Origin of the sequence: Methylobacterium indicum, assembly GCF_017347565.1 — a bacterium.
In the GTDB taxonomy this organism is placed as follows: domain Bacteria; phylum Pseudomonadota; class Alphaproteobacteria; order Rhizobiales; family Beijerinckiaceae; genus Methylobacterium; species Methylobacterium indicum.
The window spans coordinates 3,616,479-3,665,000 of record NZ_AP024145.1 but is presented as its reverse complement, the minus strand read 5'-3'; the positions used below and the strand labels follow the sequence as shown (position 1 = coordinate 3,665,000).

Sequence of the window (48,522 nt, the reverse complement as noted above, 5' to 3'; positions counted from 1 at the left end):
AAGTCGACGAGAGCCGCTCCCGCCTCAAGGTGGCGGTTTCCATCTTCGGCCGGGCGACCCCGGTCGAGCTCGAATACGGTCAGGTCGAGAAGCTCTGATCGTACCCGGCGGTTTTTTTGCGAGTCGCACGGGGCGCGCCAGCGTGCCTCGTCGTCGGTGCTCCCGAAAAAAGCCGCCTCTCACCCGCGGAAGGCCCGCCCGGAAACGCCTCCGGGAGCCCGGGCCGCACCGCGACCTGCAACCGCCCTCAAGCAGTAGGGCTATTCTGGGAGCAGTCCCATGGCGAAGAAGATCACGGGCTACGTGAAGCTTCAGGTCCCGGCCGGCGCCGCCAATCCGTCGCCGCCGATCGGTCCCGCGCTCGGTCAGCGCGGCCTCAACATCATGGAATTCTGCAAGGCCTTCAACGCGAAGACCGCGCAGATCGAGAAGGGCACCCCGATCCCGGTGATCATCACCGCGTATCAGGACCGCTCCTTCACCTTCGAGATGAAGCAGCCCCCGGTCTCCTTCTTCCTGAAGAAGGCCGCCGGCCTGAAGATCGGCAAGAAGCCGGCCTCCGGCTCGAAGACCCCCGGCAAGGGCGCGCCCGCCGGCAAGGTCTCCGAGGCGCAGATCCGCGAGATCGCCGAGAAGAAGATGCCCGACCTGAACTGCGATTCGGTCGATTCCGCCGTCGCCATGATCCGCGGCTCCGCCCGCGCGATGGGCCTCGAGATCACCGCGTAAGGGGAGGGCGACATGGCACAGACAGGCAAGCGCATCCGCGCCGCCCGCGAGGGCATCGCGGTCACCAAGCTCTACCCGCTCGACGAGGCGGTGAAGCTGATCAAGGAGCGGGCCAAGGCCAAGTTCGACGAGACCTTCGAGGTCTCGATGAATCTCGGCGTCGATCCCCGCCACGCCGACCAGATGGTCCGCGGCGTCTGCAACCTGCCGAACGGCTCCGGCCGGACCGTGCGGGTGGCGGTGTTCGCCCGCGGCCCGAAGGCCGACGAGGCGCGGGCCGCCGGTGCCGACATCGTCGGCGCCGAGGACCTGCTCGAGACGATCCAGGGCGGCACGATCGACTTCGATCGCTGCATCGCCACCCCGGACATGATGCCGCTGGTCGGCCGCCTCGGTAAGGTGCTGGGCCCGCGCGGCCTGATGCCGAACCCGAAGGTCGGCACCGTCACCATGGACGTCAAGGGCGCCGTCGCCGGCGCCAAGGGCGGCTCGGTCGAGTTCCGCGTCGAGAAGGCGGGCATCGTCCATGCCGGCATCGGCAAGGTCTCGTTCGACGAGCAGAAGATCGTCGAGAACATCCGCGCCTTCGCCGATGCGGTCGCCAAGGCGAAGCCCGCCGGCGCCAAGGGCACCTACATCCAGCGCATCGCCGTCTCCTCGACGATGGGCCCGGGCGTGAAGGTCGATCCCTCGAGCGTGCTGGTCTCCGCCGGCGCCTGACGCCGACGCGACTGTCGCAAACACGATCTGAAACGCCCGGTCCGGCAACGGACCGGGCGTTTCGCGTTCGCGGGGGCGGCGTCTTGCCGACGACGAATGACGCTGCGGCATTGCGACTCGCGGCTAAGGCGAAGCGGCGCGGCGAAAAGCTGATGCGGCGGGGCAGCCTTCCGGCGGGGCTGTGCTAGATACGCTGCCATGCGCAGCACCGTCCCGGTCTCCTCCTCGCGACGCATCCTCTGCGTCTTCCCCGCCTACACGCCCTCGTTCGGCACCTTCTCGCACGCCTATCCGCTGATGGGCGGCGTGAAGGCGTTCATGCCGCCGCAAGGGTTGCTCGTGATCGCCGCCTACATGCCGGAGGCATGGGAGGTGCGGTTCGTCGACGAGAACATCGCTCGGGCCGGCCCCGAGGATTTCGCCTGGGCCGACGCGGTGTTCGTGTCGGGCATGCACATCCAGGAGGGCCAGATCCACGAGATCGGCCGCCGGGCGCATGCCGCCGGCAAGGTCGCAGTGCTGGGCGGCCCTTCCGTCTCCGGTGCCCCGGAAAAGTACCCGGATTTCGACTACCTCCATCTCGGCGAGATCGGCGACGCCACCGACAGGCTGATCCGGCGCCTCGACGAGACCGTGGCGGTGCCGACCGAGCCCGAGCGCTTCGAGACCGCCGACCGCCTGGCGCTCGCCGACTTCCCGGCGCCGGCCTACGAGCGCGTGCCGCTCAAGCGCTACCTGATCGGCTCGCTGCAATTCTCGTCGGGCTGCCCGTATCGCTGCGAGTTCTGCGACATCCCGCAGCTCTACGGCCGCCAGCCGCGGCTCAAGACCCCCGAGCAGCTCTGCGCCGAACTCGACGCCATCGTGGCCCAGCCCGCTCACCCGGCGGTGGTGTACTTCGTCGACGACAACTTCATCGGCAACCGCAAGGCGACCCGCGAGATGCTGCCCCACCTGGTGGAGTGGCAGAAGCGGAACAACTATCCGCTCCAGTTCGCCTGCGAGGCGACGCTCAACATGGCCAAGCAGCCCGAGATCCTCGAGCTGATGCGCCAGGCGAACTTCATGACGGTCTTCGTCGGCATCGAGACGCCGGAGGCCGACGCGCTCAAGGGCATCGACAAGACCCACAACGCCGCCGTGCCGATGTACGAGGCGATCGAGACCCTGAACTCCTACGGGCTCGAGGTGACGTCGGGCATCATCCTGGGTCTCGACACCGATTCCGACAAGTCCGAGCAGAACCTGATCGACTTCATCGACCGCTCGGCGATTCCCGTCCTGACCATCAACCTGCTGCAGGCCCTGCCCAAGACTCCGCTCTGGGACCGGCTGGAGCGGGAGGGGCGGCTCGTCCACGACGCGAGCCTCGAATCGAACGTGCTGTTCAAGCGCCCGCACGACGAGGTGGTGGGCTCCTGGCGCCGGGCCATCGCGCATGCCTACTCGCCCGAGCACCTGTTCGAGCGCTTCAAGCGCCAGTGCGACGTCACCTATCCGAACCGGATCACCACACCGACCGCCGGCAAGCTGACCTTCACCAACCTGCGCCGCGGGCTGATCCTCGGCTTCAACATCGTCACCCAGGTCGGGCTACATTCCGATTATCGCCGGGCCTTCTGGCGGGCGGCCGGCTACGCGTTGAAGCGCGGGCAGATCGAGGCGGTGTTCAACATGGGCTTCGTCGCCCATCACCTGATCCGCTTCACCCGCGAGGCCCTGCGGGGCGAGCACAACGCCTCGTTCTACGCGGCGCAGGACAAGGCGAAGGCGGAAGCCGCGGCCGGGGCCCGGCAGGCGGCCTGATCGACCCGCGCCCGTCATCGGGCGGGCATCCCGGGGCTCGACGCGGCCGAGGCCCCGGGATGCCGAGCGGGGAGGGTGGCGATCCGCCTACCGTTGCTTTGCCGCGCGGAACAGCTGCCACTCCTCGACCACCCGCCCGTCGGGCAGGTGGCAATAGCCGGCCTCGCCGGTGGCGTCCTTGCGGATCTCGACGCGCCCGCCGAGCGAGGCGCAATGGGCCGAGGCCGGGTTCGCCATGGCCCAGGCCTGACCGGTCCCGACGGTGGTGGCGAGCAGCGCAGCTGCGATCATGACCCGTGTCACGGCATCTCTCCTGGTCTCAAGCCGGACGGCAGGATGGGGGAGAGGCGATGAACCGGCGGTGACGCCAGGGCGCCCCGCCGGTCCAGTGCAGTCACACGAAATCCGATCGGTCGCGTCGCAATGCGGATGTCGGCGTCGCTCAGTGCCCGCCGCCGAGATAGGCCGCGCGCACCTGCGGATCGTCGCGCAGCTGCGCCGCCGGGCCCTGGAATCGGATGCGGCCGTTCTCCAGCACGTAGGCGTGGTCGGCGACGCCGAGTGCCGCCATGGCGAATTGCTCGACGAGCAGCATCGTCACCTGCTCCTCCTTCAGCCGGCGGATGATGCGAAACACCTCCTCCACCAGCTTGGGCGCGAGACCCATCGACGGCTCGTCGAGGAGCAGGATTTCCGGGCGCAGCATCAGCGCCCGCCCCATGGCGAGCATCTGTTGCTCGCCGCCCGACAGGGTACCGGCGAGCTGGGTGCGGCGCTCGCGCAGGCGCGGGAAGAGGGTGTAGGCCCGCTCCCGGTCGGCATTGACGTCGCCCTTCGGCCGCGAGCCGGTGAGGCGCGGGAAGGCGCCGAGCGTCAGGTTGTCCTCGACCGAGAGGGTCGGAAACACCCGCCGCCCCTCGGGCGAGTGGGCGAGGCCGGTGCGGGCGACATCGTGGCTGTCGAGGCCGCCGATCTCGCGGCCGTTGAGCTTGATCGAGCCGGCGCGCGGGCGGATCATGCCCGAGAGCGCCCGCATGGTCGTGGTCTTGCCGGCCCCGTTGGAGCCGATCAGGGTGACGACCTGGCCCTTGGGCACCGTGAAGGTGAGGCCGTGCAGGACCTCGATCTGGCCGTAGCCGGCCGACAATCCGCTGACGTCGAGCATCTCTCTACTCCGCGGCGTCGGCAACGGGGCTGCCGAGATAGGCTTCGATGACCTTGGGGTCGGACTGGACCTCGCGGGCGCCGCCCTCGGCGATCTTGTGGCCGAAATCGAGCACGCTCACGCGGTCGCACAGGCCCATCACCACGTCCATGTGGTGCTCGATCAGGATCACCGTGATGCCGGCATCGCGGATCTTGCGGATGATGAGGGTGAGCTCGGCGATGTCCGGGGCGGTGAGGCCAGCCGCTGGCTCGTCGAGGAGGAGGAGCACCGGGTCGAGCGCCAGCGCCCGGCCGATCTCGAGGAGCCGCTGCTTGCCGTAGGGCAGGTTGCGGGCCTCGATCTGGGCGAGCGCGCCGAGGCCCACGAAGTCGAGAATCGCCATGGCGCGGGCCCGCGCCTCCCGCTCCTCGCGGCGGCGCCGCGGCGTGCCGAGGATCGCGTCGAACAGCGTGCCCTGGAAGCTGTGATGCAGGCCGACGAGCACGTTCTCCAGAGCGGTCATCTCGCGGAAGAGCTGGACGTTCTGGAAGGTGCGGGCGACGCCCGAAAGCGCGATCTCGGAGGGCGTGCGGCCGTCGAGGCGCTTGGCGGCATCGGTGCCGGCGGCCAAAGTCACGCTGCCGGCGGTCGGCTTGTAGATGCCGGTGAGCACGTTCATCATCGTGCTCTTGCCCGAGCCGTTCGGGCCGATCAGCCCGTGGATCGTCCCCGGACGGATCGCGAGGTCGACCTCGTTGAGGGCCTTGAGGCCGCCGAACTGCATCAGGGCCCGCTCGACCGTGAGCAGCGGGTCGGCGCCGGAGCGGCCGCCCTGGCGGATCAGCGCATCGCCGGAGGCGGCGAGGTTCTGGGTCGCCCCGGTATGGGCCGGGCGCAGGAAGGGCAGCTTCTCGCGCAAGAAACCGACGATCCCCTCGGGCAGGTAGTAGACCACGAACAGGATCATCAGGCCGAAGACGGTGAGGCGGAAATCCGTCACCGAGTCCATGGCGAGCGTCGCCGGGAGGAAGGCGAGGCAGAGCGCGCCCGGAATGAGCAGGGTCATCCGGTCGTCGCGGCGGCGCAGGAAGGCGAGGCCGACCACGATCACGGCCACCGCCGCTATGATGCCCGCCATGATCCGCACGAGGCCGATATCGGCGAGGATGTTCGGCATCATCACGATGATGGCCGCGCCGATCAGCGGCCCGGAGCGCGACTTGCGCCCGCCCATGGTGACGGCGAGCAGGAACAGCACCGTCAGCTCGAACCCGTAGGAGTTCGGCGCGACGTAGCGCTCCGACCAGGCGAAGAGCGCGCCGGCAAGGCCCGCCAGCGCGGCCGAGATCACGAAGGCGTAGACCTTGTAGCGGTAGACGCTGACGCCCATGCAGTCGCAGGCGATCGGCGAATCGCGCAGGGCCTCGAAGGCCCGGCCGAAGGGCGAGCGCACCACCCGGTTCACCACCAGGATCGTGAGCAGGAGGCAGGCGCAGACGAGGTAGTAGAATTCGAGCTTGCGGCCGGCGGCACCCCAGGGCGCCTGCATGCCGATGAGCGAGAAGTCGAGGACCCGGGCCGGCGGCAGGGTGATGCCCAGCGGCCCGTTGGTCAGGTCCGTCATCTCGTTGATGAAGATCTGGATGATGGTGCCGAAGGCCAGCGTCACCATGGCGAGGTAGGGGCCGCTCACCCGGAGCGCCGGGATCGCCAGCAGCAAGCCGAATCCCGCCGTGACGCCGATGCCGGCAAGGAGCCCGAACCACAGCCCGAGCTTGAGCTTGAGAAACAGCACGGCGGCCGCGTAGGCGCCGATGCCGAACAGGCCGGCATGCCCGAGCGAGACCTGGCCGGTATAGCCGACCACGATATCGAGCCCGAGGATCAGGATCGCGTAGATGGCGATCACGATCAGCAGGTGGATGTAGTACTGGCTGGTGACGACGTGCGGGAAGGCCGCCAGGAAGACGACGAGGAAGACGGCGCCGAGGAGGCCGACGAAGCGGCCGAGCCCGGCTTGGGAGGCCTGCGGCGCTTGGGGCACCGGCGGGGCGGTTTGCCGGGAGAGCGCCGGCGCGGAGGCGGACTGCGCCATGGTGGTGAGGAACCCTGGATGGAACGGGGAGCGAGGGCCGCTCCCGCATCCGGGGAGCGGCGCGGGATGAAAGCTCAGACCTTCTTGATCACGGCCTTGCCGAACAGGCCGACCGGGCGCACCGCCAGCACGGCGAGCAGCAGGATCAGGCCGGGCACGTCCTTGTAGCCGGTCGAGATGTAGAAGCCGGTGAGCGTCTCGGCGACGCCGAGGATCAGCCCGCCGACGATGACGCCGAGGCCGGATTCGAGGCCGCCGATGATCGCCACCGCGAAGGCCTTGAGCGCCAGCACCGAGCCCATCGTGGCGCCGGTCAGCGTCACGGGGGCGACGAGCACGCCCGCGAAGGCGGCAGTCATCGCGCTGATCGAGTAGGACAGGGTGATGACCTTGCGGGTGTTGATGCCCATCAGGCCGGCGGCGTCGATGTCGTTCGAGGTCGCCACCACCGCCTTGCCCCAGATCGAGCGGCGGTTGAACAATTCGACCGCGAGCATCATCAGCAGCGCGCCGGCGACGATCATCAGCTCCATCGGCAGCACCCGGACGCCGCCGAAGGTCAGCGCGGTCTCGGGCAGCGGCGAGGGGAACTTGAGGTCGTCGCGGCCCCAGATGTTCTCGGCGACGTTCTTGAAGATGATGCCGAGCGCGATGGTGGCCATGATCCACCCGTACTCGGACTTGATCTTGACCGCCGGGCGAACGCCGAGGCGCTCGACGACGGCGCCGAGCGCGAAGCCGAAGACCAGCACCAGCGGCAGCATCAGCCAGTAGCCGGTGAACGGCACCAGCGTCAGGCCGAACAGGGCGCCGAGCATCAGGGCTTCGCCCTGGCCGAAATTCAGGGTCTTCGAGGTGGCGAAGGTGAGCTGATAGCCGAAGGCGATCGCGGCGTAGATCATGCCGACGGCGATGCCGCTCGCCACGAGCTGAAGAAAGATCTGCATGGGGAAAAGCTCGATGGGGGACAGGCTCGTCACGTCGGGCGGGCCCCGCGCGTCGGCCCGCCGGGACGGGGCCCGCGCTCGACGCGCAGGTGCGGGGTCCCGCGCCGCGAGCGCGGGACCCCGGGACGGCACTCAGTTCGAGGCCTTTTCCTTGACGCGGACGACGCCGGCGTTCTTGGCATCCTCGTCCTTGGCGTAGACGATCTTGCCGTCCTGGACCTTCCCGAACACCACCATGTTGCGGCTGATGGCGTTGTGGTCCTTGGCCGTGAACGGCTTGTCGTAGGTCGTGACCACGCCCTCGACCTTGGTGTTCAGGTTCTCAAGCGCGGCGCGGACCTTCGCGCCGTCGGTCGAGCCGGCCTGCTTGATCGCCGCGGCGAGCAGATAGACCGAATCGTAGCCTTGCGCGCCCGCCACCGGGGTCGGGATCTTGTTGACCTTGAAGGCGGCGTAGTAGCCGTCGAGGAAGGACTTGCGCTTGGGCAGCGTCTTATCCTCGATGAAGGTCTGGGGCATGATCACGCCGTTGCCGTTCGTGCCGGCGATATCGATGAAGCTCTGCATCGAGGCCGGCCACGAGGTGATCATCGGCACCTTCCAGCCGAGCTTGGCCATGCCGTTGGCGATCTGGGCCAGCTCCGGGCCGATGCCGTAGGCCAGGATCACGTCGGCGCCCGCCTGCTGCGACTTCAGCAGCTGGGGCGTCATGTCGACGTCCTTGATGTTGAACTTCTCGACTGCGACCGGCTTGATGCCCTTGTCCTTGAAGTACTTCTCGAGGTCCTCGCGGCCGAGCTGGCCGTAATTGGTCGAATCGGCCAGGATCGCGATCTTCTTGTAGCCCTGCGCGATCGCCTCGTCGGCCATCATGCCGGCCTGCAGCACGTCGTAGGCCGAGGTGCGGAAGACGTAGTTGTTGTCGTAGTCCGGCGGGTTGAACTGGTTGGTGATGATCGTGCCGGTGGCGACGTTGTTGATCACCGGGATCTCGGCTTCCTGGTAGAAGCGCTGGGCGGCCAGAGCCACGCCGGTGTTGATGAAGCCGAGGGTGGCGACAACCTTCTCCTTGTTGATCAGCTCCTGGGCGACCTGGGCGCCGACCTCGTTCTTGGCCTCGTCGTCGCGCTCGACGAGCTGGAGCTGGCGTCCGAGCACGCCGCCGTTCTTGTTGATCTCCTCGGCGGCGAGGCGCACGCCGTCGCGCATCGACACGCCCATCGAGGAGGAGCCGCCCGTATAGGGGCCGGTCACGCCGATCTTGATCGGGTCGGCGGCCAGGGCCGGGACCGCGAAGGCGGTCGCGCAGGCGAGCGCCGCCGCGAGAGCGGTCAGGGATGAGCGCATCTGGGGTTCCTCCGGGGACCGTTTCTTGCCGTCCCGGCCTGCTGCGGACGGGGATCGGGGTGCCGGATAGAACCGAAAGTGGCAGCGCTTGTCGAGCGCGTCTTTCGATCTAGAAACACATCGAAGAACGGGCGCGGACGACCGGGTTCCCGCGCCTTCGACCCGACGAGTCGAGGCGGCGGATCCCGGCTCGCGGAAGAGGCACCGCCCGCGGTCTCAATCCTTCGCCGGTTCGTCCTTGCCGGGCACCTGCGTGATGCCGCCGATCACCCGGACCGGGCGGTTGCCCTCGGGCGGGGTCTTCCAGCCGCCATCCGCCGGCTTCGTGTCGGCGGGCTTGGCCTCGGCCGCCTTGGCGGGAGCGGGCTCCTTGGCGGCCGGCCCGGTCTTCGGGGCCAGGGGCGGCACCAGGGCGGCCGGGGTCTCGATCCGCTCGGGCGGCTTCTCGGCCGGCTTGGCGCGCGCCGCCGTCCTGCGGGGCGCGTCGGATTTTGCTCCCTCGGACTTTGCCCCCTCGGACTTGGCCCCTTCGGTCTTCACCGCCTCGGACGGGGCCTCGCGGCGTGGCGCGACCCCGGTTCGGGCGGCCGAGCTGTCGGGATTGAGGCCGAGCGGGTTCGACCCGGCATTGCTCGGGGTCCGGGGAGCCGGCGCGGCACGGGTCGCCGGGGAGGTCGGCTCGAATTGCGGCGCGCCCTGCGGCAGCGGGCGGGCGGCGACGCGGCGCTCCTCCGGACGATCGCCGGGGGGCAGCGGCTCGGCGCGGGGCAGCGGCACGGGGGCGTAGGCGCCTTCCTCGCGCCAGCCATTGCCGCGTGGCGCGCGATCGCGAAAGGCCTCGTCGCGCGGCCAGGGCGGGCGGCTGTCGGCCTCGGTCCAGCCGTAGCCGGGGCGGCGCCCGCCGGGCACGGTGCCGGGGGGAATCAGCGGCGCCTCCAGGCGCTCGCGGTCGAGGATGCGGCCGGTGCGGGCGTCGACGACGAGCTGCACCCGGTTGCCCCACGGGCTGTCGGCCTCGACCCGGTAGGTCTCGCCGTCGAAGCGCGGATGGGTCATGCCGGTGAAGCCGGCCCGGCCGAGGCGGAAGATCACCGCGCGGGGCGGCAGGATCGCGTCGTCCTCGTCCTCGATGGCGACCGGATAGCCTGGGCGATAGCCCTGCGCCTGTGCCGGCAGGATCGCACCCGCCATCAGCGTGGCGGCGAGCGCAGCGAGAAGTGCCGCGCCCGTCACGGACCGCGAACCCGTCTTGGACGGCAGTGCAGTCATCGTCCCGCATTCCCTTGTTTCCGGGGTCGTGCCGGGCGGGTGAGGCCCCGCATTCCCCTCGTGCTCGGACAATAACCTGTTAACCGCGGGAATGAGGCGGGATTGCGGGAGCGTGGCCGGCATGGGACCGGCCTTTCGGGTAAGGGACGACACCCACGCCCCAAAATGTCTCCGGAGGACCACGCCATGCCGCGCCTGCTGCCCGCGCTTCTTCTCGCGCTCCTGCCCGCCGCCTGGGCCGGTGCGGCCCTCGCCGAGGACCGGCTGCCGACGATCCCGCCCGCCCAGTACACCCCGGAGCAGAAGCAGGCCGCCGAGGCGTTCGAGGCCGCCCGCAAGGTGCCGGTCTTCGGCCCGTTCGAGCCGCTGATGCACTCGCCCGAGGTGATGACCCTGGCACGCTCGATGGGCGACTACCTGCGCTACAAGCCGAAGATCGGCACCACGCTGTCCGAGCTCGTGATCCTGGTGAATGCCCGCCACTGGACGCAGGACTACGAGTGGTACGTCCACGCGCCGATCGCCGGGAAGGTCGGCATCGCCCCCGAGGCCATCGCGGCGATCCGCGACGGGCGCCGCCCGACCGGCCTGCCGGAGGACCAGGAGACCGCCTACGACTTCACCGCCGAGCTGTTGCAGAACAAGCGCGTCTCCGACGCGACCTTCGCCCGGGCGGAGAAGCTCTTCGGCAAGCCGGGCGTCGTCGATCTCACGGCGGTCAGCGGCTACTACACCTTCCTGGCGATGGAGCTGAACGTCGCCCGCTATCCGCTGCCGAAGGACGGCACGCCGCTGCCGCGCCTGCCGGAGTAGCGCTCAGGCCGAGCGCCGCGCCAGCGCGAGGAACGCCTCCACCTCCGCCTCGGTGGTGGAGAAGGCGGTGATCAGGCGGATCATCCGCTCGTCCTCGCGCACCGCCTCGCCCGCGGGCAGGCTGCGGCTCGCCCAGTCGTAGTAGAGCGCGCCGCCGTCCCGCAGGGCCGAGTCCAGGCGGGCGGGCAGGATCGGGAAGAGCTCGTTGCCCTGGACCGGCCAGGCGAGGCGCACGCCGCGCATCTCGGACAGGCCGGCGGCGAGGCGGGCCGCCATCCGGTTGGCGTGGCGGGCATTGGCGAGCCAGTGGTCGTCGGCGAGATAGGCGTCGAGCTGGGCGGCGAGGAAGCGGCCCTTCGACAGGATGTGGCCGGCGCGCTTGCGGCGGAAGTCCAGCGTCTCGGCGAGATCGGGTCGGAAGACGAGGATCGCCTCTGCCGCGAGCGCGCCGTTCTTGCTCGCCCCGAAGGACAGGATGTCGATGCCGGCCCGCCAGGTCATCTCGGCCGGCGTGCAGGTCAGGCCCGCGAGCGCGTTGGCGAAGCGCGCCCCGTCCATGTGCACGGCGAGGCCGTGCGCATGCGCGATGCGCGACAGCGCCGCGATCTCCTCGACCGAGTAGACCTGCCCGCTCTCGGTGAGCTGCGACAGGGTGAGGGCGCGCGGCGGCATCTGCTTCACGTGACGGGTCAGGCCGCCGAGGAACCCGTCGAGGGTCTCGGGCGCGATCTTGCCGCCGGCGCCGGGAAGGCCGTGCAGCTTGGCGCCGTGGGTGTAGAATTCCGGCGCGCCGCACTCGTCCTCCATGACGTGCGCCTCCTCGTGGCAGAGGCACAGGCCGAAGGGCGGCACCATCACGGAGAGCGCGAGCGCGTTCGCCGCCGTCCCGGTGGCGACCGGGAAGACCGCGAGGTCGGCGTGCTCGAACAGGGTGCGGAAGCGCGGGGTGAGGCCGAGCGTCAGCGGGTCGGCGCCGTAGGCCGGCATCGCGCCGCCGTTGTGGCGCACGATCGCCTCCAGGATCGGCGCGCTCGCACCCACCACGTTGTCGCTGGCAAAATTCATCGGCCCCGGGGCTCCTCGGTCTCGCGCCCCGCGGGGCGGCGCGCCATCATGGCGGGCGCGGCCGGTCGGGACGAGCCGTCCCGGCCTCATGCCCGTCATGCCTTGCAGGCCATGCCCTGCCTATCGCCGGAAGGGGAAAGATGCGCGGCTCCGGGCGATTTCGGCGTTTCGTTGCGATGGGACGTCGCGAAACGCAAGAAAAGCACAAGCCTGGACGGAATGGCCTCTTGCTGGACCGATTGAAATCTGGCAGGTTCCCCGAGTTAGGACAGTACCGCTGTCCCATTTTCCCGGCTGGGCTCGTGCCCCCGGGTCGCAAGGGCGCTGGCTTGTGGCTTGCACGACGGCCAAACGAGATACCAAACGCGCCGCCATTCGGGCGGTGCGGGCGCATGCGGGCTGACACCAGCCTGCCGGGCGCTCGCGAGGTGCGGGCGCTCCCTTCGCGAGACGCGACCGACCCTCCCGCGGACTGAAACAAGACGAGGCGGCGGCCGTGCCCTCGGCCTGCACGCCCACGCGGCGACCCTGCGTCAGCCGCGCCACTTTGCCCGCCCTCGGCGCGGGTATAACTCGCCCCCGACCGGGCTTGCCTCATCGGCAGGCGCGTCGGTTCGTGCGGCGGGCAGTCCCTTCACGGCCGGAGCGCGAGACCGCGCACCTGCCGCCTTCATGAACGAGCGCGCTCGCCCGCGAGCCTAATGGGAGACCAGACCATGAGCGGCACGGACCAGTCGCGGTCCCGGATCGGGACCCAGCACCCCTCCCGCGGGCAGACCGTTCCCGCCCTCGTCGTGCGCGATCCGGCCCTGCCGGCGCGCCAGGGCCTCTACAACCCGGGCAACGAGAAGGATGCCTGCGGCGTCGGCTTCATCGCCGACATGCACAACCGCCAGACCCACGCCATCGTCCAGCAGGGTCTCCAGATCCTGGAGAACCTCGACCATCGCGGCGCGGTCGGCGCCGACCCGAAGATGGGCGACGGCTGCGGCATCCTGGTGCAGGTCCCGCACGGCTTTTTCGCGGCGGAGGCCGAGCGCCTCGGCATCGCCCTGCCGGAGGCCGGCCATTACGGCGTCGGCCAGCTCTACATGCCGCAGGACGAGGAGGGCTTTCAGCTCGTCGAGAAGATCGTCGAGAAGGCGATCGCCGACGAGGGTCTGGCGCTGCTCGGCTGGCGCGACGTGCCGGTCGATCCCTCCGACCTCGGCGAGAGCGTGAAGGCCAGCGAGCCGCGCCACCGCCAGGTGTTCATCGGGCGCCCGGCGTCGAGCGCCGACCAGGACGCCTTCGAGCGCCGGCTGTTCCTCGTCCGCAAGGTGATCTCGAACGCCGTCTACACCCTCAAGGACGCGCGGCTGAAGGAGTTCTACCCGGTCTCCCTGTCGTCCCGCACCATCGTCTACAAGGGCATGGTGCTGGTGAACCAGCTCGGCCACTACTACCTCGACCTGAAGGACGAGCGCTTCGTCTCGGCGCTCGCGCTCGTGCACCAGCGCTTCGCCACCAACACCTTCCCGACCTGGCGCCTGTCGCACCCCTACCGGATGGTCGCCCATAACGGCGAGATCAACACGCTGCGCGGCAACGTGAACTGGATGGCGGCGCGCCAGGCCAGCGTCGATTCGGACCTGTTCGGCAACGACATCTCGAAGCTCTGGCCGATCTCCTACGAGGGCCAGTCCGACACCGCCTGCTTCGACAACGCGCTCGAATTCCTCGTCCAGGGCGGCTACCCGCTCGCCCACGCGATGATGATGCTCGTGCCCGAGGCCTGGGCCGGCAACCCGCTGATGAGCGAGGAGCAGCGCGCCTTCTACGAGTACCACGCCGCCCTGATGGAGCCGTGGGACGGCCCGGCCGCGCTCTGCTTCACCGACGGCCGCCAGATCGGCGCCACCCTCGACCGCAACGGCCTGCGCCCCGCCCGCTACCTCGTCACCGATGACGGGCTCGTCGTGCTCGCCTCCGAGATGGGCGTGCTGCCGATCCCGGACGAGAAGATCGTCTCGTCCTGGCGCCTCCAGCCCGGCCGGATGCTGCTCATCGACCTCGAGAAGGGCCGCATCGTCTCCAACGAGGAGATCAAGGACGAGCTCGCCGCCGCCCACCCTTACAAGGAGTGGCTGAAGCGCACCCAGATCGTGCTCGAGGACCTGCGCCCGGTGCAGCCGCGCGAGTCGCGCACCGACGTGTCGCTGCTCGATCGCCAGCAGGCCTTCGGCTACACCCAGGAAGACCTGAAGCTCCTGATGCAGCCGATGGCCGTGACCGGCCAGGAGGCGGTCGGCTCGATGGGCACCGACACGCCGCTCTCGGCGTTGTCCGACAAGCCGAAGCTCCTCTACACCTACTTCAAGCAGAACTTCGCGCAGGTGACGAACCCGCCGATCGACCCGATCCGCGAGGAGGCCGTGATGAGCCTCGTCTCGTTCATCGGGCCGCGGCCGAACATCCTCGACCTCGAGGGCACCTCGCGCAAGAAGCGCCTCGAGGTGCGCCAGCCGATCCTGACCAATGCGGACCTGGAGAAGATCCGCTGCATCGGCCATTTCGAGGACCGCTTCGACACCAAGACCCTGGACATCACCTACGCGGCCGAGACCGGCGCGCAGGCGATGGAGGGGGCGCTGGACCGTCTCTGCGACCGCGCCGAGGCCGCGGTGCGCGGCGGCTACAACATCATCGTGCTCTCCGACCGCGCCGTCGGCCCGGACCGGATCCCGATTCCCGCGTTGCTGGCCACCGCGGCGGTCCACAACTACCTGATCCGCAAGGGCTTACGCACCTCGGTCGGGCTCGTGATCGAGTCGGGTGAGCCGCGCGAGGTGCATCACTTCGCGTGTCTCGCCGGCTACGGCGCCGAGGCGATCAACCCCTATCTCGCCTTCGAGACGCTGATCGCGATGAAGGACGAGCTGCCGCCGGAGCTGACCGACGACGAGATCGTCTATCGCTACATCAAGTCGATCGACAAGGGTCTGCTCAAGGTGATGTCCAAGATGGGCATCTCGACGTACCAGTCCTATTGTGGCGCGCAGATCTTCGACGCGATCGGGTTGAACTCGGCCTTCGTCGAGCGCGACTTCTTCGGCACCGCGACGACGATCGAAGGCGTCGGCATGGCCGAGGTCGCCGAGGAGACGGTGCGCCGCCACCGCGACGCCTTCGGCGACGCGCCGGTCTACCGCACCGCCCTCGATGTCGGCGGCGAATACGCCTACCGCCTGCGCGGCGAGGCCCATACCTGGACGCCCGACACCGTCGCGACGCTCCAGCACGCGGTCCGGCTCAACCTGCCCGACCGCTACCGGGCCTTCGCCAAGATGGTGAACGAGCAGGAGAACCACCTCAAGACGATCCGCGGCCTCTTTCGGATCAAGAGCGCGGCGGAACTCGGCCGGGCCGCGGTCGAGATCGACGCGGTCGAGCCGGCGGTCGAGATCGTCAAGCGCTTCGCCACCGGCGCGATGTCCTACGGCTCGATCTCCAAGGAGGCGCACGAGACCCTGGCGATCGCCGTCAACTCCTTCGGCGGCCGCTCGAACTCGGGCGAGGGCGGCGAGGAGCGCGAGCGCTTCCGGCCGCTGCCGGACGGCCGCTCGCGGCGCTCGGCGATCAAGCAGGTGGCGTCGGGCCGCTTCGGCGTCACGACGGACTACCTCGTCAACGCCGACATGATGCAGATCAAGGTGGCGCAGGGTGCCAAGCCCGGCGAGGGCGGCCAGCTGCCCGGCCACAAGGTCGACGCCAAGATCGCCAAGGTCCGCCACTCGACCCCGGGCGTCGGCCTAATCTCGCCGCCGCCGCACCACGACATCTACTCGATCGAGGATCTGGCCCAGCTGGTCTTCGACCTCAAGAACGTCAACCCGGCGGCCGATGTCTCGGTCAAGCTGGTGGCGGAGGTCGGCGTCGGCACGGTGGCGGCCGGCGTCGCCAAGGCGCGCGCCGACCACATCACCATCTCGGGCTTCGACGGCGGTACGGGTGCGGCCCCCCTCACCTCGATCAAGCATGCCGGCGGCCCCTGGGAGATCGGTCTCGCCGAGACCCAGCAGACGCTCGTGCTCAACCACCTGCGCGGCCGGGTGGCGCTCCAGGCCGATGGCGGCATCCGCACCGGCCGGGACGTGCTGATCGCGGCCTTGCTCGGCGCCGACCAGTTCGGCTTCTCGACCGCGCCGCTCATCGCGGCGGGCTGCATCATGATGCGCAAGTGCCACCTCAACACCTGCCCGGTCGGCGTCGCGACCCAGGATCCGGTGCTGCGCAAGCGCTTCAAGGGCACCCCTGAGCACGTCATCAACTACTTCTTCTTCGTCGCCGAGGAAGTGCGCGAGCTGATGGCGTCCCTCGGTGTGACGAAGCTCGACGACTTGATCGGCCGCTCGGAATACCTCGACAAGCTCGCGGCGATCTCGCACTGGAAGGCCAAGGGCCTCGACTTCACCCGGCTGTTTCACAAGCCGGACGTGCCGGAGAGCGTCGCGCTCCGCCACGTCGAGACCCAGAAGCACCCGATCGACCAGGTCCTCGACCGTCGCCTCATCGCGGCCGTCGGCGACGCGATCGAGACCGGTGTCGCGGTGACCGTCGAGGACACGATCCGCAACTCCGACCGGGCCGCGGGCGCGATGCTCTCGGGCGCCGTCGCCAAGGCGCACGGCCACGAAGGCCTGCCGGACGACACCCTGACGGTGAAGCTCACCGGCACTGCCGGCCAGAGCTTCGGCGCCTGGCTCGCTGCCGGCGTGACGCTCAGCCTGACCGGCCATGCCAACGACTATGTCGGCAAGGGCCTGTCGGGCGGCAAGCTGATCATCCGGCCCTCGGATGCGCTGGGCTCGCCGTCGGACCGCACCATCATGGTCGGCAACACGGTGCTGTACGGGGCCATCGCGGGCGAGGCCTATATCCGGGGTGCCGCCGGCGAGCGCTTCGCGGTCCGCAACTCGGGCGCCATCGCGGTGGTCGAGGGCATGGGCGACCATGGCTGCGAGTACATGACCGGCGGCGTCGTCGTGTCGATCGGCGAGACCGGGCGCAACTTCGCGGCCGGCATGTCGGGCGGCATCGCCTACGTGCTCGACGAGGACGGGTCGTTCGCCAAGCGCTGCAACCTGTCGATGGTCGATCTCGAGCCGGTCGAGGAGGAGGACGAGTTCATGCGCCGCTTCCACCAGGACGGCGACCTGGAGACCAAGGGGCGCATCGACATTCTCGAAAACATGTCGGGCCACGACGAGGAGCGCCTCGTCGGCCTCATCAACAACCACCTGAAGTATACCGGCTCGGTGCGCGCCAAGGCGATCATCGACAACTGGGAGACCTACCGCACCAAGTTCGTGAAGGTGATGCCGGTCGAGTACCGGCGGGCGCTGCGCGAGATGGAGCGGGCCCGGATGCCGGTGGCGGCGGAGTAACGCCGACCTAAACCCTCCCCCCTCTGCGGGGGAGGGTGGCGAGCGGAGCGAGCCGGGAGAGGGGAACCACGCTTCCGGAAACGACTGAACCGTTCTGAGAGGCGCCATCTGGATCAGCGTCGCGCTGCCCCTCTCCCGCCCCACTCCGTGGGGCACCCTCCCCCGCAGAGGGGGGAGGGTGGGGGTGGCGCCTCGTCGACGATCGGGGAATCAAGGAGATCCCACGGTGAAGGTCTACGGCGACAGGATGTCGGGCAACTGCCTGAAGGTGCGGTACGTCGCCGATCACCTCGGGCTCGCCTATGACTGGATCCCGATCGACATCATGGAGGGCGAGAGCCGCACGCCCGAGTATCTGGCCCGTTTTCCCGCCGGCCAGGTGCCCGGGGTCGAGTTCCCGGATGGGCGCTGCCTCGCCCAGTCGAACGCCATCATCCGGTACCTCGCCCGCGGCTCCGCCCTGCTGCCGGACGACGCCTGGATACAGGCCAAGATCGACGAGTGGCTGTTCTGGGAGCAGTACAGCCACGAGCCGACGATCGCGGTCTGCCGTTTCCACATGCGCTACCGGGGCGAGCCGGCCGAGACCCGCGACCCGAAGAAGGTCGCCGGGGGCGAGGCCGCCCTCGACCGGATGGAGCGACACTTGACCGCCGCCGCGTGGTTCGTCGGCGAGGCCGTCAGCATCGCGGATGTCGCCCTCTTCACCTATACGCAATTCGCCGACGAGGGCGGATTCGACCTCTCGGGCCGGCCCGCGATCCGGGCCTGGCTCACCCGCTGCGGGGACGCGCTCCCCACATCCGCCACCGTCGCCGGGGTCGCCTAAGACCCGCCGCCGGCCCGACCACTTCACGAACTGAGCACTCACCCGATGGGCAAGGTCACAGGCTTCCTCGAATTCGACCGGCAGGAGCAGAAGTATCAGCTCGCGGCCGACCGCGTGCGTCACTTCCTCGAATTCACCCTGCCGCTCGACGAGCACGACCTGAAGAAGCAGGCGGCGCGCTGCATGGATTGCGGCATTCCGTTCTGCCACGGCCCGACGGGCTGCCCGGTCCACAACCAGATTCCGGACTGGAACGACCTCGTCTTCAACGCGGATTGGGAGGAGGCGGCACGCAACCTGCACTCCACCAACAACTTCCCGGAATTTACCGGCCGCATCTGCCCCGCGCCCTGCGAGGAGGCCTGCACCCTCAACCTCGAGAACCAGCCGGTCGCGATCAAGACCATCGAGCAGGCGATCGCCGACAAGGCCTGGAGCATGGGCTGGGTCGTGCCCGAGCCCGCCGCGGTGAAGACCGGCAAGAAGGTCGCGGTGATCGGCTCGGGCCCGGCTGGCCTCGCGGCGGCCCAGCAGCTCGCCCGCGTCGGTCACGACGTCCACGTCTTCGAGCGCGAGCCGAAGGCCGGGGGGCTCCTTCGCTACGGCATCCCCGACTTCAAGATGGAGAAGCGTCACATCGACCGCCGCGTGCGGCAGATGGAGGCCGAGGGCGTGCAGTTCCATTACGGCGTCAATGTCGGCGTCACCCGCTCCTTCGCCAGCCTGCACAACGAGTTCGACGCCGTGCTGTTCGCCGGCGGCGCCGAGGCTCCGCGCGATCCGGGCCTGCCGGGTCAGGAGCTCGAGGGCGTGCATTTCGCCATGCCCTACCTCGTCCAGTCGAACCGCCGCGTCGGCCAGGAGGCCGCGACGCCCGAGGAGCCGATCCTCGCCGCCGGCAAGAACGTGGTGGTGATCGGCGGCGGCGACACCGCGTCGGACTGCGTCGGCACCGCCTTCCGCCAGGGCGCCCTCTCGGTCACCCAGCTCGACATCCGCCCGCGTCCGCCGGAGCGCGAGGACAAGCTGACCGTGTGGCCCTACTGGGCGACCAAGATGCGCACCTCGTCGAGCCAGGCCGAGGGCGCCGAGCGCGAGTTCCAGGCCGCGACGCTGCGCATCGAGGGCAACAAGAAGGGCAAGGTGAAGGGCGTCGTCTGCGCCCGCGTCGACGAGGCCCGCAAGCCCATCGCCGGCTCCGAGTTCCTGCTGCCCGCCGATCTCGTCTTCATGGCGATCGGCTTTGCCGGCCCGGTGGCCACCGGCCTGATCGAGGAATCGGGTGTCGCCCGCGACAAGCGCGGCAACGTGCTCGCCGACGACACCCAGTACCGCACCTCGACCGACAAGGTCTGGGTCGCCGGCGACATGCGCCGCGGCCAGTCCCTGGTGGTCTGGGCGATCCGTGAGGGCCGGCAGGCCGCCCGCTCCATTGACGAGGCGCTGATGGGCGCGACGACCCTGCCGCTCTGAGGCGGGTCCGTCCGCCGGGGGCGCCCAGCCCCCGCCGGTGATGAATTCGAGCATCGACACGCGGGATCCGCTCCATCCGGGGCGGGTCCCGTCGTCGTTTCCGGGACCCTCGCATTCGAGGTTTCCCATCGAAGGCTTTGCATGGGCGCACGGCAGGGCAGGGGCCATCCGAAACCGGACTCCGTCGGGAGCGCGCGGCCTCACCCGTCATCGACCGATCTGATTGTATCTATTCTAATTCGTGCAATGAAAGGTGCGTGGCACGTTGCCTCGAACACTGGGAAAGATGCGTCGATGCAACACCAACGACGATAGCGGCCAGGGCTGGAATCATTCTAGAACCTGTTGGGACGAAATGATTGATTGCCGAGAACCAGCCGCCTACGCGGCGAGAGGTCGTTTTTTTCGTCACTCGAGGTTCCCGTGCGCCCACGTCCATGCCCCGCCCGCCGGCATCGGTCGCCGCTGCTCGTCGCTCTGCTCGCGGGCGCGGCGCCGGTCCTCGGCGCCGGCGGCGCATGGGCGCAGGAGGCCGTCGAGGCGATCGCCCTCGATACGATCACCGTCGCGGGCGCACCGCAGTTCCGGGAAACCGCCACCGGTCCGGTCCAGGGCTATCGCGCCACCCGCAGCGCCACCGCGACGAAGACCGACACGCCCCTGCGCGACGTCCCCCAGACCGTCAACGTCGTGCCGCGCGAGGTGATCGTCGACCGGGCCGAAACCCGGCTCGCCGATGCCCTGTTCAACGTCAGCAACGTGCAGCCGGGCGGCACCATCCAGGGCCGCAGCGACACCTTCATCATCCGCGGCTTCCGGACCCAGACCTACGCCATCGACGGCGTGTTCATGAACCAGGCCAACACGTTCTACCCGGTCCAGCGCGACCTCGCCGATGTCGAGCGCATCGAGGTGCTCAAAGGTCCGGCCTCGGTGCTCTACGGGCGGGGCGATCCGGGCGGCGTCATCAACATCGTCACCCGCCAGCCGAGCCTGGTGCCGACGGCGGATGCCAGCATCCAGGGCGGCAGCTTCGGCTTCCGGCGGGTCCAGGGCTCGGCTTCCGGGGCCGTGCCGGGGGTCGAGGGGCTCGCCGCCCGCCTCAGCTTCGGGACGCAGGTCGACCCGACGTTTCGCGACCTCGCCGGGCGCGACAATTCCCGGTTCTTCATCGCGCCGGCCTTCAGCTGGAACCCGAGCCCCGACACCCGGGTCTCGTTCATCGGCGAGTTCACCCGGCAGGACACGGTCTACGACGAGGGGCTGGTCGCCCGGAACGGCCGCGTGCCCCTCGACAACATCGCGCGCTACTACGGCGAGCCGTTCTCGCGCTACAATGCCAACGCGAATTTCGGGACGCTCAAGGTCGAGCACGACGTCAACGAGCACCTGATGCTGCGCCAGGTGATCAACGCGCAGGGCGGCAGCTTCGACGCGATCGCGGCCCGGGCCAACGGCGTCTCGGCCAACGGGCTCACGCTCACCCGCCGCACCACGGCCACCACCTCGACCTACGCCGCCGTCGACAGCCAGACCGAGCTGGTCGCGAAGTTCGACTGGCTGGGCCTGCGCCACACGGCGCTCCTCGGGGTCGAGTACGTCAACGGCTACCGGCGGGCGATCACCACGCAAGGTCCGCTCGCCTCGGTGAGCTTCCTCAACCCCGTTCCCGGCCTCGCCCTGCCGGGCGCGCTGTCGCTGCAGAGCGACCTCAAGCAGAAGACCGAGCTGACCGGGCTCTACGCCCAGGACCAGATCGACCTCGGCTCCGGCCTGCAATTGCTGCTGGGCGTGCGCTACGACACCGGCTCGCAGTTCTACTTCAGCCGCACCCCGACCTCGCGTACGATCCCGCCGGACCAGGAGCTGTCCGGCGTGTCGCCGCGGGTCGGGCTGATCTACCGGGTCGCCGAGCCCCTGGCGCTCTACGCGAGCTACACCACCTCGTTCAAGCCGCAGACCGCCAACGTCTTCGGTGCCGCCAACCCGGCGCCGGAGACCGGCGAGCAGGTCGAGGTCGGCACCCGGTTCGAGTTCTCGCCGGACCTGAGCCTGACCGCCTCGGTGTTCGACATCACCCGCAACAACGTCGCGGCGAACGATCCGGTCAATACCGGCTTCTCGATCATCACCGGCCAGCAGCGCTCGAAGGGCGTCGAGGCCGATCTCGCCGGCACCATCCTGCCGGGCTGGAAGGTCATCGGCGGCGTCGGCTTCACCGATGCCCGGGTGACGCGCGATCGATTCATCCCGGTTGGCAACCGGCTCGACGGCGCGCCGCAATTCAGCGGCAGCGTCTGGACCACCTACCAGTTCGACGAGGGATTCTGGCGCGGCCTCGGTCTGGGCGCCGGCGTGACCCATGTCGGTTCGCGCTTCGGCGACATCACCAACACCTACAAGGTCGGCGCCTATACCCGCGTCGATGCGGCGGTCTTCTACGACCTCAACGAGCACGCCCGGTTCGCCCTGAACCTGAAGAACCTGACCAACGCGCGCTACATCGAGGCGCCGTTCAACCAGTTCAACAACATCCCGGGCGCACCGTTCTCGGTGCTGGCGACGCTCACGGCGCGGCTGTAGCCCTCACCCTCGCGGCCAGCGGAAATCGTCCGCCCGGCCCGGCTGGGGCGGGGGGGCGACGCCGCGGGTCAGGCTGCGCTCCAGGGTATAGCCGGTGTCGCGGTCGATCCGGGGCCGGCCGGTGACGAGCTGGCCGTTGGGCGCGACCTCGGTGCGGGTCAGCGGCACCACCGGGCCGGCGGCCGGCTTGACCGGGAGCGCCGGGATGCCGGGGGGCTCGGGCAGGCTCGGCAGCATCGCGGTGATGAGCCGGTCGATCGCCGCGTCGTCGTCGAGCTTGACCGGGCCGGCGGCGGGCGGCGGCGCCTCGGGGCTGACCGCCGCCACCGCGTCGGGCGGGGTCGGGCTGCCGCCCTTGGCCTCGATCAGCCGCTTGATCTCGACATCGGCGAAATGCGCCGCCTTGCGGGCGCCCGCTTGCGTGAAGTGCACGCCGTCGGCGGTGCGCAGCTTCGCCTGCTGGCCCTCGAGGTCCGGCCCGGTCGCGGCGTAGCGGTTGTTCTCGTCGACGAAGGCCGGCCAGATGTCGACGTAGACGCCGCCCGCCCGCTGCACCCGGTCGCGAAAGATCTCGTTGAGCGAGGTGATGTCGGCCGAGAGGGTGTCGCTCTTCATCGGCGGCTCGCCGACCCAGACGACCGGGACCTTGCGGTCGGAAAAGACCTTGAGGAGCGCGTCGACCCGGTCGCGGTAGAGGGTGCGCCAGCGCTCGCTCAGGGGATCGACGGTCTGGTCGCCGTCGCGCAGGGGCTGGCGGTCGTTGGCGCCCACCATCACCACGGCGTAGGAGACCTTCGGGTTGGTCTTGAGGTAGTCCTCCGCCGCCTTCGGCCAGTCGACCACGTCCTTGCGCACGAGGCCGCTATCGCCCTTGGCGCGGCGGATCACCGCCACGTCGGGCGAGGATTCGTAGACGGTGTCGAGGCCCTGGCCGAGCAGCTCGGCGAGGGAATCGCCGAACACCGCGATCTGGGTCGCCGGGTCGGTCTTTGGCTTCGGGGCGGCGGGCCGCGCCACGACCGGGGCCGGGCGGGGCTTGGGCCGCTGCACCGAGCGGCCCTCGCGGCTGTGCACGACCTCGCGCTCGCGCTCGCGCCGCGGGCGGGGCGTGCGGTAGCCGCCGCGAGCCGCGGGCTGGCCGTAATCCTGCGCCTGGGGCGCCGCCGCCGGGCGGTCCTCCCACGGCCAGTAGAACTGCCGCTGCGGCTCGGGCGCCGGCCGGTAGCCGGGATCGCGGCGGCGGTAGCCGTAGGCGCCCTCCGTCACGCGGCGCGGGGCATAGCCCTCGTCGTAGTATTGCGCGTGGACGGGGCCGGGGGCGCTCAGGCCCGCGAGCAGGCTCCACAGGACGAGCCGCGACAGCATCCGTCCCGCCGGCCACCCCATCCGCACCGTTCCCCGCTGCATCCTCATGCCGGGGAATATAGCGCACGCGCCCGCTCCGGCCCATCCCGAGGGGCGCCGCCCGTTCGCGGCCCGGCGCGAGGACGATCCGTCAAGGTTACCACCGGGTGGAGATCAGTGTAAAACCTCCGTTCATCATCGCGATAAGTCGTCGCCTCGCCGGGAAGAGAGCGGACGTCCCGACGACCGGACGTTAAGCGGCCCGGCTCGATGGTCTTGTCCAACGAGCGACTGGTCCCGGACACGGTCGCCGCAGGACAGGCGGGTGCTCACATGATGCGGACCCTACGCCGGCTGGGACTCCAGGCCGCGCTCATCGTCGCGATCGGGTCGGTCGCGCTGCTCGCCCGGGGCGGCCGGGAGGCCGCGGCCCTCACGCTGCGGCCCGGTCTCGACCCGGTGCCGATCGCCGCGCCGCTCGCCCGTCCGGTGATCCCGGAGCCGGCGCCCGGCGTGCGGGTGATCCTGCCGCTGCCCTGGACCAACGGCAGCGCCATCCTGGCGAGCGAGGCCCTGGCGGCCCGGTTCGAGCCGGAGGCTAGCGGTTCGCGGTGACGACCGGCGACACCGCCCGGCCGAGGGAGACCCAGCGCATGGCCTCGTCGGCCTCGCGCTTGATATAGGTGTAGCCGGTCTTGTGCCAGGGGAGAACGGCGCTGGTCTTGTTGTCGAGGACGAAGTCGCCGCGGTCGGTGCGCAGCATCAGGACGGCGTGGCCCTCGCCCTTCTCGTCGATGACGACGGTCATGCGCATGGCGCGGCGGGGCAGGCCGGCCTGGGCCAGCAGCTTGCGCTTGAGGAGCTGGAAATCCTCGCAATCGCCCGAGCCATCCTCGGCGAGGTCCCAGCGGTCGGGCACGCCCCAGTGCTCCTGGTCGGTGACGGCGCGCAAGCTGGTGTTGACCTGGCGGTTCACCGTCGTGACCGTGTGCCACAGCCGCGGGGTCAGAGTGACCTCCGTCGGCTCGCTCGTGTCCACGGCGCATTCCCGGGCGTAGCGGGCGCAGAACTCGGTCCAGGCCGGGACCGGCCGCGCCTCGCCGACGGGGGCCGCCGGGATGGTGACGGCGGGGAGCGCCGCCAGGGTCTGGCTGCCGGCGCCCGTTACCGAGGCCAGGAGGGCGACGGCCGCGAATGCAGCCTGTCCGATTCCGTTCTTGCGACCCGCGATACGCATCCGACCCGCACCCACACCCGTTAAGCTCTCGTTAACGAGTTGGTCGCACGCCGGGTCCGTGAGGGCAACGGCCGAGTTAAGGAAAGGTTAACGTCTGTTCACAGGCTCGCCGGTGGCGGGTGAGGCCACCCGTCAGGCCCGCCGCAGCGACAGGGCGGCGATGACGGATGCCGCGAGCAGCGTGACCGCCACCGGCATGGCCGAGCCGTCGTGCCAGGTGGCGACCGCCAGGGTGAACAGGGCGCCGAGCGCCATCTGCATGAAGCCGTACAGGCTCGAGGCCGAGCCGGCGGCATGGGGATCGACGTTCATCAGCCCCGCCACCGCGTTCGGCCCGAGGAGCCCGATGCCGACGGCGTAGAGCACGAGCGGTGCCAGCAGGGTCGTCACCGTGAGCGCACCGCTCCGGTCGACGGCGAGCAGCGCCAGGGCGGCGGCGAGGCAGACGCCGTTGCCGATCTTGGCGGCGCGGCGGATCGGCATCCGTCCGGCGAGGCGCCCGGCGATGCCCGAGCCCACCACCATCCCGGCCACCACGATCAGGCAATCGAGCCCGACCTCCTGGGAGGAGCGGCCGAGCCGGTCGACGAGAAGGAACGGCGCCACCGCCAGGAAGGCGTAGAGGCTGGTGCCGGCGCAGGCCCCGGCCAGCATGTAGGCCCGGTAGGCGGGATTGCGCAGGAGCCGCAGATAGGCCCCCGCCACGGCGCCGACGCCCGGCAGCGCCATCGGCCGGCGGTTCGTCTCCGGCAGCGTCCACACCACCAGGGCGCCGAGGCCCGCCACCACGGCGGCCAGCACCACGAACACCGCCCGCCAGCCGAAGGCGCCGGCGACGAGGCCGCCGATCGCCGGGGCGAGGGCCGGCGTCAGCGTCATCGCCATGGTGAGGATCGCGATCTTGCGGGCGGCGTCGGTGGCGGTCGAGACGTCGCGCACCATCGCCCGGCCGAGCACCAGCGAGCCGCAGGCCCCGAGCGATTGCAGCACCCGGGCGACGATCAGGACCTCGATCGACGGGGAGGGGATCGCGAGGAGCAGGCCCGCGAGGTAGAGCGACAGCCCGGCGATCAGGACCGGCCGGCGGCCGAACCGATCCGAGAGCGGACCGTAGACGAGTTGCCCACAGGCGAGCCCGACGAGGTAGAGGGTGATCGTGAGCTGGGCTGCGACCGGCGTCGTGCCGAGATCGGCCGCCGCCGCGACCAGCGCCGGGACGAAGATGTGCAACGCCACCGTTCCGGTCATCGTCACCGCGACGAGGAGCGGCAGCGACGCCTGGCCGGAGAGCCTCGGGGAATGCTTCATCCTGCTGTCCGCTCGCGGCGTCCCAAAGAGAGGAGAAGGTTCTCCTGTAGGACGGAGCCGACCCCGGGAGGCATGCCGGCCCGGAATGGCAGGGTGCCCGGGAGCGCCACGATGCCCGCGGCGGGCGGGGCGCCCGGCAGGCCTGCGACACCGCGGCCGCGGGGCCGCGTGCGAACCGCGACGCGGACGCGCCGTTGCATCCCGGCGTCGCCCGGAGGGGGCGGCCTCGCACGAGGAGCGTCACCGGTGAATCGCGCAATCTTGATCGGGGCGGCCGCCCTGCTGCCCTTCCTCGCCACCGCCGCCTCCGCGACGCCGTGCGCCGAGCAGATCGCCACGATCGAGCGCCGGCTCGAGAGCCCCGGCGCCGCCAAGGTCACCGGGGAGACCCCGACGACGACCGGCTCGCCGAAGGCTTTGCCGGCCCCGCCGCCCGGCCAGCCGAGCGATCCGGCGACGAAGCCGGAGGCCGCGCATATCGCCGAGGCCCGGACCCTGATCGCCAAGGCCCGCGAGCAGGACCGTGCCGGCCAGGCGGATGCCTGCAACGACACCATGACCCGCGCCAAGGAGAAGATCGGCGCGCTGCCGTAGGACCGCGCGGAGGGCTCAGAACGTCTCGCGCAGGCGGCGCATCGTGCCGATCCAGTCGTGGGGGGCGAGGCCGATCGCCGCCCGGGCCGGGGCCAGCCCCGCCCGGGCGAGGCGGCGGGCATCCCGCGGCGCCATCGCGAAGCGGCCCCGGAACGAGCGGCTGAAATGCGTCTCGCTGGTGAAGCCGCTGCGATAGGCCACCTCGGCGATGCTGGTGCGCTCGGCTTCCGGGCGGCACAGGATCGTGAAGGCCCGGTCGAGGCGGCGCCCGGCGATGTAGGCCATCACCCCGCCCTCGAAGCCGAACAGCCGGTAGAGCGTCGCCCGCGACACCCGGCAGGCGGCAGCGAGGGTGGCGGGGCTCAGATCCGGATCGTCGAGGTGGCGGTCGATATGGGCGCAGATCCGCTCGTGGGCGCTGGCCGAGGCCGCGGCCCGGACCAGCGGGTCGGCCTCCCGCAGATCGCTGCCGGAGAGCAGCAGGCAGAGGGCGTCGAGGGCGCTGCCCGCCTCCCGCGGCGACAGAGACCCGGCATGGGCGGCGAGGCTGCGCAGGTGGCTGCCGATCACGGCCGCGATCGCGTCGCCGCCCTTGAGCGCGCGGCCGTGCAGGTCGTGCGTCGCCGCGATCGGCAGCCGGTCCCGCGGCAGGATCAGGGTCAGGTTGGAGAAGTCGGTCGCCCGGGTGCGCAAGGTGCGGTTGAGGTCGAGGACGTTGATGTCGCCGGCCTCCACCGCCACCGTGCGGTCGCCGCACAGGCCCTCGAAGCGGCCGGACACGTAGTGCTGGATCACGACGTGGTCCCAGCCGGAGCTGCGGACATCCCCCATGTCGCGCGCGAAGACCTGTCCGCGCGCGGTGCAGGTGGTCAGGAGCGCGTCGGCGACCGGGGCGGCCTGCACCTCGGCCCGGAACGCGGCGGCCTCCTCCTGCGTCTCGAGGCTGACCCGGAACAGCGGCCGCACGAGGTCGTGCCAGAGGGCGAATTGCTGCTCGGCCGCGAGCCGCCCGAGCGTGAAATCCGTCGTCTCCTGTTCCGCCATCGCGCCGGCACCCGTCCGCTCCGGCAAGGCGGGGCGCCGTGACGGGAGACGGCACTCCCGCGTGCCGCCCCGGCGGAGCGTTGCGGAAGCGCCGGCCCGCCGTCAATCCGGTCGGGCGCTTCCCGTCGCCGCTCGCCGTCGCCGCTCCCTTGCGTCACGCGGCCGGGGCGGCGGGCTTTCGGGCGATCCAGACGACGTGCGGCGTCCGGCCCGGGCGCTCCGAACGGAGGCGGTGCTCGATCACGGAAAAGCCGGTACGCTGCAGCCGCGCCTTGAACTGGCGGTCCGGGCAGCCGGACCAGACGCCGAGCAGGCCCCCCGGCCGCAGGCTCCAGCGTGCCCGCTTCAGCCCCCAGGAATCGTAGAGCCGGTCGTTCGCCCGGCTGACCAGGCTGTGCGGGCCGTTATCGACGTCGAGCAGGATGGCGTCCCAGGTCTCGGGGCCGGACTGGATCACCCGGTTGACGTCGGCCTCGCGGATCTCGACCCGCGGATCGTCGAGGCAGCCGGCGAAGACATGCGCCAGCGGCCCGCGGGCCCAGGCCACCACCGCCGGCACCAGTTCCGCCACGACCACCCGGGCCTGCGGCCCGAGCCTCGCGAGCGCCGCCCGCAGGGTGAAGCCCATGCCGAGCCCGCCGATCAGGACCCGCGGCGCCGGATGGTCGCAGAGCGCCCCGCAGGCAAGCTCCGCGAGCTCCCGCTCCGAACCGCTGCGATGGCTGCCCATCAGCTCCATCCCGTCGACCGCGATCAGGAACTCGTCGCCGCGTCGCACCAGCCGCAGGGCCCCACCCCCGGGAATCGGGCCGGTGTCGATCTCGGTCCAGGACGCCAGGCCTGCACCGGGCACGCGGGAACGCCTCATCGGTCGGTACTCTCCGCCGCCGGGGGAGGGGCGGGCGCCTCGTGCGAACAATCGTCGTCGCCGCTGATGCGGGGAAGGGGCTGAAGATTTGTTTCATGGCCGGATCACCGCACCCGCACGTGGCAGGCGGCAGAGGACCGGACATGCAAAAAACACCGGAGGATCCGAGATCCAGCCGATGACCGCAAACTGCTTGTGGTGGAGACGAGTGGTGCCGCAAGAGGGATTCGAACCCCCGACCCCCTCATTACGAATGAGGTGCTCTACCAGCTGAGCTATTGCGGCGCCGACCGGGCCGGCGCTGCGGCGTTCGGTGGCGCTCTCATAGCCGGGGGCGGTCGGGTTGGCAAGGCTGTGTCGGCGAGGCGACGAGCCGGGACCGGGCGCGGTCGTGGTTCGGCTCCGCCGGGGTGGTTTCCAAGCGACACTCGAACCGGCTTGCCGCCCGCGCAGGGCTCAGGGCGGGCCCCGGCACGGAACGGCGCTTGACGCTGGGCCCCCGAGACCGGACGATGGGACGAGCCGGAAAAACCCAATCCTCCCAATGCCTCTGATCGCCCGCCTTCGCGCCTATGCCGCCGAGATGTTCGGCGCGCCCGCCTCGCCGCTCGATGCCGAGGCCGAGCAGCACCTCGCCGCCGCGGCCCTGCTCGTGCACGTCGCACGGGTCGACGGGACGCTGGCGGCGGTGGAGCGCGACCGGCTCGCCCGTCTCCTGACCCAGCGCTTCGTCCCGACCGAGGCGCAGGCGAAGGCGCTGATCGCCCGCGCCATCAGCTTCGACGACGAGACCCGCGATGTCGCGGAACTCGTCGAGATGATCGGCCGCGACCTGCCGGAGGAGGAGCGGCGCGGGCTCCTCGGCCTCGCCTGGGCGGTCGCCGCCGCCGACGGGCAGGTCCACGAGTTCGAGGACGACCTCGTCTGGCGCGTCGGCCAGCTCCTCGGCTTCGACGACGCCGCGATCACCGCCACCCGGGCGGTCGCCCTGGCGGGGCTGCCGGCCCAGCAGGTGCCGGCCCGGTGATGACGAGTTCCGTCGTGACGCCGGAGGCCCCGCGCAAGCCCGTGCTCCTGATCCTGCACCAGGAGCAATCGACCCCCGGCCGCCTCGGCCGGCTCTTCCAGGAGCGCGGCCACCCCCTCGACATCCGCCGCCCGCGCTTCGGCGATCCGCTGCCCGAGACGCTGGAGCACCATGCCGGCGCGGTGATCTTCGGCGGGCCGATGAGCGCCAACGACGGCGACGACTTCGTGCGCCGCGAGATCGATTGGATCCAGGTGCCGCTGCGCGAGCAGCGCCCGTTCCTCGGCCTCTGCCTCGGCGCGCAGATGCTGGCGAAGTGCCTCGGCGCCCCGGTTCGCGCCCACCCGGAGGGCCGGGCCGAGATCGGCTACTACCCGCTCCTGCCGACCGAGGCCGGGCGCGACTTCGCGGGCGAGATCGGCCAGCCCTGGCCGTCCCACGTCTACCATTGGCACCGGGAGGGGTTCTCCTGCCCGGCCGGGGCCGACACGCTCGCCACCGGCGACGACTTCCCCACCCAGGCGATCCGGGTCGGGCCGGCGGCCTTCGGGCTCCAGTTCCACCCCGAGGTGACCCACGCCATGATCTGCCGCTGGACCGTGCGCGCCGCCGAGCGCCTGCGCCTGCCCGGCGCGCAGGACCGGGCGCGCCAGATCGAGGGCCGGTTCATGCATGACGGCCGCGTCGCGGCCTGGCTCGACGCCTTCCTCGACCACTGGCTTTCCGGCCCGGCCCGGGCGGCGGCATGATCCTCAGCCTCACGCTCCTGCTGCTGTGCCAGCTCGTCGGCGAGATTTTGGCACGGACCTTCGCGCTGCCGGTGCCGGGGCCGGTCGTCGGCATGGCGCTGCTCCTCGGGGTGCTGATCCTGCGCGACCGCCGCCCCGGCGGGCTGCCCGCGCCCCTCGTCGACGGGACCCTCGAGCGCACCGGCAAGGGGCTGCTCGCCCACCTCTCGCTGCTCTTCGTGCCGGCGGGCGCCGGCGTGATCGGCCGGCTCGACGTGCTGGCCGCCCACGGCCTGGCGCTGGCGGTGGCCCTGGTGGTCTCGACGGCGCTCGCCCTCGTCGCCACCGTGCTGACCTTCTCGTTCGTCGCGAAGCGGACCGGGCGATGACCGGGGATTTCGCCCTCTGGGTGTTCCTGACGCGGACGCCGCTCCTGTGGCTCACCGTGACGCTCACCGCCTATGTCGTCGCCGACCGGGTATCGGCCGCCACCGGCCGCCACCCCCTGGCGAACCCGGTCCTGCATGCGATCTGGATGGTCGGCCTCGTGCTGATCGTCACCCGCACGCCCTACGCGGTCTATTTCGAGGGCGCGCAGTTCGTGCACTTCCTCCTCGGCCCGGCCACCGTGGCGCTGGCGATCCCGCTCTACGAGCACCGCAAGACCGTGACCCGCGTGCTGGTGCCGATGCTGGCGGCCCTCGCCGTCGGCTCCACGGTTGCCCTCGTCGCCGGCATCGGCACGGCGAAGCTGCTCGGCGTGCCGGACCCGATCCTGATCGCGCTGGCGCCGAAATCCGTCACCGCCAGCGTCGCCATGGGCATCACCTCGGCGCTCGGCGGCGACCCGACGCTGACCGCCGTCCTGGTGATCCTCACCGGCATCCTCGGCGCCATCATGGTGACCCCGCTCCTCGACCGCCTCGGCATCACCGATTACCGCGCCCGCGGCTTTGCCGTCGGGCTCGCCGCCCACGGCATCGGCACCGCCCGCGCCTTCCAGGTCAGCGAGGTCGCCGGCACCTTCGCGGGCATCGCCATGGGGCTCAATGCCTTTTTGACGGCGGTTCTGGTGCCGCTGGCGCTGGCGTTCCTGCGGTAGAAGCGAAGGCGTCCCATCGGGCCGCGCGACGTGCCCGACGACTGCACGGGAGCCCTGCGGCCCGCGCGGTCTTGCGGGCCCGTGCCGGAGCCGCAGGTGTGAAACGACGGACGGATCAGGGGACCGGTCGCGCCGCCCGCGTCCGAGCGCGGCTCCGGTCAGGGTGACTGGAGACGATTCCGAGCCTCGGCCTGCGTCGCCCCCCGCAATGCCCCGACGAGGTGGAGCGAGCCGGTGACGAGCAGCCAGCCCCCGCGCGCCGCGGCGAGATCCGCCGCGCGGGCGAGGGCCGCCCCCGGGAGGGCCACCGCCTCGGCGTCGATCCCCTCGGCCAGGGCGAGGGCTTGCAGCGTCTCGGCACCGTGGCCGCGGCGCTCGGGCATCTCGGTGCAGACGAGCCTCGCGGCGTGGCGGGCGAGGACCGCGAGGAAGCCCGGCGCATCCTTGTCCCCCGCCATCGCCACCAGCGCGATGCAGGGGCCGGGGAGATCGTCGGCGCGGACGAGGTCGCGCAGGACCGCCGCGAGGTTGAACGGCACGTGGGCGCCGTCCAGCACCACCGGCACCGGGCCTTCCGCCCTGCGGATCGTCCGCCGTTCGAGCCGGCCCGGCAGGCAGGCCGCCGCGCGGGTCGCGCCGTCGAGAAGGGCGGCGCTCACCGGCGCGCCGCCGCGGTCGCGCAGGCCCGGATGATCCCGGCCCAGATGATCGAGGACGAGGCCCGCGAGCGTCGCGTTCTCCTCGGCGATCGAGGCGCCGGGCGGGAGGACGGGACGCAGCACCGGGCAGCCGAGGGCGGCGGCGCGCCCCGCCGCGACGGCGCCGGCCTCGTCCTCCGGCGAGAGCGTCGTGACGAGGGCGGCGCCGGGCTTGAGGATGCCGGCCTTCTCGGCGGCGATGGCGGCCCGGGTATGGCCGAGGATCTCGGTATGCTCGAGCCCGATATTGGTGATCACCGCGACGTCGCCGTCGACCGCGTTGGTCGAATCGAGCCGCCCGCCTAGCCCGACCTCGATCACCGCCCAGTCGAGCCCCGCCTCGCCGAAGATCAGGAGGGCGGTGGCGGTCAGCACGTCGAACCAGGTCGCGTCGCCACCCGCACTCTCGTCCCGCCGCGCGGCCTCGTGGGCGTCGAGCGTCCGGGCCAGGGCCCGGGCAAGCACCGCCTCCGTCACCGGTGCGCCGCCCAGGCAGACCCGCTCGGTGACCGATTCGACGTGGGGCGAGGCATAGCGCCCGACCCGCAGGCCCGCCCGGAGCAGCCCGGCCTCGATCAGGGCGCTGACCGAGCCCTTGCCCTTGGTGCCCCCGACATGGACCACCTGCAGCCGGCGTTGCGGCGCGCCGAGGCGGGCCAGCAGATCGTGCATCGGCGCGAGGCCGACCCGCATCCCGCCGCGCGGCCGCCTCTCCCAGTCGGTCAGGCGGTCGAGGCGCGCCAGCACCTCCGGCAGCCCAGGGGCGGGCCGGGACGGTACGTCGAGCGGGGCGGAGAGGGGCGCGGCGTTCATGGTGTCCGGTGGGTCGGCTCGGGGGAGGAGGGCCGGCGCTCCCCGGCGGCATACCTTGGCCCGTCCGCGCCGCACCGGCAGCCCCCCAGAAGAGGGGAGCCGGGGCCGCGGGACGGGCCGCGGGACGGGCCACGCGCGGAGCGCGACCTTGTGCCGGCCCCGGGGGCCGGCTACTCATGCGGCCCGCCGGGCATTCCTGCCGTCGCCTTTCCACCCGCCAGGATCGTGGTCGCCGCCTTGCCCGCCCGTCTCGACGCCATCGACTGGGCGATCCTCCGGGAGTTGCAGGCCGACGGCTCGATCACCAACGTCGAGCTGGCGCGCCGCGTCGGCCTGTCCGCGCCCCCCTGCCTGCGGCGGGTCCGGGCGCTGGAGGAGGCCGGCATCATCCGCGGCTACCGGGCGCTGCTCGAGCCCAAGGCGCTGGGCTACGAGGTAATGTGCTTCGCCATGGTGCAGCTCGCCGCGCAGGGCCAGGCCGAGCTCGCCGCCTTCGCGGCGGAGATGCGCGGCTGGCCGATGGTGCGGGAATGCTGGACGCTGTCGGGCGAGACCGATTTCCTGCTCAAATGCGTCGCACCGAATCTCGGCGCCTTCCAGCAGCTGGTCGGCCACCTCACCGGCCTGCCCAACGTGCGCACGGTGCGCACGGCGCTCGCCATCGACCAGATCAAGGACGAGCCGATCGCGCCCCTCGACGGCGGCGAGGCGTAGTGCCGGTCCAGTCTCCGCGGGCCGAGATGCGCCGATCGCCACTTTAACCGTGAAAAATCCCTGCCAGGACCAGTCAAGCCGTCGATTGGGGATGCGCCGACGGCCGGTTCATGCTGTCATGTCGCAATAGCCGGTACGTCGTCATGTCGATCCGCACGCGTTGACGAAACCTTGGGTTGTTGTCGGTGGCGTGTGGTAGCGGGGACGGTATGCCGGAATCATCGGCAATACTCCGCGACACCGGGGGAAGTGCCGCGCTGATCAGGATGACGATGCCTCACCCGTCCCGTTCTCCCTCACCGACGCCGTCGAGCGGCGCGACGGATCCGGTCAGTCTGTTCGCGAGGCCGATCGGACGGGCGGCGAGCCCGCCCGGCGATGCCCTCCCGGTGACGCAGACGCTTTATCGCACGGCCGACCACCACTACGTCGTCCGCACTTGCCTGCATCTCGGCGCCGAGCAGGGGGACGCCTGCGACGTGATGATCTATGCCGGTGATGCCGAGCTGCGCGAGGCCCTGTCGGCGGGCGGCGACGGCCTCGACCGCGCGCTCCTCGCCGCCGCCGGCCTCGACCGCCCGTGAGGCGGCGAACGATCCTGGGGGCGCTAGAGCATTTTCCGACGAAGTGGATGCCGGTTCGTCGAAGACCATGCACCAAACCAAAGACTTAGAAAGCTTCGCGATTGCAGCGCGATCTTGAAGTGCTCTAAGCGGATTTCGCCGAAGTGGAGACCGGTTCGGCGTCAAAAATCTGCGACAAAACAAGAACCTGAGCGGGCGAAGCGTTGGCCTGCCAACGCAAGTCTGCTTAGAGACGCGTCAGCCCAGGGAGGCGAGGGCCGCCCGGTAGCCCTCGACCGCGCGGGCGAGGGAGACGTCCGGCATCGCCCGCGCCGCCGCCTGCCGCAGCTGCGCCCGCCGACCGGGATCGTCGAGGAGCGCCAGGGTCTCCCGCGCCCACGCCTCCACCGCGAGCGGCCGCACCACGCCGCAGCCCTCGGCCGCGAGCAGCTCGCGGGCGGCGCCGGAATGGGGCGAGGCGAGGACCGCCGTGCCGCTCTGCAATGCCTCGTTGACCACGATGCCCCAGACGTCGCCGCGGCTCGGGAAGAGCAGGAGCCGCGCCGAGGCGTGGGCCCCGGCGAGGGCGTCCTGCGCGAGATAGCCGTCGAACCGGGCCTCGATCCCGGCCTCCGCGAGGCGGGCCGCCATCTCGTCCCGCAGCGGGCCGTCGCCCGCCACCCGCACCCGCAACGGGCGCCCGGCGGCGGCGCAGGCCCGCATCACGTCGGTGAAGAAGCGCGCGCCCTTCACCTCCTCGTTGAGGATGCCGCAGAACAGGACGTCGTAGGGCCGGGCCTCGGGGTCGGGCGGCGCGGCTTTCGCCTCCCAGGCCGGGAAGAGGGGGGCACGAAAGATCCTCGCCGGGGCGAGCCCGTACGCGGTGAGCAGCGTCCGGCTGCCGGTGCTCGGCGCGAGGCCGAAGGCGGCGCCCGGGACGATGGCGCGGCGCAGGGCCCGGTGGGCGGGCGAGCGCGTGCCCGGATCGGTCTCCGGCACCCCGTCGGTGCGGATGCCGTAGGGGATGCCGAGCGCACGCGCGGCGAGGGCCGCCATCGCCATGGTGGGCGAGAAATCGTTGAGGATCACCGCCGCCGGCCGCGCGGCGGCGAGCCGCGGGACGACGCTCGGATTGACGTAGAGGTTGCGCACCGCGTCCCGGTGCCAGCGCAGGCCCGGCAGCACCGAGAAGCCGTAGCCGTCGGCGGCCGCGAGCTCCCATTGCCGCGCCGGCTCCCGCGCCGCGCAGGCGAGCACCGTGAGCGGTGCGTCGAGGGCGGCGGCAAGCGCTCGGTAAAGTACCTGGGTGTAGGGCGCGAGCGCCCCGGTCACCACGACGACGGGGCGGTGGGCGTCGGTCGATCGGGAATCCGTCACGTCAGCGCCCGGCAAGGCGGGCTCCCATCAGGGCGTCGATCTCGTGCAAGGGCCATTCCGGCTCGATGACGTGGCGCGGCAGCGCCGGGAGGTCGGCGGCGCCGCGGGCGACGCCCCGGCGGGTGGTGAAGAAGGTGGCGTAGCCGGAGCCCAGCGCCAGGCCCGGGTCGCGGTCGGGCCGGTAGTCGCGCTCGGCCACGCCCCAGGGGCAGGCGAAGTGTAGGACCCGCTGGCCGGTCTCCACGGCGAGGGCACGGCGCGAACCGGCGATCTCGCGCTCGGCCGCGACGTCGTCCAGGGTGGCGATGCGGGCGTGGCTGCGGCCGTGCGAGCCGATCTCCATGCCGGCATCGAGCCAGATCCTCACCATCTCCCGGTCGACATAGGGACCGGGCGGGCTTGCCGGCGGCGTGTCGAGCCAGTCGGAGACGAGGAACAGGATCGCCGGCACGCCGGCCGCCCGCAGAACCGGCAGCGCCACCTCGACCGTGTCGGCGTAGCCGTCGTCGAAGGTGACGAGGAAGTGCCGCTCCGTCGCCGCCGCGCCGGTTTCCAGCAGCGTCACCGCCTCATCGGCCCCGACGAAGCGGCCGTGCCGCTGCAGGTAGCCGATCTGCGCGGCCAATCCGGCCCGGTGCCGGTCCGGGACCCGGTGGTAGCACAGGGTGTAGAGGCCGGGCGGCGCGTGGGCGAGCCGGCGGAGGCGCGCGAGCGCCCGCAACAGGAGGGCGCGGATCAGCGGGTGGTCGCGGGCGAGGGACTTGAACGGTAGCAGCATCTCACCCGCCGTTGCGATAGCGCCGTCCGACGAGGGTGAGGTCGTTCCGGTGCGGGCGCAAGTCGAGAGGACAACGTAGCGTCCGGCCGATCGCGCCACCGATGCCCGGGTCTTCGTCGCGCCGTCGCCGTTCATGCCTAACAAACCTGCGCGCGGCCGGCCCTGCCAGGCATCGTCGACCCCGCGGTGCGTCATTTGTCCCGCGGTGCGCCACTTGCGTGACGGGGGCGAAGACGGCGATGTCCGTCGCATCCTGGTACAGGGTTTCCATGACCGGAACGGAACGCGAGACGGGATTGCGGGTCCTCCCGGCGGCCGATGTGCCGGCCTGGGACGAGGCCGTCTGGGCGCAGGCCCGCGGTACCATCTTCGCGGCGTCGGGCTGGGGCACCTACAAGGCGCGCCGCGGGGCGGATGTCGCGAGGCTGCGCGTCGTCGACGAGGCGGGCGACCTGCTCGGGCTGGCGCAGGTCCAGGTGCGGCGCCGGGGCCCGGCGCGGCAGGTCTACATCCAGGGTGGGCCGCTCCTCACCGACAAGGGCGAGCGTCAGGGCGAGGCGGTCGTGTCGGCGCTCCTCGCCCATCTGGCGCTTCGGCCCCTCGACCTCGTGGTGGTGGATTTCAGCCGTGCCGAGAGTCCGGGGGCCGTCCTCGGCCTCCTGGCCGGCGGGTTCAAGCCGGTGACGACGGCCGGGCGGCACACCCTGGAGGTGGACCTCACCCGCGGGACCGAGACGGTGCTGGCCGAGATGGAACAACGCTGGCGCAAGGCGATCCGCAAGGCCGAGCGCAACGCCGCCCTCACCGTCCGCTTCCTCGACGACCCGGCCGAGCGGCTCGCCGCGTTCGATGCCTTCACGGCGATGTACGCGGCCTTGAAGACCCGGAAGGGTTTTTCCAACGATTTCGACCCCGCCGCCTACCGCGACCTCGCGGCGAACGACCCGCGCCACGTCATCCTGGAGATCCGGGAGGACGGGGAGCCCTGCCTGGTCCGGATCGCGCATCTGAGCCGGGACCGCTTCACCGACTTCTTCACCGCCTCGACCGAGCGGGCCAAGGCGAACGCCGCCGCCCACCTGGCGGTGTGGAGCTTCATCCGCCGCGGTGCGGAGGAGGGGTGCCGGGTGTTCGATTTCGGCGGGATCGACCCGGCGAACAACCGCGGCGTCTACGATTTCAAGCGCGGGGTCACCCGGAACGTCGCGTCGAGCGGCCCGCTCTGGCTCTACGGACGAAGCCGCCTCGTCGCAATGGCGGCGGGGGCGGCGCTCGCCCGGTGAGCATGGCCTCCGCCCTCGTCGCCCGGCTGCGCGGGCCGGCCTTGCTCTCGCTCCTCGACCAGGGGGCGGTGAGCGGCTTCGGCTTCCTCGCCGGCATCGCGGCCGCCCGCCTGATCGACATGGAGGCGTTCGGGCGCTTCGCCCTCGTGCTCATCGTCGCGGGCTTCGCCCAGGGGCTCCACAACGCGCTCGTCACCGCACCGCTGATGACGCTCGCCGGCTCGGTCCGCGATCCGGCCCGCTACGCCGCCGCCGTCAGCGCCGGTGCCCTGGTGCTCGCGGCCGGCCTCGCCCTCGGCGTCGCCGGGGCCCTGGCCCTCTACTTCCACGCCCGCGGCGAGGCGATTCCGGTCGATCTCGTGACCGCCGCCGGCGCCCTGACCCTGGCCCAGAACCTCCAGCTCACCGCGCGGCGGCTGCTCTTCGCCTACGAGGGCGGCGGCCGGGCCCTCGTCATGGACCTCGCCCGGGCGGTGGCGTTCCCGCTCGGCGTCGCGGGCCTGTGGGCGGCCGGCATCCCCCTCGATGCGCCGCGCCTCGTCGAGATCCTCGCGCTCACGGCCTTCCTGACGACGCTGCCGGCCCTTCTCGCCCGGGCGGCCGATCCCGGCCGCCGCCGTCTCGCCATCGCGGCGCGCCGGCACTGGCAGATGGCGCGCTGGCTGCTGCCGGTGGTCCTCGTCACCTTCGGGCAGGAGCAGCTGGTCTGGATTCTGGCCGGGGCGGCCCTGGGCGACGAGGCCCTGGGGGGCCTGCGGGCGGCGCAGTACCTCGTCGGCATCGTGCTGCTGATGCTCGCCGCGACCGAGAACGTGGTCCCGACCGGGGCGGGCCGTGCCTACGAGACTGGCGGCGAGCCGGCCCTGCGGGCGTATCTCCTCGGCATCACGCGCCGTCTCGGCCTGCCGGTCGCGATCCTGCTCGGCGTGGTGGCGGTCCCGGCGGACCTCTGGCTGCGCCTCGTCTTCGGCGCGCCCTACGCTCCTTTCGCCCCGTGCCTGCGCTGGCTGGCCCTCGGGGTCGTGTTCATCTTCCTGCGGGATATGGCGGCGCAGATCTTCCGTGCCCGGCGCCGCACCGACGTGATCTTCCGCGCCTTCGCGGTCAGCTTCGCGGTGTCGCTGGCGCTGATCCAGCCGTTCATCGGCCGCTACGGGGCCGCCGGGGCGGCGGCGGTGGTGGCGATCGCGCACGGCGCGTCCCTCCTGGCGCTCGTCGTCGCCCTCGGCCGCGGCGCGCTCCCCCGGGCGGAGACCTCCGAGCGATGCTGAACGCCCTGATCGCCGTCGGGGTCGCGACCTGGTTCTCGGTCGCCTACCCGATCCTGCGCCACCGCCTCGAGACCCGCCCGCCCTCCGGGGGAGCGCCGGTGTTCTGGCCGCTCGCCCTGACGGTGGTCTTCGCCTTCATGCCGCTGGTCTTCACGGTCCCGCGCGAGGACGGCAACGCCGTGCTGGAGCAGGGGCTGACGGCCTCGAACGTCGTCACCATCGTGCTCACCGTGCTGACCGCGCTCTACCTCGCGGTGAAGATCGCCGCGGACCGGCGCATCCTGCTCCTGCCCTTCGCGATGCCCTACCTGCCGTTCACCCTGATGATCGGCATGAACGGCCTGAGCGCGGCGTGGTCGATCGTGCCGACCTACACCCTCTACCGCACCGGCGAGCTCGCGGTCTTCACCCTGGCGCTGATCCTGATCTTCGACCGGCCCGACATCCGGCAGCGCCTCGCCGATCTCCTGGCGATCGTGACGGTCGCCTGGCTCGTCTCCGTGACGCCGGAGATCTTGACGAGCCTGTCCTCCGGCATCGTGTTCTCCTCGGCCAAGAACAACATGATGCCGCTGGTCTGCGCCGCGCTCGGCTTCGCGGTCGTGTTCGGGCCGCCCAACCCCCGCCGGGGCCGCTACCTGGCGCTGGCGGCGGCCGGGTTCATCATCGCCGGGTCGGCGGCCTCGACGGGCGCGCTCGCGGCGGTCGGGCCGGCCCTGATGATCGCCTCGCGCCGCCCGGGGGTGCGCCTCGCCGGGATCGTCCTCGCGGTGGTGGCGACCGGGGTGTTCCTGTTCCTGATGGTCGGCCTGTCGAGCTTCCCGGCTCTGCTCGACGCCCTCTCGGTCATCCTGCAGAAGCCCCGGGTGGAGCTCGCCAACGCCACCGGCCGCGGCCAGTTCTGGCCGATCTTCATCGCGGCGACGCGGGACCACCTGCTCGGGTCCGGGTTCTCGGCCGCCGACCGCTTCGTGCAGCTCCTGATCCCCACCACCGGGCTCGCCGACGAGCTCGGCCGCGAGGCGGTGTTCATCACCAGCTCGCACAACATGTTCCTCAGCGCCTGGGCCGGTACCGGCATCGTCGGCCTGTGCTTCGCGATCCTCTGCCTCGTCGAGCCGATCCGGTTCGCCGCCCGGGCCGATCGCGGCACGCGCCGCCTCGTCGCCTGCCTGATCCTGATGGTGACCCTCAACGGCATGACCACGCCCGGCCTGTACCAGGACTGGAACGTCAACGTGCTGGCCTACGTCGCGGTGCTGGCCTACGCGCGGGCGGCCCGGCGCGAGGCCGACGCGCGGGCGCGGGCCGTGGAGGCGGCGGCCCGTCCCGTTTCGAGCCTGCGGGCGGCCGATCCCGCCTGGCCCGCGGCTTGAAGCGTCGAGGCCAGACGGAACGTCGCCCGGGTCGATTGTCCCGAAACGGGACGGTTCCGACCCGCAGCGACAAGCCTTGGACGCAGCATGACCATGGTCGAGAATGTCCGAAACGGGTTGCTCATCGGCGCGTCCTCGCGCGGTGACGAGGAGGGGCGCGAGCCCTGGTTCCTCGACCCGCGGGAGATCCTGCGCTCGGTCCGCCAGCGCTGGCTCACGGTGCTGCTGCCCGTCCTCCTGTTCCTCGCCGCCGCCGCGGCGTGGACGACGTTCAACCCGCCGCAATTCACCGCCTCGACCCAGATCCTGATCGATCCGCGCGGGCTGCAGGTGGTCAAGGACGGGCTCACCACCCCGGATCCGGCGAGCGACGCGAGCCTGCTCCTCGTCGACAGCCAGCTCCGGGTGCTCACCTCCGACGACGTGCTCGGCCGGGTGGTCGACCGGTTCGACCTCGCGAGCGATCCCGAGTTCCTCGGCCGCGACAGCCTGCTGGGCGCGATCCGGGCCGAGATCCAGCGCCTCACCGGCCGCACCGAGCCGCCGGCCGATCCCCGGCTCAAGGCCCTGCGGGCCCTGCGCGACCGGGTCGGCGCGCGCCGCCTCGAGCGCAGCTTCGTCCTCGAGCTCGGCGTGACCTCCGAGGATCGCGACAAGGCCGCCCGCCTCGCCCGCGGGGTCGCCGAGACCTACCTCGCCCGGGACGCCGCGACCCGCTCCGACACGACCCGGAAGGCCGGCGAGGCGATCGAGGGCCGGCTCGCCGAGCTGCGCGACGCCCTGCGCAAGGCCGAGGACAAGGCGCAGGCCTTCCGGGCCAAGCACAACATCGTCGGCACCCGCGCGCAGCTGGTGAGCGAGCAGCAGCTCACCCAGCTCAGCGACCAGCTCGGCGCCGCCCGTGCCAAGGCCCTCGATGCCGGCGCCCGCCTGCGCCAGATCGACGGGGTGCTCGCCGGCGGGCCGTCCGACTCGGTCAACGAGATCGTCCAGAACCCCACCATCGTGGCGTTGCGCGGCCAGCTCGCCGCGGCCGAGCGCCTGCGCGCCGATGCCGAGGAGACGCTGGGCCGCCGCCACCCGACCTACCAGGCCGCCCTGATCCAGGAAAAATCGCTGCGCGACACGATCGCGGCCGAGACCCGCCGCATCGCGGCGGCCAGCCGCAACGACTACCAGGCGGCGCTGGCGAGCGCCCGCACGCTCGCCGACACGCTGGAGCGGCGCAAGGCCGACGCCCTCAAGGTCGGCAACGAGTTCGTGCAGCTGCGCGAGCTCGAGCGCCAGGTCGAGGCGAACCGGACGATCTACGAATCCTTCCTGGTCCGCGCCCGCGAGCTGCAGGAGCAGCAGCGCCTCGACACCTCGGCCTCGCGGATCATCTCGCCGGCGACGCCGCCGGAGAAGCGCATCGGCCCGCCGACCGCGGTGGTGTTCGCCGCCGCCCTGGTGGCCGGGCTCGGGGTCGGCCTCGTCGGCAGCCTCGCCCTCGAACTGCTCGCCGGCCGCGTCCGCTCGCGCCGCCGCCTCGAAGGCCATCTCGGCCGCCCGGCCCTCGATGCCGTGCCGCGGGCGCCCCGCGCCCTCGCCGCCCCGGCGGCGCTCCACGCCGACATCGGCTCGGCGCGGGGCGACGGCCGCTACGAGGTCGCGATCGCGCGCCTGCGCCACCGCCTCGGCGCCGCCCTTCCCGGGCAGGCCCCGCTCGTCGTCCTCGTCAGCGCCGCGGACGACCGGGCCGGCAAGTCGCTGCTCGCCCGGTCCCTCGCCCTCTCGGCAGCCGCCGACCGCGAGCGGGTGATCCTGGTCGATGCCGACCCGAAGGGGACGCTCACCCGCGACCTTGCCGCCACCCCGCACCGCGACCTCGCCGCGACCCTGCGCGACCGGACGCCGCTCGCCGACGCCCTCGTGACCCTGTCCTCCGGCCTCAAGGTGCTGCCCCGCGCCGACGACCTGCCGCGGGGGTTGGCGGCGCACCTGCCCGACCTGCTGCTCGGCAGCGGCGCCGACCTCGTGGTGGTCGATCTCGGTCTCGTGGGCAGCGACGTGGTGACCGAGCGCCTGATCGCCGACGACCGGCTCCCGGCGCTCCTCCTCGCCGTCAGCGCCCGCCGCAGCCGCTTCTCCGCCATCGATCGGGCCCTGCGCGGCCTTGGCGCGAACCGCCGCCTGCGCGTCGTCGTGACGGACGCGCAGGTGGGGGAGTAGGCGAGCCGCCCCGGACCCGGCACGCCGCGCATCCGCCGGTGCAAGACGCCGGTGCAAGACGCCGACTTCCGGCGTGGTCCCGGGCCGGTCGATGGCCTAGATTGACCGCTGCCGCGCGGCGCAGGGCGCGGCCATCGGACCGGCGACCGGTCGCGCGAGCCCGTCGCGGTCGTCCGCGGGGCGATGCCGGTGCGCACCGGGAGCCTCCTCCATGCGGATCGTCCTCGTTCTCGCCGCCCTGTTCTTCGGCGTGGTCCGGGCGTCGGGCGCCCTCGCCGCCCCGGTCGAGATCCCGGTCGCCGCCGAGGGGATGCGGCCCGATCCCGGCGCCGTCGCCACCCTGGGCGAGGCCCTGGCGGAAGCCCGCCGGCGGCGCGCCCGCGATCCCGACGCGGCCCTCGTCATCGCGCTCGGCCCCGGCACCCACCGCCTCGCCGAGGGCCTGCGCCTCGGCCGCCGGGACGGCGGCAGCGCCGCCGCGCCCCTGACGATCCGCGGGCCCGCCGACGGGTCGGCCCGCCTCGTCGGCAGCCGGCGCCTGACACCCATCCCGCTCGACCCCGCGCTCGCCGCCCGCCTGCCGGCCGCCGCGCGGGGCCATGTGCGGGCCTACCGCCTGCCGGCCTCGGCCCGGGCGGCGCGGTTCCAGGCACCGATCGTCCTCGACGGCCCGCGCACGCCCCCGGCCTTCGAGGTCTTCGATGCGGCCGGCGCGATGCATCCCGCCCGATGGCCGTCGGAGGGCTTCGCCAAGGCCGCGGGCGGCACGGGACCGGCCTTCACCCTCGACGGTCTCCCGCCGGGTCTTGTGCGCGACGAGCCGGACCTCTGGGCCGAGGGCTACTGGCGCTGGGGCTGGCTGTTCGAGGCGATGCCGGTGCTGCGCGTCGGGCCGAAGGACCGGGGATCGAAGGAGAAGGGCTCGACCGGGGAGGGGACGCGCCTCACCCTCGACCGCACGCCCTACGAGGGCATCCTGCCCGACGCCCCGGTGCGCCTCGTCCATGTGCGTGCCGGCCTCGACCGGCCCGGCACCTGGTGGCGCGATGTCCGCAGCGGGACGCTGCTCGCCTGGCCGCGAGGCGGCGACACGGTGGAGGTCTCGGTCGCCGAGACCTTGATCGCGACGGAGGGCACCGAGCACCTGCGGATCGCCTCCTTGCGCCTCGCCCTGGCCCGGGGCGACCTCGTGCGCGTCGAGGGCGGGCGCGACGTGGTGATCGAGGACAGCGTGCTCGGCCCGGCCGGCGGGCGGGGCGCGGCGTTCCTCGGCACGCGGGACGGGGGCCTGCGCCGCTGCGACGTCGCCGGGACCGGCGCCGAGGGCGTGGTGCTGTCGGGCGGCGAGCGCCGCACCCTCGAGCCCGGCGGGCTCTTCCTGCGCGACAGCCGCCTCACCGCTTACGCACGGCGGTGGACCACGCAGGCTCCGGGCATCGCCCTCGACGGCGTCGGCGCCGAGGTGTCGGGTAGCTTCATCCACGATTCACCGGCCTACGCGGTCCATCTCCGCGGCAACGACCACCGGGTGACCGGCAACGAGATCGCGCGGCTGCTCGCCAGCGCCACCGATACGGGTGCGATCTATTCCGGCCGCGACTGGACCGCGCGCGGCAGCGTGATCGCCGACAACTTCTTGCACGACATCCGGGGCGAGGGCGAGCGCGAGGTCAAGGGCGTGTACCTCGACGACATGGCGAGCGGCTTCACCGTCTCCGGCAACCTCTTCCTGCGGGTCGACCAGCCGGTCTTCCTCGGCGGCGGGCGCGACAACCGCGTCGTGGGCAACATCTTCGTGGCGTCGAGCCCGGCGGTCCACGTCGATTCCCGCGGCGAGACCTGGGCCCGCGATGCGATCACCGACCCGGAATCGCAGCTGCGTGCCGCCTACGCGGCGATGCCGGTGGAGTCTCCCCCCTGGCGCGCGCGCTATCCGCGCCTGCCCGGCCTGCTCTACGACCGCCCGGCGGTGGGCGGCGGCAACGTGCTGACCGACAACCTGCTGGCCTTGAGTGAACCGTTCCGCTTCACCGATGGCGGCCGGGCGGCGGAGCAGACGATCGCCCGCAACCGCGACCCCGCCCACCCACCCGCCGACCTCGCCGCGCTGGCGCGGACCTCCGTGAACCCGGAGGACTTCGCCGCCCTCGCCGACGGCACCGGGCTCAGGCTGCCGGCGATCCCGTTCGCCCGGATGCGCCGGGAGCGCGCGGCGGGGGCGCCTTTTTCGCGCTGAGGGCGTCGCGCGCGGCGATCAGGAGGAAGCGCGGGATCGTGTCGAGGTAGCGCCGCCACAGCCGCCGCGGCTCGCGGGCGAGGCGGTAGGCCCATTCGAGGCCCGCGACCTGAAAAAACTTGGGCGCCCGCGGGATGCGGCCGGTGGCGACGTCGAAGGCGGCGCCGACCCCCATGGCGACCGTGCCCGGCAGGTGCGGCGCATGGGCCGCCATGAACAGCTCCTGCTTGGGCGTGCCGAGGCCGACCCAGACGATCTGTGCCCCCGATTCCCGGATGCGGGCCCGCATCGCCTCGGTCTCGGCGGCGTCGAGGGGGCGGAAGGGCGGCGTCTCGACGCCGGCCACCTGCAGGCCCGGGATGCGGGCCCGCATCGTTTCGGCGAGGTGCGCCGCCACGCCCTCGCCGCCGCCGAGGAAGTAGTGGCGCCAGCCGGACGCGGCGCCGGCCCGGCACACCGCCTCGACGGATTCGATTCCCGGCACCTGCTGCATGGCCGAGAGCCCGCGCCAGCGGCCGATCCAGCTCAGGGGCCGCCCGTCGGCGCAGACGAGGAGCGCGTCGTGGTGGGCCGCCTTCAGCACCGGGTCGGTCTGGGCCCGGACGACGCCGTGCGCGTCGCGGAACACCACGAAGGTGCCGGGCTGGTCCGGCCCGCCGGCGAACCGGCGCCCGAGGGCCGCGATCAGCCCGGTCATGTCGGTCGCCGAGACCGGCACGCCGCCGATCTCGAAGGAGGGGACGAGGGGATCGTGTGCCACGTGTCAGCTTCCCGTACTGGCGAGGGACGCGTCCGCCGACCGTGCGGCGACGGCGTCCCGGTAGATGTCGAGGAGGGCGCGGGTCGTGACGTCCTCGCGCCACTCGCGCTCGTAGACCGTGCGGGCCGCCCGCCCCATGGCGGCGGCGCTCGCGGGATCGGCGGCGATGCGGGCGAGCGCCCGGGCGAGGTCGCCCGCATCGCCCGGCGCGGCGAGGAGCCCGGTCGCGCCGTCGGCGACGAGGTCGGCGAGCGCCCCGATCCGCGAGGCGACGACCGGCGTCCCGGCGGCGTAGGCCTCCGCCACCACCATCGGCAGGCCCTCGTACCAGAGCGAGGGCACCACCAAGGCGGCGGCCCGGCCCATCGCGGCCTGCACCTCGGCCGGGCTTCGGGCGCCCACGAGGTCGAGGTCGGGATGGCCGGCGAGGGCACCCGCGAGCGGGCCTTCGCCGATCGCCGTCACCCGCATTCCGGCGGACGCCGCAGCGTCCGCGAGGACGAGGACGCCCTTCTCGGGACTGAGCCGGCCGACGAAGAGCAGCCCCCGGCGCGGCCCGTCCGGGGGCGGGCCCGGATCGGCCAGGCCGTTCGGGCGGATGCGGATTTTTGCGGCCGGCACGCCCGCCGCCACGAAGCGCTCGCGGGCGAACGGCGTCAGGGCGACGAACCGGTCGACGTCGCGCCGCCAGGTTCCGGCCCGGCGGTGGTGGTCGATCATCCGCGCCACCGCGAGCGAACCGATCCGCGAGCCGCGGTAGCAGGCGAACCGCACCGCCTGGTAGGGCGAGCCGGTGACGCAACGCTCGCACGGCGCACCGTCCCGCATCAGGAAGGCGTTGGCGCAGACAAGTCGGTAATTGTGCAGGGTCTGCACCGTGGCGTGGCCCGCCGCCCGGGCGGCGGCGTGGATGCCCGGCGAGAGGAGCGGGAAGAAGTTGTGGACGTGGACCACGTCCGGGCGGAAGCGGCGGGCGGCCGCCATCACCCGGGCGATCCCGTCCGGCGCGTGGGTCGCCGCCAGCGCCGCCCGCAGGCGCGCGGGTGCGGAATCGATCGCCTCGTTGTCGAGAAAGACCGCCTCGACGGCGCAGCCGGCGCGCTCCATAGCCGCGAGGTCGCGGGCCACCGCCGCGTCCTCGCCGCCGCGGACTTGGTAGCGATTGTGGGCGACGAGGACGCGCAACGGATCACCGCCCCCGGCCGGCGGCGCACCGCCGCCGGGTCGGTGATCCGTGTCCGTGCTGATGCTCATCGTTGCCAATCCGCGCCCTTCGCCCAACGGCAAGTCCGTTCGTGTCCCCAAGCCCGCTGTTGCCCGTAAAGGACGCCGCATGCACTGTCAGGTTGTGCAGGCGCTCATTCCGAGACAAATCGGCCCTGCCCGATCGGCGTGCCGAAGGATGACCGGTACGCCCATCGGCGATACCGCAGGCACATAACGCGTGACTCGGAGGGAGTTCAGGCGCGGGAAATTACCGATGCGACCGATCGGTACAATGCGGTGCCGCACGCGGGTCTCCGGCGACGATCGCGAAATTTTGGAGCGCGATCGGGATTGCATTGCGATTGCAGCGGCCTGCACGCCTCAGCACCGCGCGACTCGCCGCTGTCTTCGATGACGGGAGGGGGCGGGCGCCGTCTCCGGTCCCCGAGGGTGCGACCCGATGTCCGCGCCCCCGGGGCGGGGATCACGCTTGGCGCGAGGCCAGGATCGCCTCGACGACCTCCTGCACCTCGAGCGCCTCGGTCAGAGTGGCGAGGGCGTGGGGCTCGCCACGGGTCATCCGCGCGACGCCTTCGAGCTGGCGCCGCAGGGCGATCGGGCGGGCGCGCTCGTTCGGCATCGCGTCGGCGGCCGGCGCGAACCGACCGTCCTCGCCCCGGCGCTCGGCGATCGCCCAGTCGCGCAGGCGGACCGCGCCGGTCTCGCCCTCGAGGGTCCAGGTGTTGTGATCGTCGTGAGCCGTCTCGCCGACCCGGCCACGCAGGAGCACCGGCACGCCGCCGGCCCGGAACGTCGCGTCGATCGCCCGCTCCGACCGGCCGGACTCGGGGAAGGCGGCATGACCGTCGAGCCCGTCGAGGGCCCCGAGCAGGCGGCGGCTCAGGAACAGGAAGTGCGACACGACCTCCCGGGTGAAACCGCCCTCCTGCGGCGCGTCGAGCCAGGCGGCGGCATCCTCCTGCCACGGCCGCGGCCAGCGCGCGAAGGCGACCTCGATGGTCAGGCGGTGCGGTGTGCCGACCGCGCCCTCGGCGATCCATTGCGCCAGGGTGGCGACGCCCAGCGACGAGGCGAACGGGAAGTTGACGGCGCCGCGGCTTCCGGCCTCGGCCACGAAGGCCCGGGCCTCGGCGAGGTCGACGGCGAGCGGCTTCTCGCAGAAGACGCTGCGCCCGGCCGCCAGGGCCGCTCGGGCATGGCCGAGATGCGAGGCCGGCGGGGAGGCGACGTAGACGCAGTCGCTCGCCGCCACCACGGCGGCGGCGTCCGAGACGACCGGGACGTCGGGAAAGCGCGCGGCGATCCGCTCCCGCGCCGCCGGCGCCGGGTCCCACAGGGCCGCGATGCGCACCTTTGCGCCGTCCTGCCCGAGGACGGCATTCATCATGCGCTCGCCCATGATGCCGGCGCCGATGATGCCGAGGGCGAGGGAGGTGTGGGGTGAGGTCATCGCGGATCCTGGCTGCCGGACGCGCTCCTCTTAAGACCGAACAAGCGCCGGGGGAACGCCGCGCGATCCGGTCCGGCGGGCGAGGTCCACAACGGTTCGTTCGCGCCTGGCCGCTCTCGCGCCGCTCGCGGCGCGCCGAGCCTGCCCACCGGTCCAAGGCAGCGCCGGGGCTCTTCGAGGCGCGAACGGAGGCTGTCCTCCACGGTCACGGCGTTGTTCGTCGGTGGCGCCATCTACAACCAATGGTCCAGCGACACGGAGATC

40 protein-coding genes and 1 tRNA gene (1 of these 41 cut by a window edge) are annotated in these 48,522 nt (G+C 71.9%); 22 read left to right on the top strand and 19 right to left on the bottom strand.

Going from position 1 to position 48,522, the window contains the following annotated elements:
• From nusG to miv_RS17160, 4 genes are all read left to right on the top strand, one after another.
• Positions 1-98, top strand: the final stretch of a protein-coding gene (gene nusG / locus miv_RS17175; RefSeq protein WP_048430291.1) for a transcription termination/antitermination protein NusG. Its footprint begins 436 nt before the window's first position; 98 of the gene's 534 nt are visible here — the last part of the coding sequence; its start codon lies off the left edge, out of view; the stop codon is at positions 96-98.
• 181 nt (positions 99-279) lie between these two features.
• Complete coding sequence (gene rplK / locus miv_RS17170) at positions 280-729, top strand: 50S ribosomal protein L11 (protein WP_048430287.1); 450 nt, start codon at positions 280-282, stop codon at positions 727-729.
• A 12-nt stretch (positions 730-741) separates the two neighbouring features.
• Positions 742-1,449 carry a 50S ribosomal protein L1 gene (rplA, locus tag miv_RS17165; RefSeq protein ID WP_048430286.1) on the top strand — a complete coding sequence of 236 codons (708 nt, stop codon included), beginning with the start codon at positions 742-744 and terminating at the stop codon, positions 1,447-1,449.
• Positions 1,450-1,647: 198 nt separating this feature from the next.
• The gene (locus miv_RS17160; RefSeq protein WP_048430285.1) at positions 1,648-3,255 is read left to right on the top strand and encodes a B12-binding domain-containing radical SAM protein; all 1,608 of its coding nucleotides are present in this window, start codon (positions 1,648-1,650) and stop codon (positions 3,253-3,255) included.
• A gap of 87 nt (positions 3,256-3,342) precedes the next feature.
• Here miv_RS17160 and miv_RS17155 read toward each other — a convergent pair whose 3' ends face one another.
• The 6 genes from miv_RS17155 to miv_RS17130 form a co-directional block, all read right to left on the bottom strand.
• Positions 3,343-3,558, bottom strand: coding sequence for a putative hemolysin (locus miv_RS17155; protein ID WP_244748562.1), 216 nt, complete (start codon positions 3,556-3,558; stop codon positions 3,343-3,345).
• Positions 3,559-3,697: 139 nt separating this feature from the next.
• A complete protein-coding gene (locus miv_RS17150; RefSeq protein ID WP_048430283.1) occupies positions 3,698-4,420 on the bottom strand; it encodes an ABC transporter ATP-binding protein in 723 nt (240 codons plus the stop codon).
• A gap of 4 nt (positions 4,421-4,424) precedes the next feature.
• Entirely contained in the window at positions 4,425-6,497 is a 2,073-nt protein-coding gene (locus miv_RS17145) for a branched-chain amino acid ABC transporter ATP-binding protein/permease (RefSeq protein ID WP_207177904.1), read from the bottom strand.
• A gap of 74 nt (positions 6,498-6,571) precedes the next feature.
• A complete protein-coding gene (locus miv_RS17140) occupies positions 6,572-7,444 on the bottom strand; it encodes a branched-chain amino acid ABC transporter permease (protein ID WP_048430281.1) in 873 nt (290 codons plus the stop codon).
• A gap of 132 nt (positions 7,445-7,576) precedes the next feature.
• Complete coding sequence (locus miv_RS17135) at positions 7,577-8,791, bottom strand: ABC transporter substrate-binding protein (RefSeq protein ID WP_048430280.1); 1,215 nt, start codon at positions 8,789-8,791, stop codon at positions 7,577-7,579.
• Positions 8,792-9,007: 216 nt separating this feature from the next.
• A complete protein-coding gene (locus tag miv_RS17130; RefSeq protein ID WP_244748561.1) occupies positions 9,008-10,060 on the bottom strand; it encodes a hypothetical protein in 1,053 nt (350 codons plus the stop codon).
• 186 nt (positions 10,061-10,246) lie between these two features.
• Between miv_RS17130 and miv_RS17125 the strand changes: the two genes are divergently transcribed.
• Complete coding sequence (locus miv_RS17125; RefSeq protein ID WP_048430278.1) at positions 10,247-10,873, top strand: carboxymuconolactone decarboxylase family protein; 627 nt, start codon at positions 10,247-10,249, stop codon at positions 10,871-10,873.
• A 3-nt stretch (positions 10,874-10,876) separates the two neighbouring features.
• Here miv_RS17125 and miv_RS17120 read toward each other — a convergent pair whose 3' ends face one another.
• Complete coding sequence (locus miv_RS17120; protein WP_207177902.1) at positions 10,877-11,938, bottom strand: threonine aldolase family protein; 1,062 nt, start codon at positions 11,936-11,938, stop codon at positions 10,877-10,879.
• Positions 11,939-12,654: 716 nt separating this feature from the next.
• Between miv_RS17120 and gltB the strand changes: the two genes are divergently transcribed.
• The 4 genes from gltB to miv_RS17100 all read left to right on the top strand — a co-directional run bounded on the left by gltB (position 12,655) and on the right by miv_RS17100 (position 22,249).
• Entirely contained in the window at positions 12,655-17,364 is a 4,710-nt protein-coding gene (gene gltB / locus miv_RS17115) for a glutamate synthase large subunit (RefSeq protein WP_207177901.1), read from the top strand.
• A gap of 226 nt (positions 17,365-17,590) precedes the next feature.
• Entirely contained in the window at positions 17,591-18,193 is a 603-nt protein-coding gene (locus tag miv_RS17110; RefSeq protein WP_207177900.1) for a glutathione S-transferase family protein, read from the top strand.
• Positions 18,194-18,238: 45 nt separating this feature from the next.
• Positions 18,239-19,666: a glutamate synthase subunit beta gene (locus tag miv_RS17105; RefSeq protein ID WP_058616966.1), complete on the top strand. Its 1,428-nt coding sequence runs from the start codon at positions 18,239-18,241 to the stop codon at positions 19,664-19,666.
• A 423-nt stretch (positions 19,667-20,089) separates the two neighbouring features.
• Positions 20,090-22,249: a TonB-dependent siderophore receptor gene (locus miv_RS17100; protein ID WP_207177899.1), complete on the top strand. Its 2,160-nt coding sequence runs from the start codon at positions 20,090-20,092 to the stop codon at positions 22,247-22,249.
• Positions 22,250-22,252: 3 nt separating this feature from the next.
• Here miv_RS17100 and miv_RS17095 read toward each other — a convergent pair whose 3' ends face one another.
• Positions 22,253-23,635 carry an SGNH/GDSL hydrolase family protein gene (locus tag miv_RS17095; protein ID WP_207177898.1) on the bottom strand — a complete coding sequence of 461 codons (1,383 nt, stop codon included), beginning with the start codon at positions 23,633-23,635 and terminating at the stop codon, positions 22,253-22,255.
• 291 nt (positions 23,636-23,926) lie between these two features.
• On the opposite strand from miv_RS17095, the gene miv_RS17090 reads away from it, so the two are divergent.
• The gene (locus miv_RS17090) at positions 23,927-24,208 is read left to right on the top strand and encodes a hypothetical protein (protein ID WP_048430269.1); all 282 of its coding nucleotides are present in this window, start codon (positions 23,927-23,929) and stop codon (positions 24,206-24,208) included.
• Here miv_RS17090 and miv_RS17085 read toward each other — a convergent pair.
• Entirely contained in the window at positions 24,192-24,830 is a 639-nt protein-coding gene (locus miv_RS17085) for a transglutaminase-like cysteine peptidase (RefSeq protein WP_058616969.1), read from the bottom strand. The genes miv_RS17090 and miv_RS17085 overlap by 17 nt on opposite strands.
• 132 nt (positions 24,831-24,962) lie before the next feature.
• Complete coding sequence (locus miv_RS17080) at positions 24,963-26,138, bottom strand: multidrug effflux MFS transporter (protein WP_207177897.1); 1,176 nt, start codon at positions 26,136-26,138, stop codon at positions 24,963-24,965.
• A gap of 246 nt (positions 26,139-26,384) precedes the next feature.
• On the opposite strand from miv_RS17080, the gene miv_RS17075 reads away from it, so the two are divergent.
• Positions 26,385-26,732 (top strand): hypothetical protein, encoded by a 348-nt coding sequence (locus tag miv_RS17075; RefSeq protein WP_244748560.1) that lies wholly within the window; start codon positions 26,385-26,387, stop codon positions 26,730-26,732.
• A 15-nt stretch (positions 26,733-26,747) separates the two neighbouring features.
• On the opposite strand, the gene miv_RS17070 is transcribed toward miv_RS17075, so the two are convergent.
• The 3 genes from miv_RS17070 to miv_RS17060 form a co-directional block, all read right to left on the bottom strand.
• Positions 26,748-27,776: a helix-turn-helix domain-containing protein gene (locus miv_RS17070; protein ID WP_207177896.1), complete on the bottom strand. Its 1,029-nt coding sequence runs from the start codon at positions 27,774-27,776 to the stop codon at positions 26,748-26,750.
• Between the two features lie 154 nt (positions 27,777-27,930).
• Entirely contained in the window at positions 27,931-28,644 is a 714-nt protein-coding gene (locus miv_RS17065) for a spermidine synthase (RefSeq protein WP_207177895.1), read from the bottom strand.
• A gap of 209 nt (positions 28,645-28,853) precedes the next feature.
• A tRNA-Thr gene (locus miv_RS17060) sits at positions 28,854-28,929 on the bottom strand.
• A 259-nt stretch (positions 28,930-29,188) separates the two neighbouring features.
• Here miv_RS17060 and miv_RS17055 point away from each other — a divergent pair.
• Genes miv_RS17055 through miv_RS17040 form a run of 4 tightly spaced genes read left to right on the top strand, consistent with a single transcriptional unit; the run spans position 29,189 to position 31,501 of the window.
• Complete coding sequence (locus tag miv_RS17055; RefSeq protein WP_048430263.1) at positions 29,189-29,671, top strand: tellurite resistance TerB family protein; 483 nt, start codon at positions 29,189-29,191, stop codon at positions 29,669-29,671.
• Positions 29,671-30,420, top strand: coding sequence for a glutamine amidotransferase (locus miv_RS17050; protein WP_207177894.1), 750 nt, complete (start codon positions 29,671-29,673; stop codon positions 30,418-30,420). Before miv_RS17055 ends, miv_RS17050 begins: the two co-directional genes overlap by 1 nt.
• Complete coding sequence (locus tag miv_RS17045; RefSeq protein WP_048430261.1) at positions 30,417-30,788, top strand: CidA/LrgA family protein; 372 nt, start codon at positions 30,417-30,419, stop codon at positions 30,786-30,788. Before miv_RS17050 ends, miv_RS17045 begins: the two co-directional genes overlap by 4 nt.
• The gene (locus tag miv_RS17040; RefSeq protein WP_048430260.1) at positions 30,785-31,501 is read left to right on the top strand and encodes an LrgB family protein; all 717 of its coding nucleotides are present in this window, start codon (positions 30,785-30,787) and stop codon (positions 31,499-31,501) included. Before miv_RS17045 ends, miv_RS17040 begins: the two co-directional genes overlap by 4 nt.
• 158 nt (positions 31,502-31,659) lie before the next feature.
• Here the strand turns inward: miv_RS17040 and miv_RS17035 are convergent, their stop codons facing one another.
• The gene (locus miv_RS17035; RefSeq protein ID WP_244748559.1) at positions 31,660-33,012 is read right to left on the bottom strand and encodes a bifunctional folylpolyglutamate synthase/dihydrofolate synthase; all 1,353 of its coding nucleotides are present in this window, start codon (positions 33,010-33,012) and stop codon (positions 31,660-31,662) included.
• Positions 33,013-33,249: 237 nt separating this feature from the next.
• Between miv_RS17035 and miv_RS17030 the strand changes: the two genes are divergently transcribed.
• The gene (locus miv_RS17030; protein WP_048430289.1) at positions 33,250-33,726 is read left to right on the top strand and encodes an Lrp/AsnC family transcriptional regulator; all 477 of its coding nucleotides are present in this window, start codon (positions 33,250-33,252) and stop codon (positions 33,724-33,726) included.
• Positions 33,727-34,115: 389 nt separating this feature from the next.
• Complete coding sequence (locus miv_RS17025) at positions 34,116-34,310, top strand: hypothetical protein (protein WP_207177893.1); 195 nt, start codon at positions 34,116-34,118, stop codon at positions 34,308-34,310.
• Between the two features lie 237 nt (positions 34,311-34,547).
• Here the strand turns inward: miv_RS17025 and miv_RS17020 are convergent, their stop codons facing one another.
• On the bottom strand, positions 34,548-35,666 hold the full coding sequence (locus tag miv_RS17020) for a glycosyltransferase (RefSeq protein ID WP_207177892.1): 1,119 nt from the start codon (positions 35,664-35,666) through the stop codon (positions 34,548-34,550).
• A gap of 1 nt (position 35,667) precedes the next feature.
• The gene (locus tag miv_RS17015; protein WP_207177891.1) at positions 35,668-36,444 is read right to left on the bottom strand and encodes a polysaccharide deacetylase family protein; all 777 of its coding nucleotides are present in this window, start codon (positions 36,442-36,444) and stop codon (positions 35,668-35,670) included.
• A 269-nt stretch (positions 36,445-36,713) separates the two neighbouring features.
• Here miv_RS17015 and miv_RS17010 point away from each other — a divergent pair, with 269 nt between their 5' ends.
• From miv_RS17010 to miv_RS16990, 5 genes are all read left to right on the top strand, one after another.
• Positions 36,714-37,727, top strand: coding sequence for a lipid II:glycine glycyltransferase FemX (locus miv_RS17010; RefSeq protein ID WP_048430255.1), 1,014 nt, complete (start codon positions 36,714-36,716; stop codon positions 37,725-37,727).
• 2 nt (positions 37,728-37,729) lie between these two features.
• On the top strand, positions 37,730-38,998 hold the full coding sequence (locus tag miv_RS17005) for a lipopolysaccharide biosynthesis protein (protein WP_207177890.1): 1,269 nt from the start codon (positions 37,730-37,732) through the stop codon (positions 38,996-38,998).
• Positions 38,992-40,374, top strand: coding sequence for an O-antigen ligase family protein (locus miv_RS17000; protein WP_207177889.1), 1,383 nt, complete (start codon positions 38,992-38,994; stop codon positions 40,372-40,374). The genes miv_RS17005 and miv_RS17000 overlap by 7 nt, the downstream gene beginning before the upstream one ends.
• Positions 40,375-40,461: 87 nt before the next feature.
• The gene (locus miv_RS16995) at positions 40,462-42,585 is read left to right on the top strand and encodes a GumC family protein (RefSeq protein ID WP_207177888.1); all 2,124 of its coding nucleotides are present in this window, start codon (positions 40,462-40,464) and stop codon (positions 42,583-42,585) included.
• A 211-nt stretch (positions 42,586-42,796) separates the two neighbouring features.
• Positions 42,797-44,821 (top strand): right-handed parallel beta-helix repeat-containing protein, encoded by a 2,025-nt coding sequence (locus miv_RS16990; protein WP_207177887.1) that lies wholly within the window; start codon positions 42,797-42,799, stop codon positions 44,819-44,821.
• Here miv_RS16990 and miv_RS16985 read toward each other — a convergent pair.
• The 3 genes from miv_RS16985 to miv_RS16975 all read right to left on the bottom strand — a co-directional run bounded on the left by miv_RS16985 (position 44,751) and on the right by miv_RS16975 (position 48,258).
• Complete coding sequence (locus tag miv_RS16985; RefSeq protein WP_207177886.1) at positions 44,751-45,581, bottom strand: WecB/TagA/CpsF family glycosyltransferase; 831 nt, start codon at positions 45,579-45,581, stop codon at positions 44,751-44,753. The two genes, miv_RS16990 and miv_RS16985, sit on opposite strands and share 71 nt — an antisense overlap.
• Before the next feature lie 3 nt (positions 45,582-45,584).
• Positions 45,585-46,835 carry a glycosyltransferase gene (locus tag miv_RS16980; protein WP_244748558.1) on the bottom strand — a complete coding sequence of 417 codons (1,251 nt, stop codon included), beginning with the start codon at positions 46,833-46,835 and terminating at the stop codon, positions 45,585-45,587.
• Between the two features lie 436 nt (positions 46,836-47,271).
• The gene (locus tag miv_RS16975; protein WP_207177885.1) at positions 47,272-48,258 is read right to left on the bottom strand and encodes a Gfo/Idh/MocA family protein; all 987 of its coding nucleotides are present in this window, start codon (positions 48,256-48,258) and stop codon (positions 47,272-47,274) included.
• Positions 48,259-48,522: the final 264 nt, after the last annotated feature.

Excerpts from the sequence above, each read along its gene's own strand:
- miv_RS17040 (WP_048430260.1), top strand. The coding sequence starts at position 30,785 with ATGACCGGGGATTTCGCCCTCTGGGTGTTCCTGACGCGGACGCCGCTC.
- miv_RS17135 (WP_048430280.1), bottom strand. The coding sequence starts at position 8,791 with ATGCGCTCATCCCTGACCGCTCTCGCGGCGGCGCTCGCCTGCGCGACC.
- miv_RS17045 (WP_048430261.1), top strand. The coding sequence starts at position 30,417 with ATGATCCTCAGCCTCACGCTCCTGCTGCTGTGCCAGCTCGTCGGCGAG.
- miv_RS17105 (WP_058616966.1), top strand. The coding sequence starts at position 18,239 with ATGGGCAAGGTCACAGGCTTCCTCGAATTCGACCGGCAGGAGCAGAAG.
- miv_RS16990 (WP_207177887.1), top strand. The coding sequence starts at position 42,797 with ATGCGGATCGTCCTCGTTCTCGCCGCCCTGTTCTTCGGCGTGGTCCGG.
- miv_RS16975 (WP_207177885.1), bottom strand. The coding sequence starts at position 48,258 with ATGACCTCACCCCACACCTCCCTCGCCCTCGGCATCATCGGCGCCGGC.
- miv_RS17130 (WP_244748561.1), bottom strand. The coding sequence starts at position 10,060 with ATGACTGCACTGCCGTCCAAGACGGGTTCGCGGTCCGTGACGGGCGCG.
- miv_RS17160 (WP_048430285.1), top strand. The coding sequence starts at position 1,648 with ATGCGCAGCACCGTCCCGGTCTCCTCCTCGCGACGCATCCTCTGCGTC.
- miv_RS16980 (WP_244748558.1), bottom strand. The coding sequence starts at position 46,835 with ATGAGCATCAGCACGGACACGGATCACCGACCCGGCGGCGGTGCGCCG.
- miv_RS17065 (WP_207177895.1), bottom strand. The coding sequence starts at position 28,644 with ATGAGGCGTTCCCGCGTGCCCGGTGCAGGCCTGGCGTCCTGGACCGAG.
- miv_RS17055 (WP_048430263.1), top strand. The coding sequence starts at position 29,189 with ATGCCTCTGATCGCCCGCCTTCGCGCCTATGCCGCCGAGATGTTCGGC.
- miv_RS17080 (WP_207177897.1), bottom strand. The coding sequence starts at position 26,138 with ATGAAGCATTCCCCGAGGCTCTCCGGCCAGGCGTCGCTGCCGCTCCTC.
- miv_RS17010 (WP_048430255.1), top strand. The coding sequence starts at position 36,714 with ATGACCGGAACGGAACGCGAGACGGGATTGCGGGTCCTCCCGGCGGCC.
- rplA (WP_048430286.1), top strand. The coding sequence starts at position 742 with ATGGCACAGACAGGCAAGCGCATCCGCGCCGCCCGCGAGGGCATCGCG.
- miv_RS17140 (WP_048430281.1), bottom strand. The coding sequence starts at position 7,444 with ATGCAGATCTTTCTTCAGCTCGTGGCGAGCGGCATCGCCGTCGGCATG.
- miv_RS17095 (WP_207177898.1), bottom strand. The coding sequence starts at position 23,635 with ATGGGGTGGCCGGCGGGACGGATGCTGTCGCGGCTCGTCCTGTGGAGC.
- miv_RS17085 (WP_058616969.1), bottom strand. The coding sequence starts at position 24,830 with ATGCGTATCGCGGGTCGCAAGAACGGAATCGGACAGGCTGCATTCGCG.
- miv_RS17125 (WP_048430278.1), top strand. The coding sequence starts at position 10,247 with ATGCCGCGCCTGCTGCCCGCGCTTCTTCTCGCGCTCCTGCCCGCCGCC.
- miv_RS17050 (WP_207177894.1), top strand. The coding sequence starts at position 29,671 with ATGACGAGTTCCGTCGTGACGCCGGAGGCCCCGCGCAAGCCCGTGCTC.
- gltB (WP_207177901.1), top strand. The coding sequence starts at position 12,655 with ATGAGCGGCACGGACCAGTCGCGGTCCCGGATCGGGACCCAGCACCCC.
- miv_RS17005 (WP_207177890.1), top strand. The coding sequence starts at position 37,730 with ATGGCCTCCGCCCTCGTCGCCCGGCTGCGCGGGCCGGCCTTGCTCTCG.
- miv_RS17070 (WP_207177896.1), bottom strand. The coding sequence starts at position 27,776 with ATGGCGGAACAGGAGACGACGGATTTCACGCTCGGGCGGCTCGCGGCC.
- miv_RS17145 (WP_207177904.1), bottom strand. The coding sequence starts at position 6,497 with ATGGCGCAGTCCGCCTCCGCGCCGGCGCTCTCCCGGCAAACCGCCCCG.
- miv_RS17015 (WP_207177891.1), bottom strand. The coding sequence starts at position 36,444 with ATGCTGCTACCGTTCAAGTCCCTCGCCCGCGACCACCCGCTGATCCGC.
- rplK (WP_048430287.1), top strand. The coding sequence starts at position 280 with ATGGCGAAGAAGATCACGGGCTACGTGAAGCTTCAGGTCCCGGCCGGC.
- miv_RS17000 (WP_207177889.1), top strand. The coding sequence starts at position 38,992 with ATGCTGAACGCCCTGATCGCCGTCGGGGTCGCGACCTGGTTCTCGGTC.
- miv_RS16995 (WP_207177888.1), top strand. The coding sequence starts at position 40,462 with ATGACCATGGTCGAGAATGTCCGAAACGGGTTGCTCATCGGCGCGTCC.
- miv_RS17035 (WP_244748559.1), bottom strand. The coding sequence starts at position 33,012 with ATGAACGCCGCGCCCCTCTCCGCCCCGCTCGACGTACCGTCCCGGCCC.
- miv_RS17150 (WP_048430283.1), bottom strand. The coding sequence starts at position 4,420 with ATGCTCGACGTCAGCGGATTGTCGGCCGGCTACGGCCAGATCGAGGTC.
- miv_RS17120 (WP_207177902.1), bottom strand. The coding sequence starts at position 11,938 with ATGAATTTTGCCAGCGACAACGTGGTGGGTGCGAGCGCGCCGATCCTG.
- miv_RS17090 (WP_048430269.1), top strand. The coding sequence starts at position 23,927 with ATGATGCGGACCCTACGCCGGCTGGGACTCCAGGCCGCGCTCATCGTC.